This window comes from Nocardiopsis lambiniae, assembly GCF_031845465.1.
Classification (GTDB): Bacteria; Actinomycetota; Actinomycetes; order Streptosporangiales; family Streptosporangiaceae; genus Nocardiopsis; species Nocardiopsis lambiniae.
Window position 1 is genome coordinate 1 of the sequence record NZ_JAVREP010000030.1, and the last position, 51,330, is coordinate 51,330.

At 70.4% G+C, this 51,330-nt stretch carries 51 protein-coding genes; 29 read left to right on the plus strand and 22 right to left on the minus strand.

The annotated features are described in order from the left end of the window. Positions 1-324 precede the first annotated feature (324 nt). The 3 genes from serB to RM479_RS26035 form a co-directional block, all read right to left on the minus strand. The gene (serB, locus tag RM479_RS26025; RefSeq protein ID WP_311514328.1) at positions 325-1,593 is read right to left on the minus strand and encodes a phosphoserine phosphatase SerB; all 1,269 of its coding nucleotides are present in this window, start codon (positions 1,591-1,593) and stop codon (positions 325-327) included. Between the two features lie 99 nt (positions 1,594-1,692). Then, positions 1,693-2,340 carry a DUF1707 SHOCT-like domain-containing protein gene (locus RM479_RS26030; RefSeq protein WP_311514329.1) on the minus strand — a complete coding sequence of 216 codons (648 nt, stop codon included), beginning with the start codon at positions 2,338-2,340 and terminating at the stop codon, positions 1,693-1,695. Between the two features lie 208 nt (positions 2,341-2,548). Next, positions 2,549-3,313 carry a hypothetical protein gene (locus RM479_RS26035; RefSeq protein ID WP_311514330.1) on the minus strand — a complete coding sequence of 255 codons (765 nt, stop codon included), beginning with the start codon at positions 3,311-3,313 and terminating at the stop codon, positions 2,549-2,551. Between the two features lie 59 nt (positions 3,314-3,372). Here RM479_RS26035 and RM479_RS26040 point away from each other — a divergent pair, with 59 nt between their 5' ends. The 3 genes from RM479_RS26040 to RM479_RS26050 all read left to right on the plus strand — a co-directional run bounded on the left by RM479_RS26040 (position 3,373) and on the right by RM479_RS26050 (position 6,398). Then, positions 3,373-4,158: an ABC transporter ATP-binding protein gene (locus RM479_RS26040; RefSeq protein ID WP_311514331.1), complete on the plus strand. Its 786-nt coding sequence runs from the start codon at positions 3,373-3,375 to the stop codon at positions 4,156-4,158. Between the two features lie 396 nt (positions 4,159-4,554). After that, a complete protein-coding gene (locus RM479_RS26045; RefSeq protein WP_311514332.1) occupies positions 4,555-5,478 on the plus strand; it encodes an SPFH domain-containing protein in 924 nt (307 codons plus the stop codon). A gap of 161 nt (positions 5,479-5,639) precedes the next feature. Beyond that, on the plus strand, positions 5,640-6,398 hold the full coding sequence (locus tag RM479_RS26050) for a sulfite exporter TauE/SafE family protein (RefSeq protein ID WP_311514333.1): 759 nt from the start codon (positions 5,640-5,642) through the stop codon (positions 6,396-6,398). A 91-nt stretch (positions 6,399-6,489) separates the two neighbouring features. Here RM479_RS26050 and RM479_RS26055 read toward each other — a convergent pair whose 3' ends face one another. From RM479_RS26055 to RM479_RS26065, 3 genes are all read right to left on the minus strand, one after another. After that, positions 6,490-7,113 (minus strand): HD domain-containing protein, encoded by a 624-nt coding sequence (locus tag RM479_RS26055; RefSeq protein ID WP_311514334.1) that lies wholly within the window; start codon positions 7,111-7,113, stop codon positions 6,490-6,492. A gap of 158 nt (positions 7,114-7,271) precedes the next feature. Continuing rightward, positions 7,272-8,261 carry an alpha/beta hydrolase family protein gene (locus tag RM479_RS26060; RefSeq protein WP_311514371.1) on the minus strand — a complete coding sequence of 330 codons (990 nt, stop codon included), beginning with the start codon at positions 8,259-8,261 and terminating at the stop codon, positions 7,272-7,274. 80 nt (positions 8,262-8,341) lie between these two features. After that, positions 8,342-8,932, minus strand: coding sequence for a TetR/AcrR family transcriptional regulator (locus RM479_RS26065; protein ID WP_274812966.1), 591 nt, complete (start codon positions 8,930-8,932; stop codon positions 8,342-8,344). Positions 8,933-9,257: 325 nt separating this feature from the next. Between RM479_RS26065 and RM479_RS26070 the strand changes: the two genes are divergently transcribed. Further along, positions 9,258-10,745, plus strand: coding sequence for an aldehyde dehydrogenase (NADP(+)) (locus RM479_RS26070; protein ID WP_311514335.1), 1,488 nt, complete (start codon positions 9,258-9,260; stop codon positions 10,743-10,745). Between the two features lie 264 nt (positions 10,746-11,009). Beyond that, complete coding sequence (add, locus tag RM479_RS26075) at positions 11,010-12,065, plus strand: adenosine deaminase (protein WP_311514336.1); 1,056 nt, start codon at positions 11,010-11,012, stop codon at positions 12,063-12,065. 76 nt (positions 12,066-12,141) lie between these two features. Here add and RM479_RS26080 read toward each other — a convergent pair whose 3' ends face one another. After that, positions 12,142-13,272: a CapA family protein gene (locus RM479_RS26080; RefSeq protein WP_311514337.1), complete on the minus strand. Its 1,131-nt coding sequence runs from the start codon at positions 13,270-13,272 to the stop codon at positions 12,142-12,144. An 876-nt stretch (positions 13,273-14,148) separates the two neighbouring features. On the opposite strand from RM479_RS26080, the gene RM479_RS26085 reads away from it, so the two are divergent. The 3 genes from RM479_RS26085 to RM479_RS26095 all read left to right on the plus strand — a co-directional run bounded on the left by RM479_RS26085 (position 14,149) and on the right by RM479_RS26095 (position 17,083). Beyond that, entirely contained in the window at positions 14,149-15,204 is a 1,056-nt protein-coding gene (locus tag RM479_RS26085) for a chaplin (protein WP_311514338.1), read from the plus strand. Between the two features lie 184 nt (positions 15,205-15,388). Then, positions 15,389-16,225 carry an SURF1 family cytochrome oxidase biogenesis protein gene (locus tag RM479_RS26090; protein ID WP_311514339.1) on the plus strand — a complete coding sequence of 279 codons (837 nt, stop codon included), beginning with the start codon at positions 15,389-15,391 and terminating at the stop codon, positions 16,223-16,225. 63 nt (positions 16,226-16,288) lie between these two features. Next, positions 16,289-17,083 (plus strand): class I SAM-dependent methyltransferase, encoded by a 795-nt coding sequence (locus tag RM479_RS26095; RefSeq protein ID WP_397223220.1) that lies wholly within the window; start codon positions 16,289-16,291, stop codon positions 17,081-17,083. On the opposite strand, the gene RM479_RS26100 is transcribed toward RM479_RS26095, so the two are convergent. Further along, positions 17,073-17,633 carry an RNA 2'-phosphotransferase gene (locus RM479_RS26100; RefSeq protein WP_311514341.1) on the minus strand — a complete coding sequence of 187 codons (561 nt, stop codon included), beginning with the start codon at positions 17,631-17,633 and terminating at the stop codon, positions 17,073-17,075. The two genes, RM479_RS26095 and RM479_RS26100, sit on opposite strands and share 11 nt — an antisense overlap. 109 nt (positions 17,634-17,742) lie before the next feature. On the opposite strand from RM479_RS26100, the gene RM479_RS26105 reads away from it, so the two are divergent. Then, positions 17,743-18,543: a TIGR02452 family protein gene (locus RM479_RS26105; RefSeq protein ID WP_311514342.1), complete on the plus strand. Its 801-nt coding sequence runs from the start codon at positions 17,743-17,745 to the stop codon at positions 18,541-18,543. A 134-nt stretch (positions 18,544-18,677) separates the two neighbouring features. Here RM479_RS26105 and RM479_RS26110 read toward each other — a convergent pair whose 3' ends face one another. Then, the gene (locus tag RM479_RS26110) at positions 18,678-19,328 is read right to left on the minus strand and encodes a MerR family transcriptional regulator (protein WP_311514343.1); all 651 of its coding nucleotides are present in this window, start codon (positions 19,326-19,328) and stop codon (positions 18,678-18,680) included. 101 nt (positions 19,329-19,429) lie between these two features. Here RM479_RS26110 and RM479_RS26115 point away from each other — a divergent pair, with 101 nt between their 5' ends. The 6 genes from RM479_RS26115 (at position 19,430) to RM479_RS26140 (ending at position 22,136) form a co-directional block, all read left to right on the plus strand. After that, positions 19,430-20,389 carry a hypothetical protein gene (locus RM479_RS26115; protein ID WP_311514344.1) on the plus strand — a complete coding sequence of 320 codons (960 nt, stop codon included), beginning with the start codon at positions 19,430-19,432 and terminating at the stop codon, positions 20,387-20,389. 26 nt (positions 20,390-20,415) lie between these two features. Then, positions 20,416-20,667, plus strand: a complete 252-nt coding sequence (locus tag RM479_RS26120; RefSeq protein ID WP_311514345.1) for a Smr/MutS family protein — start codon at positions 20,416-20,418, stop codon at positions 20,665-20,667. Between the two features lie 50 nt (positions 20,668-20,717). Beyond that, on the plus strand, positions 20,718-20,996 hold the full coding sequence (locus RM479_RS26125; protein ID WP_311514372.1) for an antitoxin of toxin-antitoxin stability system: 279 nt from the start codon (positions 20,718-20,720) through the stop codon (positions 20,994-20,996). A 108-nt stretch (positions 20,997-21,104) separates the two neighbouring features. After that, complete coding sequence (locus RM479_RS26130) at positions 21,105-21,260, plus strand: type II toxin-antitoxin system RelE family toxin (RefSeq protein ID WP_311514346.1); 156 nt, start codon at positions 21,105-21,107, stop codon at positions 21,258-21,260. Between the two features lie 64 nt (positions 21,261-21,324). Next, positions 21,325-21,654, plus strand: coding sequence for a plasmid mobilization protein (locus RM479_RS26135; RefSeq protein WP_311514347.1), 330 nt, complete (start codon positions 21,325-21,327; stop codon positions 21,652-21,654). Then, positions 21,651-22,136 (plus strand): hypothetical protein, encoded by a 486-nt coding sequence (locus tag RM479_RS26140; RefSeq protein ID WP_311514348.1) that lies wholly within the window; start codon positions 21,651-21,653, stop codon positions 22,134-22,136. Before RM479_RS26135 ends, RM479_RS26140 begins: the two co-directional genes overlap by 4 nt. A 109-nt stretch (positions 22,137-22,245) precedes the next feature. Here RM479_RS26140 and RM479_RS26145 read toward each other — a convergent pair whose 3' ends face one another. Further along, positions 22,246-22,833, minus strand: coding sequence for a DUF5946 family protein (locus RM479_RS26145; RefSeq protein WP_311514349.1), 588 nt, complete (start codon positions 22,831-22,833; stop codon positions 22,246-22,248). Between the two features lie 127 nt (positions 22,834-22,960). Between RM479_RS26145 and RM479_RS26150 the strand changes: the two genes are divergently transcribed. Further along, a complete protein-coding gene (locus RM479_RS26150) occupies positions 22,961-23,758 on the plus strand; it encodes a VOC family protein (protein WP_311514350.1) in 798 nt (265 codons plus the stop codon). Positions 23,759-23,809: 51 nt separating this feature from the next. Here the strand turns inward: RM479_RS26150 and RM479_RS26155 are convergent, their stop codons facing one another. The 3 genes from RM479_RS26155 to RM479_RS26165 all read right to left on the minus strand — a co-directional run bounded on the left by RM479_RS26155 (position 23,810) and on the right by RM479_RS26165 (position 26,993). After that, entirely contained in the window at positions 23,810-25,381 is a 1,572-nt protein-coding gene (locus RM479_RS26155) for a long-chain-fatty-acid--CoA ligase (RefSeq protein ID WP_311514351.1), read from the minus strand. A 38-nt stretch (positions 25,382-25,419) separates the two neighbouring features. Beyond that, positions 25,420-26,292 (minus strand): amidohydrolase family protein, encoded by an 873-nt coding sequence (locus tag RM479_RS26160; RefSeq protein ID WP_311514352.1) that lies wholly within the window; start codon positions 26,290-26,292, stop codon positions 25,420-25,422. A gap of 218 nt (positions 26,293-26,510) precedes the next feature. Then, positions 26,511-26,993: an Lrp/AsnC family transcriptional regulator gene (locus RM479_RS26165; protein WP_311514353.1), complete on the minus strand. Its 483-nt coding sequence runs from the start codon at positions 26,991-26,993 to the stop codon at positions 26,511-26,513. 191 nt (positions 26,994-27,184) lie between these two features. On the opposite strand from RM479_RS26165, the gene RM479_RS26170 reads away from it, so the two are divergent. Together RM479_RS26170 and RM479_RS26175 are read left to right on the plus strand one after the other, a co-directional pair. Beyond that, entirely contained in the window at positions 27,185-28,465 is a 1,281-nt protein-coding gene (locus RM479_RS26170) for an MFS transporter (protein ID WP_311514354.1), read from the plus strand. A gap of 526 nt (positions 28,466-28,991) precedes the next feature. Next, positions 28,992-30,332, plus strand: a complete 1,341-nt coding sequence (locus tag RM479_RS26175; protein WP_311514355.1) for an MFS transporter — start codon at positions 28,992-28,994, stop codon at positions 30,330-30,332. 21 nt (positions 30,333-30,353) lie between these two features. Here RM479_RS26175 and RM479_RS26180 read toward each other — a convergent pair whose 3' ends face one another. From RM479_RS26180 to RM479_RS26195, 4 genes are all read right to left on the minus strand, one after another. Then, positions 30,354-31,094 carry an anti-sigma factor gene (locus RM479_RS26180; protein WP_311514356.1) on the minus strand — a complete coding sequence of 247 codons (741 nt, stop codon included), beginning with the start codon at positions 31,092-31,094 and terminating at the stop codon, positions 30,354-30,356. Beyond that, a complete protein-coding gene (locus RM479_RS26185) occupies positions 31,091-31,702 on the minus strand; it encodes a sigma-70 family RNA polymerase sigma factor (protein WP_274812939.1) in 612 nt (203 codons plus the stop codon). The genes RM479_RS26180 and RM479_RS26185 overlap by 4 nt, the downstream gene beginning before the upstream one ends. 111 nt (positions 31,703-31,813) lie before the next feature. Beyond that, positions 31,814-32,452 (minus strand): fasciclin domain-containing protein, encoded by a 639-nt coding sequence (locus RM479_RS26190; protein WP_311514357.1) that lies wholly within the window; start codon positions 32,450-32,452, stop codon positions 31,814-31,816. A 60-nt stretch (positions 32,453-32,512) separates the two neighbouring features. Beyond that, a complete protein-coding gene (locus tag RM479_RS26195; protein ID WP_397223211.1) occupies positions 32,513-34,078 on the minus strand; it encodes a molybdopterin-dependent oxidoreductase in 1,566 nt (521 codons plus the stop codon). A 427-nt stretch (positions 34,079-34,505) separates the two neighbouring features. Here RM479_RS26195 and RM479_RS26200 point away from each other — a divergent pair, with 427 nt between their 5' ends. The 4 genes from RM479_RS26200 (at position 34,506) to RM479_RS26215 (ending at position 39,752) form a co-directional block, all read left to right on the plus strand. Continuing rightward, entirely contained in the window at positions 34,506-36,107 is a 1,602-nt protein-coding gene (locus RM479_RS26200; protein WP_311514358.1) for an OmpA family protein, read from the plus strand. A 179-nt stretch (positions 36,108-36,286) separates the two neighbouring features. Beyond that, positions 36,287-36,628 carry a hypothetical protein gene (locus RM479_RS26205; protein ID WP_311514359.1) on the plus strand — a complete coding sequence of 114 codons (342 nt, stop codon included), beginning with the start codon at positions 36,287-36,289 and terminating at the stop codon, positions 36,626-36,628. Between the two features lie 32 nt (positions 36,629-36,660). Beyond that, positions 36,661-39,204, plus strand: coding sequence for a TPR repeat region-containing protein (locus tag RM479_RS26210; protein ID WP_311514360.1), 2,544 nt, complete (start codon positions 36,661-36,663; stop codon positions 39,202-39,204). Between the two features lie 38 nt (positions 39,205-39,242). Further along, a complete protein-coding gene (locus RM479_RS26215; protein ID WP_311514361.1) occupies positions 39,243-39,752 on the plus strand; it encodes a hypothetical protein in 510 nt (169 codons plus the stop codon). Positions 39,753-39,911: 159 nt separating this feature from the next. Here RM479_RS26215 and RM479_RS26220 read toward each other — a convergent pair whose 3' ends face one another. The 3 genes from RM479_RS26220 to RM479_RS26230 form a co-directional block, all read right to left on the minus strand. Continuing rightward, positions 39,912-40,532 (minus strand): hypothetical protein, encoded by a 621-nt coding sequence (locus RM479_RS26220; RefSeq protein WP_311514362.1) that lies wholly within the window; start codon positions 40,530-40,532, stop codon positions 39,912-39,914. A gap of 591 nt (positions 40,533-41,123) precedes the next feature. After that, positions 41,124-41,246: a DUF397 domain-containing protein gene (locus tag RM479_RS26225; protein WP_397223214.1), complete on the minus strand. Its 123-nt coding sequence runs from the start codon at positions 41,244-41,246 to the stop codon at positions 41,124-41,126. Then, positions 41,209-42,123 (minus strand): helix-turn-helix domain-containing protein, encoded by a 915-nt coding sequence (locus tag RM479_RS26230; RefSeq protein WP_311514363.1) that lies wholly within the window; start codon positions 42,121-42,123, stop codon positions 41,209-41,211. The genes RM479_RS26225 and RM479_RS26230 overlap by 38 nt, the downstream gene beginning before the upstream one ends. Positions 42,124-42,374: 251 nt before the next feature. On the opposite strand from RM479_RS26230, the gene RM479_RS26235 reads away from it, so the two are divergent. Together RM479_RS26235 and RM479_RS26240 are read left to right on the plus strand one after the other, a co-directional pair. Next, on the plus strand, positions 42,375-42,944 hold the full coding sequence (locus RM479_RS26235) for an ATP-binding protein (protein ID WP_311514364.1): 570 nt from the start codon (positions 42,375-42,377) through the stop codon (positions 42,942-42,944). A gap of 532 nt (positions 42,945-43,476) precedes the next feature. Next, the gene (locus RM479_RS26240) at positions 43,477-43,734 is read left to right on the plus strand and encodes a hypothetical protein (protein WP_311514365.1); all 258 of its coding nucleotides are present in this window, start codon (positions 43,477-43,479) and stop codon (positions 43,732-43,734) included. Between the two features lie 114 nt (positions 43,735-43,848). Here RM479_RS26240 and RM479_RS26245 read toward each other — a convergent pair whose 3' ends face one another. Beyond that, positions 43,849-44,676, minus strand: coding sequence for an alpha/beta fold hydrolase (locus RM479_RS26245; RefSeq protein ID WP_311514366.1), 828 nt, complete (start codon positions 44,674-44,676; stop codon positions 43,849-43,851). Between the two features lie 327 nt (positions 44,677-45,003). On the opposite strand from RM479_RS26245, the gene RM479_RS26250 reads away from it, so the two are divergent. From RM479_RS26250 to RM479_RS26270, 5 genes are all read left to right on the plus strand, one after another. Beyond that, positions 45,004-46,107 (plus strand): winged helix DNA-binding domain-containing protein, encoded by a 1,104-nt coding sequence (locus RM479_RS26250; RefSeq protein WP_311514367.1) that lies wholly within the window; start codon positions 45,004-45,006, stop codon positions 46,105-46,107. Positions 46,108-46,203: 96 nt separating this feature from the next. Continuing rightward, the gene (locus tag RM479_RS26255; protein ID WP_311514368.1) at positions 46,204-47,793 is read left to right on the plus strand and encodes a hypothetical protein; all 1,590 of its coding nucleotides are present in this window, start codon (positions 46,204-46,206) and stop codon (positions 47,791-47,793) included. A 179-nt stretch (positions 47,794-47,972) separates the two neighbouring features. Continuing rightward, a complete protein-coding gene (locus RM479_RS26260) occupies positions 47,973-48,521 on the plus strand; it encodes a hypothetical protein (RefSeq protein ID WP_311514369.1) in 549 nt (182 codons plus the stop codon). Positions 48,522-48,861: 340 nt separating this feature from the next. Then, positions 48,862-50,268, plus strand: a complete 1,407-nt coding sequence (gene lpdA / locus RM479_RS26265) for a dihydrolipoyl dehydrogenase (protein WP_311514370.1) — start codon at positions 48,862-48,864, stop codon at positions 50,266-50,268. A gap of 167 nt (positions 50,269-50,435) precedes the next feature. Further along, positions 50,436-51,134, plus strand: coding sequence for a hypothetical protein (locus RM479_RS26270; RefSeq protein ID WP_274812915.1), 699 nt, complete (start codon positions 50,436-50,438; stop codon positions 51,132-51,134). A 69-nt stretch (positions 51,135-51,203) separates the two neighbouring features. On the opposite strand, the gene RM479_RS27660 is transcribed toward RM479_RS26270, so the two are convergent. Then, positions 51,204-51,314 carry a hypothetical protein gene (locus RM479_RS27660; RefSeq protein ID WP_449590059.1) on the minus strand — a complete coding sequence of 37 codons (111 nt, stop codon included), beginning with the start codon at positions 51,312-51,314 and terminating at the stop codon, positions 51,204-51,206. Positions 51,315-51,330: the final 16 nt, after the last annotated feature.

Here is a 51,330-nt window from a genome sequence, read left to right on the forward strand (position 1 = left end):
CTGATGGTACTGCCCTGTGGTGGGGTGGGAGAGTAGGTTGCCGCCACGGTTTTTCTTGGGGGTCGAGGCCCGTCTCTGTTGGGGCGGGTCTCCCTTCGTGGGTGGGGTTGGTGTGTGGGGGTCGCCGTGGGCGGCCCCCCTTTTTTTTGTGTTGTGGTGGGGGTGGCCGGGAGCCACCCCCCCTTTTTTCGTATGCGGGGGGCGGATTCAAGGGTTTCTTCGACGCCCCTGGCCGGGGCCGAAGGGAAAGGAAGTCCCCTCGCCCCCGCGGGAGCGGACGCTCACCCACCCGGGCTGGTACCTCGGAAGGCCGTGTCCCCCGGATCAGTGGAGGGAGGTGTGTCCTATCGATGCCGGTTCCGCGTGGGCGTGGAGGTCCGCCGCCTCGATCTCCTCGCGGGTGATTCCCAGGATGAACGCGATCGTGTCCAGGTACGGCACGTTCACCGACGTGTCCGCCTGCTGGCGCACCACCGGTTTGGCGTTGAACGCGACCCCGAGTCCCGCCGTCTGGAGCATGTCGAGGTCGTTGGCCCCGTCCCCCACCGCGACGGTCTGTTCGAGCGGCACACCGGCCTCCGCCGCGAAGCGTTCGAGGGTGACGGCCTTGCCCTTGCGGTCGATGATGGGGCCCACCAGTCCGCCGGTGAGCTTCCCGTCGACGACCTCCAGCGTGTTCGCGGCGGAGTAGTCGAGTCCCAGCCGTTCCACCAGTACATCGGTGATCTGGGTGAAGCCGCCGCTGACGATCCCGCACTCGTAACCGAGTCGCTTGAGGGTGCGGATGAGGGTCCGTGCCCCGGGGGTCAGCTGGATCTCCTGGCAGACCTTTCCGATGGCGTCGGCGTCCAGGCCCTTGAGGAGGGCGACGCGGCGGCGCAGGGACTCCTCGAAGTCGAGTTCGCCGCGCATGGCCTGTTCGGTGACCCGGGTGACCTCCTCCTCGCAGCCGGCGTGGGCGGCGAGGAGTTCGATGACCTCACCCTGGATGAGGGTGGAGTCGACGTCCATGACGATGAGGTGCTTGGCCCGGCGGTGCAGGCCGCTGGGCTGGACGGCGACGTCCACGCCCTGGGTGGCGGCCTCCATGGCCAGTTCGGCGCGGAGCTGGGCGAGGCGTGCGGGATCGCCCGCCGCTCCGGAGATCTCCATTTCCACGGAGGTGACCGGGAAGCTGGAGAGGCGCTCTATCCGGTCGATGTTGGCGCCGGCGCGGGCCACACAGGAGGTGATGGCGCCCAAGGCCCCGGGGCGCAGCGGGTCGGCGAGCACGGTGACGTGCAGCCGATCGTTGGTGGAGGAGTCGTTGACCCGGTGCTCACCGGAGGCGTAGTCCACCTCCATGTCGAGGTCGATCGCGGTCTTGTCGAGAGCGTGGCGGACCTCTTCGAAGACACGACGACGGCTCACCCCGGGGGCGACGCGCTCGTCCACCTCCAGGACGGTGCCCAGGACGAGGCGCCCGGCCAGGACGACCTGTTCGAGGTCGACGATGGTCACGGGGAAGACGGAGAGGGTGCTCAAGAGGCGCGCGCTGATGCCCGGGCGGTCGCGACCGGTCACCGTCACCGACAACGTGGTTTCATCATTCATGGCGCCACCCACGGTACTCGGCCGCCCGATGGTCCCGACGCGCAGGCCGTTCCTTTTCGCAGCTAGTTCACCATGTGGACACTCTGCGGGCCCGGCGGCTCACTTCCTCTTCTTGGACTTGCGCGGTTTCTTCGCTTTCACGGAGACACCGCCCAGCATGCAGGTACCGGTGAGCCGGATGACGGGGGCGTTCGGGTCGGTGACCTGGTCGGTCCCGTGCAGTTCGGTGCCGCCCAGAATTCCCGACGTGTCGTTGATCACCCTGACCCCGTAGGGCACGGTGATGTCGACCCCGCCGAGGATGACGGCGACCTGGATCGTCACTTCGCGGCGGCTGAGAACGGCCTCGCGGAGGTCGAGGTCGACGCCGCCGCACAGGACGGAGATGTTGGTACGGGGCTCGACGAGCCAACGGCCCTTGCGTTCGCAGCCGCCGAACACGGCGACCATGTTCTCCGAGCCCTTGCTCTGGCCGGCGAGGTCGCGTGCCTCCTGGCCGAGGATCTCCATGCCGTCGGGGGCGCCGGGGACGCCGGGGGCGTGTTCCGGGTGGAAGGCGTCGTGTCCGGGCCCGGGCAGGTCGGACACGATGGGTCCGAGTTCGCCGATGGTCTTGGCCCTGTAGAGGGTGTCGAGGCGTTCCTCGTGTTCGACAGGGCTGAGCCGACCTTCCGCCACCGCCTCGCGCAGACGTTCGGCAACCATGTCACGGTCCGCGTCAGAGGCTCGGATGTGCTCGGGCTGCATGGTGGCGGGTCTCCTCATCGATCCGTGGGCCGGGTTTCGACCGCACCTCAAGTATCGGTTCGCCCCCGGTGTCGGCGGATCAGGTATCTTCCCTGGTCCTACCCTGAGACTTCCTCGCCGTCGTCCGGGTCGGCTTCCGATCCGAGGCCGGGGCCCGGATCCCTCACCCTTCCAGGATGCCCTGTGAGGGGCCGCCGCGTCACCCCTGTCACAGGGGTAGGGCCGCGTGCGCGGCCACGAGGGCCCGGCGCACCGCCGCGTCCAGGCGGCGAAGCGCACGCCCGCGCGCATCCACCTGGTGGGAGTTCATCCCGCGCCCGCCGTGGGGGTCGGCGAGGTCGACGATGGTGGCCAAGCGGGCGGCCTGTTCGGCGATCCCCCGGGCACGGCGCGGGTAGCCGGGTGCGAGGACGGCGGGCGCCGAGTCGAGCGCGTCCACCCGCTCTCGCACACCGGGGGCGAACGCGGCGATGTCGTCGACGCCCTCCATGTCGCGGGCGACGTCGATGAGGGTGAGCTTGAGCGCCTGTTCGGCCTCGGCCAGATCGGGCACCTGGGGGATCGTGTCGTTGGCCGGATACGGGGTCCAGGAGACCCCCACATAGGATGAGCCACGCCGGTCGGTCGTGGGGACCAGCCCCACCTGACGGTCGGCGAGTCGGAGCAGGACCCCTTCCCGCGCTTCCAACGCGGCCTGGTTGAACTCCCCGGGGCCGACCAGGCCGAGCGGATCCCCTTGCGCGGGCAGCGCCAACCGGAACATCGACGGTCCCCCGCCGGGAAGGCCACGAAGTCGTACCAGTGCGGTCCGCAGCGGTACGCCCTCCTCGAAGGGCAGGTCGCCCGGCGGTACCGTCCCGACGAGGCCGGGGCCGTCGCGCCGTTCGACGGCGTCCACGGCGTCGTCCAGGCCGACGTGCCCGGACAGCCAGGCGTTGCCCCAGGCGACGAGTGAGGCGGACGTGGAGTGCATGGATCCAGGGTAGGTCGGGCCTGCGCCGGCTCGGGACGTGAGCGACGTGAGGGAGAACGATGGACGGTCGGGTTCTGGGCCTGGGCGGGGTCACCGTACGACGGGGCGACTCGCTCCTGTTGAACGGTGTCGACTGGTCGGTGCTGGAGGGTGAGCGCTGGGTGGTCCTGGGCCCCAACGGCGCGGGTAAGACCACGTTGTTGAGCGTGGCCTTCAGCCAGCTCCATCCGACCTCGGGAGAGGTGGAGATCCTGGGCGAGGGCCTGGGCAAGGTGGACGTGTTCGAGTTGCGGCCGCTCATCGGCTACGCGGGCGCCGCGGTGGCCGGCCGCATCGAGGAGGGCACCCCCGTTCTGGACCTGGTGCTGAGCGCCGCCTACGGGTATCTGGGCCGGTTCCGTGAGGAGTACGGCGTCCCGGACCTGGGGCGGGCCCGGGCGCTGCTGGGGCACTGGGGCGTGGGGGACCTGGCCGACCGGGAGTTCCAGACCCTGTCGGAGGGCGAGCGCAAACGGGTGCTGATCGCCCGGGCGCTGATGTCCGACCCCGAACTCCTGCTGTTGGACGAGCCGGCGGCCGGGCTGGACCTGGGCGGCCGTGAGGACCTGTTGCGCCGGTTGGGGGCGTTGGCCCGCAACGAGGCGGCGCCCGCTCTGGTGGTGGTGTCGCACCACGTCGAGGAGATCCCGGTGGGGTTCACGCACGCGTTGCTGCTGCGCGAAGGCGGTGTGGTCGTCGCGGGTCCGCTGGACGAGGTGATGACGGCCGAGAACCTGTCGGAGACGTTCGGGCTCCCCTTGAAGGTGGAGCGGGACGGCGAGCGTTGGAGTGCTCGGGCGGTCTGATCCCCTTCCCACCAGGACCTCCCCTTTCTCCCTCCCCGGCCGGCGGTGTCTCCGCCGGCCGTCGTCTTGTTCTCACATCCGTCGCCCACGCCCCTCGCGTCCCGTGCCCGATTGTTCGGCCCCGGGCAAGGCGGGATAAGGGGCACGAAAACCGAGCCATCATATTGTCCTTAAATACTGTTTCTGTCCGGATATGGCTCGTCGGATGCACATCGGGTAGCGTCTTCGGCGGTGAGCGGATCGCTCCATTTCGGCGCGCTTTATGATCATCGGGTGGGCGGGATCGTGCGGTGCGCGGTCCGTGCCCGCGTTGCCTGCCACCCCAGCCAGGAGATCCGGAGCTGCTCTGATGTCGATGTCGAATACCACCTCGGTGCGGAACAAAGGGGTGGTCGCATGACCATGATCCTCATCGTCGCGCTTTTCGTCGCCGTTCTCCTGCTCATCTTCTGGCGGAGTGTGCGCATCGTTCCGCACTCCATGCAGGACGTGGTCGAACGCTTCGGTAAGTTCCACCGCACCCTGGACTCGGGTTTCAACGTCGTCATTCCCGGCGTCGACCAGATCCGCGAGCGCATCGACCGCCGTGTCCAGGTGGTGAGCTTCCCACCGCAGTCCGCCATCACCGAGGACAACCTCGCGGTGGAGGTCGACTCTGCGGTCTACATCCGGGTCAGGGACGCCTACAAGGCCACCTACGAGGTCGCCAACTTCATCCAGGCGGTCGAGCAGCTCACCCTGGCGACGCTGCGCAACGTCATCGGCGGCATGAACCTGGAGGGCACGCTCACCTCCCGCGACCAGATCAACCGCGAGCTCAAGACGGTGCTGGACGAGGCCACCAGTGACTGGGGCATCGAGATCAGCCGCATCGAGCTCAAGGGCATCGAGCCACCGTCCTCCGTGCAGGAGGCGATGGAGATGCAGATGCGCGCGGACCGGGAGAAGCGCGCGCAACTGCTCAGCGCCGAGGGTGAGAAGCAGTCCGCGGTGCTGCGCGCCGAGGGTGAGCGCGCCGCGGCGGTGCTGCGCGCCCAGGGTCAGGCCGAGGCGCAGATGCTCACGGCCAAGGCCGACGCGGACGCCCAGACCCTGCGCGCCCGGGGTGAGGCCGACGCCATCCACATGGTGTTCAAGGCTTTGCACACCAGCCGGGTCGACCCGGAGGTACTGGCCTACCAGTACCTCCAGAAGCTGCCGGAGATCGCCAAGGGCGACGCCAACAAGGTGTGGATCGTCCCCTCGGAGATGGGTCAGGCCCTCCAAGGGGTCGGCGCCGCCTTCCAGCGGTTGCGCGACGATGTCGTCCGGATGCCCTGAGGCCCCGTTCCGCTCGTTCCCGGCCCCGGTGCGCTCCCGCGTCCCGGGGCCTTCGCGTTCCCCGTTCCCCCCGACCCCCAGGCGATGATCCGACCATCCGATCTCGTAGTCTGTTGTCGCCCTCGACGGTGGGGGGAGTGGCGGAGCGCGAAGGACGGACCATGGAACTCTGGCAGGCCGCGGTCGTTCTCCTCGCCGGAATCGCCGCCGGTGGGATCAACTCGATCGCCGGCTCGGGGACCCTCTTCACCTTCCCCGTACTCCTGGCCCTGGGATACCCGCCGATCACCGCCACCATCTCCAACAGCATCGGTCTGGCGCCGGGCAGTGTCAGCAGCGCGATCGCCTACCGTCGGGAACTGGTCGGCCAGCGCTCCCGGATACTCCGGTTGGGCACGATGTCCCTCCTCGGCGCGATCACCGGTGCCCTGCTGCTGATCTACCTGCCCGCCGGGGTGTTCGAATCGGTCGTGCCGTTCATGATCGGCGCGGCCTGCCTGCTCATCGTCCTCCAGCCCCGCATCACCCGCTGGGCCAGGTCGCGCAAGCCCGCCCGCGAGGACGGCGGCCCCCTGCTCCCGGTGGGCGCCTACCTGACGGGCACCTACGGCGGCTATTTCGCCGCCGCGCAGGGGATCATCCTCATGAGCGTCCTCGGAACGGCCCTGGACGAGGACCTTCAGCGGCTCAACGCCCTGAAGAACCTGCTCGCCGGCATCGTCAACGCCACGGCCGCCGTGTTCTACGTCGTGCTGGCCTCGCCGTCCTGGCCGGTGGTCGGCCTCATCGCGGTGGGCTCGATCGTCGGCGGATACCTGGGCGCCCGGTTCGGGCGTCGGCTGAGCGCGGCCGCGCTGCGCGTCGTCCTGGTCGTGGTGGGGCTGTCCGCCGCGATCCAGCTGCTCATGGGTCGGGTCTGACCGACCCGCGTCCTCGCGCGCGTCCGCCCCGGTGCGCTCTCCGTACCCACCGGACCGGGCGCGGTCCCACCGGACCGGGCGGCTCCCCGGCTCAGGTGCGGAAGTAGCCCCGCCGGTCGGCGTCGTCGATGAGCGCGGTCGCGTACGCCCCCAACGCCTCGGATCCCTCGGCGATCGCCTTCACCTTCTCCATGACCTGGGCCCGGGTGATCCCGAACCGCACCCAGGTGCCGCCCTCGTTGTGCCAGTTGGTCAGCATCGGCGACAACCGGTTCACGGCCCGGGCGAAACGGGCCTCCGGGGTGGACCGGGTCTCGAACTCCTCCCACAGGTCCCGGGCCCGTTCGGCCTGGTCCTCGGGGAGCAGGGGGAAGATGCGGTCGGCGGCGGCGCGGTCGCGCTCGGCCCGGGTCGCGGAGTCGGTCTGGTCGAACAGGAAGGTGTCGCCCGCGTCGATCTCGACGATGTCGTGGAGCACCAGCATCTCGACGACCTTGTCGATGTCGGTGCCCTCGGGCGCGTATTCGGCGAAGGTCCGCGCGCTCAGCGCCAGATGCCAGGAGTGCTCGGCCGCGTTCTCCCTGCGGGATCCGTCCACCAGTAGGTTCTGCCGCAGGATGCGCTTGAGTTTGTCCACCTCCAGAAGGAAGCGGAGCTGCGCGCTCAACCGCTCGTTGTCGACCCCGCTGGCAAAGACCGGTGCCGGTTCCGTCACGTGGTTCGCCCTCCTGAAGGATGAGTCGAAACGGTCAGGCGGACCGCTGGGGTGCGGTCGCCCCTGGATGATCCCATGGAACGCGCACCGACTGTCGCGGTGGCGTCCGTTAAGGGGACGGCCGGAGATGCGGTGGGGTGCACACGGTGAACGCCGTGTCACGGCGACGGGACGAACGCCCGCGGGTTCCCCCCGGTGCTCCATCCGTCGCCGGCCCCGTCCCGGACCTGGGCGGAAGCGGTGACGTGCCGGTGGAACCATTCGGTCAGGGCGCGATCGACGAGCACACCGGCGGGAGTGAGGGGGCCGGGCTCCAGTCCCGGCTCGGTGCCGATGGCGTGGGCCAGATCCGGGATCACGATGTGACGGAGCACATGGTTCGTCCCCTCGGGGGAGACGGGTACACCCTCGCGCCCGTTCCGCCCCCCTCCTCCTCCGGAGCCCTCGAATCCGCCGACGCCCCCGTGTCCGCCGCGTGCCTCGGAGTCCACCTGGCCCGTGCCCAGGAACGCGGCGCGCAGCGCCTCGTGCAGACCCCGCCCGTGCTCCGGCGGCACCACCTCGTCCCGGCCGCCGCTGACGACGAGCATCGGCGTGCGCCCACGGGCGACCTCCCCCGCACGGGCGACGAAGTCGAACCGTTCACGGGCCGCGAGGGAGCGGTCGTTCCAGGCGTAGGGGGAGCCGTGGTGGCGTTCCCGGGCGGCGATGACCGGCGCCGGATCGGCGACCGGGTTCACGACGGCGGCTGCGCCGACCGCGAGGTCGCCCTCGGCGAGGGCCAGTAGGGTGGCCGCGGCTCCCGCGCCCACCCCCACCAGGCCGACCGGGCCGTCGGTGATGGGGAACCGGGTGCGCAGTTCGGCGACCAGGCGGGGCAGTTCGGCGGCGGCCTCCTCGACCACCGGGCCGAACAGCTCGACCAGGTAGTCCTGTTCGCCGCGTCGGCCGATCTCGCGTACACCGCCCTCGGGCAGACGGGCCCCGAACAGCGGCAACCCGGGGTAGACCCGCCATGCGGGCAGGGACGCCATGGGCGCGGTCCCGGCCAGGGCCGACTCGCCGCGCGGCGGCTCGAACGCGTGCAGGCCCAGGACGAGTGGCGCGGGGTGGGGTCCGGTGGCGGGGGGCAGGGCCAGGAAGGGGATCCCCGCCGCGGTCCCGGTGACGGGGCCGGCGGTCCGCGAGGCCGTGGGGGCCGCCCCGGGGGCGGTGTCGTCTCTGTCGTCTACCACCGGGCCTCGCCTTCGGTGCGTCGGGAGAAGTCGGTGAGGTAACTGCTCACCACCCGCTTCGCCTCGTTGATGAGATCGGGATCGCCCTCGGGGTCGTCGCGGAACGCCAGTTTGAGCACCGCGTCGGCCGACTCGACGGCCACGTGGATCGCCCGGTCGAGTTCGTCGCTGTCGGGGACGCCCGACACGGACACGACGATCTTGCGCAGTCGGATCGAGATGACCCGGTTGTTGTCGGTGCCGCCGTTGAGCAGTCGCGGGTCGACGATGTCACCGAAGTGCAGGCTGCGAAAGCCCGGCACGTTGCGGTGCATGTCGATGTACTCGTCGACGATGGTGTCGACCGCCGCGGTCCAGTGCGTGAACGAGGTGCCGGCCAGCCGCTCGGTGATGCGGGCCCCGAACTGGTCGAGGAAACGCAGGCCGAGTGCCTGGGTGATGGCCTTCTTGTCCGGGAAGAACTGGTACACCGAACCGATGGCCACGCCCGCGCGCTCGGCGATCCGGGTGGTGGAGAGGTTGTCGTAGCCGACCTCGTCGAGGATCTCGGCACAGCAGTCCAGCATGCGCTGGACACGGAGCATGCTGCGTTGTTGGGCGGGGAGCCGGCGGAGCGGTGCCTGGGCGAAGGCGAGCTCGTCCGCGGAGGCGCGGGTCGTCCCGCGGCTCTCGTGCGATGCGTGACCGGACCCGTTCTTGCCTGCGGGGGTCCTCCGCGACCGCGGGGGCGTTGAGCTTCGGGAATTAGTCGTCACCTCACCTATGATGCCGTTCCGGAATCACCTGGTTCCGGGGAAATTCCAGTTTCGTTCTGCGGATTCTTCCTTCCGCGTCACCGGTGAAGGTTCCGTCATGGGATGGTGGGAGCGTGCCCGAGGCCTCGAACCCATCCCTCTTGGAGGTTGAGCCATGACCACCGACACCCCCGAACCGACGATCGAGGACCGGCGGGACACCACGCCCGAGGAACTCGACGTCCTCATGGAGCGCGCGGCCGCTGCCGCGCCGCTGCTGGCGGCGCTCGCCCCGGCGGAACGCGCCCGACTGCTGCGGGCCGTCGCCGAGGCGCTGGACGCCGCCGCCGACGAACTCGTCCCCATCGCGCAGGCCGAGGCGCACTATCCGGAGGCCCGCTGCCGGGGTGAGCTGGGGCGCACCACCTTCCAGTTGCGGCTGTTCGCCGACGTGCTGGAAGAGGGCTCCCACCTGGAGGCCATGATCGACCCCGCCGACCCGGACTGGGGCACCCCGCGCCCGGACGTGCGGCGTCTGCTGGTGCCGTTGGGTCCGGTGGTGGTGTTCGGGGCGAGCAACTTCCCGTTCGCCTTCGCCACCGCCGGCGGCGACACCGCGTCGGCCCTGGCCGCCGGCTGCCCGGTGATCGTCAAGGCCCATCCGGGGCATCTGCGCCTGGCCCGGCGCACCACCGAGATCGTCATCGACGCACTCGACGCGGCCGGCGCCCCGGAAGGGGTGTTCGGCCTGGTGGAGGGTGTCGAGGTGGGGCGCCTCGCGGTACTCCACCCGCTGACCCGGGCGGTCGGCTTCACCGGGTCGATCCCGGGTGGCCGCGCCCTGTTCGACCTGGCGGTGTCGCGTCCGGACCCGATCCCGTTCTACGGCGAACTCGGCAGCGTGAACCCGGTCTTCGTGACCCGGGCGGCGATGGAGGCGCGCGGGGGGGACATCCTCTCGGGGTACGCCGACTCCGCGACCCTCGGAGCGGGACAGTTCTGCACCAAGCCGGGTGTGGTGTTCGTCCCGGAGGACGCCGCGTTGGACGCGCTCGTCACCGACTTCGCGGGGCGGACGGCCGCGCCGCTGCTCAACGAGCGGGTGGCCGACGGGTTCGCCCGAGGGCTGGACACCCTGGCCGGCCACCCGGCCACGAAGGTCCTGGTCCAAGGGGCCGAGGGCGAGGACGGCGCCTGGTCGCCCTCGTTGTTGCGCACCGACCTGGACTCGCTGCTGGAGCACTCCGAGACCCTGTTGGAGGAGTGCTTCGGGCCGTGCACGCTCGTGGTGACCTACGCCGACGAGCGTCGGTTGCTGGAGGCGGCGGGCGTGCTCCACGGTCAGCTCACCGTCACCGTGCACGGTGAGGAGGACGACGCGATCGCGCCGGCGCTGCTGGCCCTGGGCGCGTCGTTGGCGGGCCGGGTCGTCTGGAACGGATGGCCGACGGGGGTGGCGGTCACCCACGCCATGACCCACGGTGGTCCGTACCCGGCGACGACCGCGCCGCTGCACACGTCGGTGGGGACCACGGCGATCCAGCGGTTCCTGCGTCCGGTGACCTACCAGTCGGTGCCGCAGTCGCTGCTGCCCGAGGCGCTGCGCGATGACAACCCGCTGGGTGTTCCGCGTCGTGTCGACGGCGCGGCTCCGACGGTCTGACCCACGTCGCCCCGGGCGCACCGTGCGCCCGGGGCGTCCTTCGGCCCCGCTCCACCGCACGCCGGGGAACCCGGAGGAGGGCGGGACCCCCGCCGTGCCCATCGGCCCGTTCCCGGCCGACCGGGGCGGATACGGGGACGCGAGCGGCCGAACGAGGCGGAGCCGGCGGGGAACGTCCGGTACCGGCACCTCCATCTGACGGGTAGGCGTGAGATCGTCCCGAAGCCCTTGGAGACCGGAGCCGGCCACCCGTAGTCTCGCGCCATGAACAGCCACCCGAACCCCGCCCCCGACGCCGTCGAGGCGCTGATCCGCGACCTTCCCAAGGTGGAGCTGCACGTCCACCTCGAAGGCTCCATGCCGGCCGAGACCCTGTTCGACCTGGCTCGTCGGCACGGGGTCGCGGAGATCCCCGGCACCCTCGACGGGCTTCGCGACTGGTACGCCTTCACCGACTTCCCGCACTTCATCGAGGTGTACCTGGCGTCGGTCGGGACCCTGCGCGAGGAGGAGGACTTCGCCCTCCTCACCTCCACGGTCGCTCGGAGCCTGGCGGCCCAGAACGTCCGCTACGCCGAGCTGCACATCAGCCTCTACACCCACCTCATGCGCGGGGTGCCCGCCCGGGTGGTGTTCGACGGTGTGGAGGCGGCCCGCCGTGAGGCCGAACGCGAACACGGCATCCGGTTGCGCTGGATCCCCGACTTCCCCACCGACTTCGGGCCGGAGAGCGCCGAACGCACGATCGAGGCGGTGCTGCGCGACGCCCCGGTGAGCACTGTCGGGTTCGGTGTGGGCGGGACCGGGAGCACCCTCACCCCCTACGCCGACGTGTTCGGCCGGGCCCGCGCCGCCGGGCTGGCGAGCCTGCCGCACGCCGGTGAGCACGGGGGTCCCGAGCGGGTCCGTGAGGCCCTGGACCTGCTGGGGGCGGAGCGGATCGGCCACGGGATCGACTCCATGCGCGATGACGACCTGGTGGCGCGCCTGGTGGACGAGCAGATCCCCATCGACGTCAGCCCCACCTCCAACGTGTGCACGCGGGCGGTGGAGCGGATCGGGGAGCACCCGTTGCCGGCCATGCTCGACGCCGGGCTGCTGGTGACCCTCAACAGCGACGACCCCACCATGTTCGGCACGGACCTCACCAACGAGTACCGCACCGCCCATCACCTGGGCCTGTCCCCGGCGGATCTGGTGCGCCTGGCCTCCAACGGCGTTCGCGCCTCCTACCTGGCGGCGGCGCACCGGCACGCACTGCTCTCGGAGATCGCCGAGGTGGCCGCCCGGCACGGGGTCCCGGCCTCCGCCCTCGTCTGATCCGGAGCGCGTTCCGCGCCCGGACACGGGTCCGGTCGTCCACATCGGCTGAGGTGGACGACCGGAAGGGGTCCTGTCATGCGGGGGAGTCGGTCAGCGGCAGACCGCACTCGTTGCGCATGTTCGTCCAGGTCTGGGTGGCGCTCTCGGCGGACGCGCCCTCGTAGGGGACGGGGACGCCGCCCTGGATCTGGGCGGGCAGCCAGTCGGCCTGGGTGACCGAGCCCTGGTCGAAGGTCAGGGTGAGCACGCCGGTCTCGGCGGTGGGGCCGTTGAAGTTGTAGAACACGAAGTTGCTCAGCCCGTAGTGCACGTAGGAGTCACCGAGGAAGCCGCCGGGGGAGAGCACGTGCGCGTGCCCGCCGACCACGGCCGCCGCACCGGCGTCCACCAGTTCCTGGGCGAGGGTGGGCGCGTGCGGCAGCGGGCAGTGCGCACCCTCCAGGCCCCAGTGCAGGAACACCACGACGTTGTCGTACTCGGCGGCGGCCTCGGCGACGGCGTCGATCATGTGCTGCTTCATCTCGCCCTTGGTGGAGGCCATCCCGGGCTTGCCCTCACCGGGGGTCCACTCGGCGATGAGGTGGTCGTCGAGCACGTCGGTGGCGCCGAACATGGCGACGGTCTGCCCGTTGACCTCGGCGATGTGGGGCGCGTACGCCTCCTCGATGTCGAGTCCGCCGCCGACCAGGGCCACCTCGGAGGCGGCACCGTTGTCGAGGGTGTCCATGAGTCCGTCGACGCCGTAGTCCATGCCGTGGTTGTTGGCGATGGTGGCCACGTCCACGCCGGCCGCCTCCAGGGCGTCGAGGGCGCTGGAGGGCGCACGGAAGAGGTACTGCTTTCCGGGGGCCGGGGTGCCGCCCTCGGTGATCGCGGTCTCCAGGTTGATCATGGCCAGGTCCGCGGCGGACAGGTGCTCGGAGATCGGGTCGAGCGCGGTCTCCGGGTTCTCCAGGCGCGGGCGCAGCATGCCCTCGAACATCACGTCACCGCCGAAGGCGATGGTGAAGGGGTCGGAGGCGACCTCGGGCTCGCCGCTCGGAGAGGGGGGAGTGGAGGACTCGCCGCCGGCCCCGGACGCCCCCTGGAGCTGTTCCGGGTCGTCGTCGGCCGAGGAACAGGCGGCGACGAGCACGAGGGCGAGCGTCGCGGCTCCGATCGGCAGGGCCGTGCGCGTGCGGGTGCGGGCGGGTACGGATTGCATGCATGCTCCAGGAGGGGCGGGGGAAACGGGGGCATGTCCTGGGAGTCAGGACGCGCGTCGCACGTCTCCGGTTGGCCGGTGCGTGCGAATGCCCGGTATCCCGTTCCATCCGCCACCGACGATCACTGATCGTATTCGAATTATCTCAATGAGTGTTCACTTGCCGAGTATCAAGGTGATCGGATCCGCGTGCGGGGTGATCCGTCGGCTCAGGGTACGCGCTCTTGACTAAGGCTTTTGTCATGCTTTGCGGAGTTTGTCACGCGGGCGCCCTCGGGGGTGCGGGGGTTTCGGCGTCTCGGGCCTTCGGGTCGGTCCGCGTGCGGCCGTGTCCTTCGGGGGGTGGCGGAGGCGCCGGCCTTCCCTTGTCCGGCTTTTCTGGCAAAAGGTATACCGGGCGCATTCATTGAAATTCACCACGCAGAGGTTGTGGCTCCCCCCGGTGTCCTGAAAACGAATCAACGAAGTTGCTTAGTTGTTTGGTCGATGGGGTTTACCGTTAACTTTTTCTGGCGCGAAAAACACGGAGAGTGCTCAATTAATATCTTTGTGTTGTCGTGCTTGATTCTTTGAACAGCGACTATTCCCCAAAGTCGCAAGTTGATCACGCAGAGTGTCCATGGTGGAAATAAACATTTCCGGAAAGCGCTCGTGCTCGCTCTCCGTCTTGCTAACGTTTCGGTCCGTCGCCGGTCAGCGAAGAACGGAACCGCGATACCCGTGGGTCCCCCCGCCGTTCCATCGCGCTCACGCGGTGTCGGACCCGCACCGCCGTCCCGGCGGGACCGCGCACACCAGCGGACCGGTCCCGGGGCACGGCTCAACGCCACGACCGGCGTGATTCCCCAGGCTTCCTGCGTCGAAAGGCCGCACCAGATGCGCAACACACTCCGTTACTCCTTCGCCACGGCGATCGCCGCCGGCCTCGCCTTCGTCCCGGCGACCGCGGCCTTCGCCGACGCCACCACCAGCGGTTCGGGAGGTGTCGGCTCGGGCAACCAGATCATCGTCCCCGTCGACATCGAGGCAGGCCTGTGCGGCAACTCGCTCGCCGTCCTGGGCATATCCAAGGCCACGTGCACCCAGGTCTCCAAGGTCCTCTACGAGACCAGCGGCAAGGGCGGCGCCTCCACCGACGGTTCGGGCGGTGTGGCCTCCGGCAACCAGATCATCGTCCCCGTCGACGCCGCGATCGACGCCTGCGGCAACGCCGTGGCCGTCGGGGGCGTCTCCAAGGCCGAATGCCTGGAGGTCGTCGAGGTCCTCGAAGAGGAGTCCGCCGACGGCACCTACTCCACCGACGGTTCGGGCGGTGTGGCCTCCGGCAACCAGATCATCGTCCCCGTCGACGCCGCCATCAACATCTGCGGCAACTCGGTGGCGATCCTCGGCGCTGCCAGCTCCAAGTGCACCACCATCATCAACATCATCCAGGCCGCCCCGGAGAACGAGGGTTCCCCCGAGGCGACCACCGACGGTTCGGGCGGTGTGGCCTCCGGCAACCAGGTCGTGGTCCCCGTCGACGTCGCCACCGACATCTGCGGTAACGCCGTCGGCGTGCTCGGCCTGGCCGAGGCCTCCTGCCTGGAGGCCATCTCCGAGAAGCCCGGTGAGCCGGGGAAGCCGGAGGAGCCCGGGGAGGAGACCCCCGAGACCCCCGAGAAGCCGGAGGAGCCGGGCGGCGAGAAGCCCGAGAAGCCCGAGGAGCCCCGTGAAGAGGACGAGCACGAGGGCGATGACGGTGAGGACGACGGCGGCAAGGGCGACGACAAGCCGGCCCCGCCCCAGCAGGCCGGCTCCGAGCTGCCCCTCACCGGTGGCGCCCTGACCGGTCTGGTCGCCGCGGGCATCGCCGCCGTCGGCGCCGGCGGCGCGGGTCTGTACTTCGCCCGCAAGCGCAAGGCCGCCCTCGCCACCGCCGGCGAGGAGTAGGACCGCCGCCCGCGCCGCGCGCGGGAACGGACGTCCACCGCGGGGCCGCCGACATCGTGTCGGCGGCCCCGCCGTCGGTCCTGGCGCGGTGACGATCGCGGTGACGGGCGCGGTGATCGAGAGCGGACCGGTCTGTGGGCGGGGCGGTGCGAGGTGCTCGAAGACGTCTCATACCCTCGAAGACGTGCGCAGAGTCCTGTTCTCCCAACGCATGCTGGCGTTCCACGCGCTGGTCCTCGTCATCGTGCCCACCTTCATCTGGCTGGGCTTCTGGCAGGTGGACCGCTGGGGGACGCGCAGCGACGCCGTCGCCCTCCAGCAGGGCAACCTGGCCGCCGAACCCGTGCCGGTCGCCGAACTCACCGAGGTCGGCTCCGACGTGGCGCCCGCCGACCGGTGGCGCACCGTCGAGGCCGTGGGGACCTGGGACACCGGGCACCAGATCCTGCTGCGCAACCGCGACGGCTCCGGTGGGGTCGGCTTCCACGTGCTGACCCCGCTGGTCACCGAGGAAGGGCCCGCGGTCCTGGTCAACCGGGGCTGGATCCCCCGAGGTGAGACCGCCCTGGACGTGCCCGAGGTGCCGCCCGCGCCCACCGGCACGGTCGAGGTGGGCGGCCGTCTCCACTTCTCCGAGACCGAGGAGAACTCCGGGCGGCGCAATCGCGACGATCTGCCCGAGGGACAGCTGCTCATGGTCGACGTGCCCGCCATCGCCGAGTCACTGCCCTATCCCGTCTACGGCGGCTACGTCGAGCTCACCGCCCAGGACCCGCTGCCCGACGTCGCCCCCGAGCGCATCGAGGTGCGCGAACTGGACTCCGGGATGAGCCTGTCCTACGCCGTCCAGTGGTGGGTGTTCACCCTCGTCGCCATCGGCGGCTGGATCTTCCTCATGCGGCGGGAACTGCGCGACGCCCGTGAGGCCGAGAGCGCCGGGGACACCGCTGACGGGGGTCCGGCCGAGCACACGGAGGGCACCGGGGACACCGGTGACCGCCCGCGCGAAGACGTCCACTGACGTCCGCGCCGACCCACGAGGGGACACGTGCACGAACACGACGACTATCCGGTGCCGGGACGGATGGAGCGGCGCGCCGTCGACCCACGTGAGAGCGTTCGCGCGGGACGCCTGTGGTGGGACGGCGCCGCCGACGCCTACCAGGCCGACCACGGTGACTTCCTCGGCGATGTCGACTTCGTGTGGTGTCCCGAGGGGCTGACCGAGGCCGACATCGGTCTCCTGGGCGATCTCGACGCCCTGCGCGAGCGCCGCGTCCTGGAGGTCGGCGGGGGAGCGGGCCAGTGCGGGCGTTGGCTGCGTGCCCGGGGAGTGCGCGAGGTCGTGTCCTTCGACCTGTCGTTCCGCCAGCTCCAGCACGCCCGGCGCATCGACGAGGACTCGGGGACGCGTCTGCCCACCGTCCAGGCCGACGTCCAGCGGCTGCCGTTCTCCGACGCCGCCTTCGACGTGGTGTTCTCCTCGTTCGGGGCGTTCCCGTTCGTGCCCTCGGCCGACGACGCCCTGGCCGAGTCGGCCCGGGTGCTGCGCCCGGGCGGGCTGTTGGTCTTCTCGGTGACCCACCCCGTCCGGTGGAGCTTCCCCGACGACCCCACCGAGCACGGGTTCACCGTCCACCAGTCCTACTTCGACCGGCGCGCCTACGTGGAGGAGGACGACCACGGCAACGCGATCTACGTGGAGCATCACCGGACGGTCGGGGACTGGGTGCGGGGGATCGCCGGGGCCGGACTGGTCCTGCGCGACCTGACGGAGCCCGAATGGCCGGAGGGGCACGACCGGGTGTGGGGCGGCTGGGGTCCGGTGCGCGGCCGGATGATCCCCGGGACCGCGATCTTCAGCGCCGTCAAGCCGTGACGGGGGCGGTCCCGCTCAGGTACCCGGGCGGGACGGCGGCCACCAGCCACACCCCGTTCCCCGTCACCCGGAACCCGTGGCCGTCCCGGTGCATGCGGCCCGCGGCGACGGCGAGCACCACGGGCCTGCCCCGGCGGGCGCCCACCCTGGCGGCGGTCCCGGTGTCGGGTGCCAGATGGACGTCGTGCCGGTTCATGGGCCGCAGCCCTTCGGCGGTGATGGCGGGCATGAAACGGCCGACGGTCCCGTGGTAGAGGGTCTCGGGCGGTTCGGTCGGGACGAGGCCCAGGTCGACGCTGACGGAGTGGCCCTGCCGGGCGCGGATGCGGGTGCCGTCCGCGCTGAACTCGAACCGTTTCTTGTCGTTGCCGGCGACGACCTCCTCCAACTCCCCCCGGCCGAGTCGGACGTCCGCCCGGCGCAGGCCCCGGAGCAGGTCGTCCACCGGCGTCCACCCCCGGGGGTCCAGGCGCACCCCGATCCGGTCGGGGTCGTGGCGCAGCACACGCGCGATGTACCTGGAGGCGCGCACGAGTCTCTTCTGATCCATGTACCACATCCTCGTCGGCGGGACCGCGTCGGTCCAGGGTTTTTCCAGTGGACCGGGGGAACGCGCGCGCATTAGCCTGCCGTGTCCGTCGTACGGAGTGGGAGGGCCTGTGTCACAGCGTTTGCGCGGCATCTGGTCGGAGACGAAGAGCATGTTCGAGGCGGAGCGGTACCGGGTCGGCGCGCTGCCGGTCGACCTGTCCGCCGACCTGGCGGCGATGCGTGAGGGCACCCGGCACCACCTTCCGGAGGACATCGCCGCGCTGCCCGCGTCCGTCCCACGGCACGACACCCGATTCGAGGTGACGGGCGAGAGCACCCTGGCCGCGCTGTTGCGCCTGGCGGGGGAGGGCGAGGTGGCGGCGCTCAACTTCGCGTCGGCCCGCAACCCGGGCGGCGGCGTCGCCAACGGGGCGCGCGCCCAGGAGGAGAGTCTGGCCCGGTCGAGCGCCCTGTACGCGTCGTTGACCCGATGCCCCGAGTTCTACGCGCACCACCGGGAGGAGCGGTCCCTGCTCTACAGCGACCGGGTGATCTGGTCTCCCCGGGTACCGGTGCTGTGCGACGACCGGGGCGAGCGGCTGTCGGAGCCGCCGGCGGTCGGGTTCCTCACCTGCGCGGCGCCCAACCGGAGGATGATCGAGCGCAACGGTGCCGAGGACGCCCGGGCGATCCCCGGGGTGTTGACCGCGCGGGCCCGGGGCGTGCTGGCGGTGGCCGCCCACCACGGGGTGGACGTGCTGGTGCTGGGCGCGTGGGGGTGCGGTGTGTTCGGCAACCGGCCGGAGGAGGTCGCGGCGGCTTTCGTGGAGCACCTGCGCGGTGGGTTCGCGGGGGTGTTCGAGCGCGTGGTCTTCGCGGTCCTGGACCGGGACGAGCGGGTGCGCGCGGCCTTCACCGACCGCTTCTGACCGGGGGCGGGGCGCGTTCCGCGGACACCCGTCCTGCCGCGCGACGCCCCGGCACGCTCGCCACCGCCCTCCGCGCAGGGCCCGTGTCCGACGACGTTCCTCTCTCGCGACGGGCGGCATCCGGGCGACACGCCTCAGTCCTCCCGCGCGGAGCGGTGTTCGTCCTCGTCGAGGTACCGCTTCGCGGACTCGTCGATCTGGGCGAGGCGACGCAGGACCGTGAACAGGGTGTCGCCGAGCACGGTCTTGGCGGCGGCGGCCTCCAGCACCTCCTCCGACGTGGGCAGGTCGCCGACGCGGTCCAGGTCGACCCGGACGACCTGCTCGATGGCGGCGGCGTAGCGGTCCAGGGAGGCGTCGTCGACGGGGTGCCCGGCTTCGCGGTGACCGGCGAGGACGACGGCCAGGGCGTCCATGGCGGGGTGGTCCTCGTAGAAGAACCAGCCCTGGCGGGTGACGAACGCCCGTGCGCGTTCACGGTCCTCCTCCTCGGGTTCGATGTCGGTTCCGACCAGGGGGATCCGGCGCATGACGAGGCCGAGCTTGGTGTGCAGGCCCAGACCGGGCTCGGCGACCTCGGCGAGGACCTCGCGAACGGTGGTGATCGGCAGTCCGCCGACGGTGACGAGGGCCCTGATCAGGCGTAGCCGGTGCACGTGCTCCGCGCCGTATCTGGCCTGGTTGCGCCCGGTGGGTTCACCTCGGGGGAGGATGCCCTCCCGCAGGTAGTACTTGATCGTCGGGATGGGGACCCCGGCCCGTTCGCTGAGTTCGGCGATGCGCATGACGGACATCCTCTCCTGTTCTGCCTTGCGAAATCCACATAGATACTAGATAGTTCTAGTATCCAGTATGGATAGTGTTGCTACCCATGAGAGAGGGTGTCATGAACCCGCCGACCACCGTGCGCGCCATCATCGATCTGCACCGGCCGCTGACCCTGACCGCGCTCCTGAGCCTGGGCCTCCTGCTGGTCTCCGTCACCGGTCTCGTCCTCGACGACCGGATCATCAACGGCGACCCCGCCTGGCTCAAGCCCACCAAGTTCGCGATCTCGGCCATCGTCTACAACCTGACCCTCGCCTGGTTGCTGTCCCTCGTCACCCGGAGGCGCCGAACCGCCTGGTGGCTGGGTACCGTCATCGCCGTCATGCTCGCCGGCGAACTCGTCGCCATCACCCTCCAGGTCGTGCGCGGTCAGGTCAGCCACTTCAACAACGCCACCTTCTTCGACACCGCCGTCTACGGCCTGATGGCGGTCATGATCACGACCGTGTGGCTCGTCACCCTCGCCATCGGCGTGCTCCTGCTCGTCCAGCGACTCGGCGAACGCTCCATCACCGTTGCCATCCGGGCGGGCATCGCGATCGCCCTCGCCGGGATGGCGGTCGCCTTCCTCATGACCATGCCGACGGCCGAACAGATGGTCACCCTGCGTGAGGGCAATGCCTCGGACGTCATCGGAGCCCACACCGTCGGCCTTCCCGACGGTGGCCCCGGGCTGCCCCTGGTCGGTTGGAGCACGGTCGCCGGAGACCTGCGCGTCGCCCACTTCGTCGGCCTGCACGGACTCCAGGTCATCATCCTGTTCGCTCTGCTGCTGACGGTCCTGGCCCACCGGTACCCGCGTCTGACCTCCGACGCCCTGCGCACCCGGCTGGTCCTGGTCGCCTCCGGCTCCTACGCCGGCCTTGTCGTCCTGCTCACCTGGCAGGCTTTGCGCGGTCAGTCGGTCGTCCGGCCCGACGGCCTCACCCTGGCCGCGGCCGGGGCCCTGGCGGTCGCCACGGTCGTGGGGGTCCTGTGGGCCCTGCGCCTGCGCGAACGCGAGCGCGAACACGTATGATCCCGGGTGATCGGACGGAGGCGGCCATGCGGCTCAAGCTCGACCTGCACGACATCTTCAACAAGGGCCGGGACATCGACCGGGCCTTGGAGGACATCATCGCCGAGGCCGAGCGCACCGGCGCCAAGACCGTGGAGATCATCCCGGGCAAGGGGTCGGGCCAGCTCAAGAAGCGCGTGCTGCGGTTCCTCGACCGCAAGGACGTCAAGGCCCGATACCACCGCGTCGAGAAGGACTCCAAGAACTTCGGCCGCCTGTTCGTCCACTTCAGGCGCTGATCCCAGAGATTTCAATGGCCAACTTGGCCAACTTGGCGCATGCTGAAGATATGGACATTGAGCCTGTTGAACTGTCCGTTGCGGAGGCTCGCGACCGCTTCTCCCAGAGAGTGAACAGAGCGGCCTTCGGTGATGAGATCACCTACGTGACTCGTGGGCGCAATCATGAGCGGGTCGCTGCGATCGTCCCGATCTACCTGGTCGAGGCCTACGAAGAACTCCTCGACCAGCGGGACGGTGGCATCGCCCACCAGCGGCTGGAAGAGATTCGCTCCGGTGACGCCGAGGTCGTGTCCGCAGAGGACGTCGCCAGGGGGCTCGGCCTGTGACCGAAGAACGATCACATCCCTACGAGGTCGTGTTCGACGGTCGGGCGAGCAAGGAGCTCGACAAGCCCGTGGCCCGCCGTGTGCACTCGGCCGTGCTCGAATTGGAGCATGAGCCTCGTCCTGACGGCTGTCGTCAGCTCAGCGGGTACCCGGGGCTGTGGCGCATCCGCGTGGGTGACCATCGGGTACGCGATCGATGATGGTCGGCTCGTGGTGGTGGCGCTGCGCATCGCCCATCGCCGCGAGGTCCACCGCGAACTTTGAGCCTGCACCTGGCTGGTCGGTCGGAATCATCGACGCATCGTAATACGGGTATTACCATGGTGTCATGGCTAGAGTACGCATCAGTATCAGCCTCGAAGCCGAGGACGCCGAGCGGATCCGGGAGCACGCGGATCGTGCGGGCATGGACGTCTCGTCCTATCTGGTCAACGCCGCGATCCGGCAGATGGCCGAGGTCGAGACGGCAGAAGCCCAGTTCGCGGGTCTCGACGCGCTGATCGCGGACGCCGAAGGGCGTGCCGAGCACTACGGACCCGTGGACGAGGCGGGCGAAGAATCCTTGAGCGAGGACGAGCGCCGTGAGGTGGACGAGGCGATGCGCCTGGTCCACGGCGTCGGGGAGACCCATGACTCCTATCGGGGAGAGGTGGCGTGAGCGCCCGTACCCCCGTCTACGACACAGGGATGCTCATCGCCTTGGCGGCGCGCAAGGCCAAGGCGGTGCAGATGCACCGGGGGCTCACCCGGTCGCCGCACCGCCCCGTGGTCCCCGGCCCCGTCCTCGCCCAGGTGTGGCGTCCGGACCCGGCGACCGTTCACGCCATGGGCGCGATTCTGAAGGAGTGCACGGTCCCCCAGGCCCGCTCGTCCGTACCCGCGTTGCGGCCGACGAGCGCGGGGCAGGCGGAATGCATCGTGTGTGCGACGGCTCCCGACACCACCGACTGGCGGCGCATCGGTGCGGTGCTGGGCGTGGCGGTGCTCCCCGCGAAGAAACGCCCGGACGCGGTGGACGCCCTCGTCGCCTGGACGGCCGTGAAGCACCGGAGCGCGGTGGTGTTCACCAGTGACCCCGGGGACATCACCGCGTACGTGGAGGCGATCGGCGCCGACGACGTGCACGTGGTGGCGGTATGAGCCCCGTGGTCCGGTCACGCTGTTGACAGAGTGCGGTCGTCGGAAGAGCCTTGGCCGCTTGTTCGTCCACTTCAAGCACTGAGTCGGGAGACGCGGCCTCGTCCCGTCGTCAGTCCTGCCAGGCGGCCAGGGTGGCCGCCGCCCAGGTTCTGACGCGTTCGGGGTGGCCTTCGGCCGGGAAACCACCGTCCACGGCGACCTCGGCGACGGTGAACGTGAACCCGCTGGGCACGTCTGCCCGGGCGGCGGGTGTGGTGTTCTCTCGTCGGCGGACCCGGTGGGAGTTGGCGCGGCGGGCGCGCTGGGTGAGCTTGTGGGAGGCCTCGGCCCCGTCCGCGACGTGGGTCCGCAGCAGTTCCAGCGGAAAGGTGTGCGTGCCCTCAGCCAGGGAGGCCGGGTGCTGGAGGAGGTAACAGGCGACGGCGACGCCGTGCAGTGGGCCCCACGGTTCCTGACGGGAGTGGTCCAGCGCCAGCAGCCGCTGGAACAACTCCTCACAAGGGGTGTCGCTCACCGCTCCGCACTGTGCACACGTGTCCATGCCGCGATACTCGCGTACGCGGCCCGGGAGGGCGAGCCGTTTTCTGGGGACGCGGGAGGCTCGGAAGTGAACTCGGGCAAGTACTTCGGCCCCCTCCTCGTCCGTTTCCGTCGCCGACGCCTCCGGGCCGACGCCCCGTGGAGGGGTCTGCGGCATCGACGGTCCGAATCCGTGTTCGATGGGTTGCGGTGTGTTGTGAGAGACTTTGCCGCTTCCAGCCCCGGGAGACGAGAACGGCGGCCCGGACTCGGGAATGATGTGGGTTCATGAGGAGGCGCCTTCGATGATCACCACCGACTTCCTGCCCGGATCCCCCTGCTGGGTCGAGGTGTCCTCTCCCGATGTCGATGCCTCCGCGGCCTTCTATCGGCGGGTCTTCGGCTGGGAGGCGATCCCCGCGGGAGGCCCCGAGGCGGCCGGCTACCTGTCCCTCAAGCTCGCCGGCGACATCGTCGCCGGACTGTGCCCCACCGTCGGCGAGAGCGAACGTCCCGGCTGGACGGTGTTCTTCCACGACCCCGACGTGGACGGCACGGCGGTGGCCGTGGAACGCCTCGGCGGAACCGTGCTGATCGAACCGTTCGACGTCCTGCACCTGGGCCGCACCGCCCAGTTCTTCGACCCGCAGGGCGCCCGGTTCGCGGTGTGGCACCCGGCCGCCTTCCCCGGCGTACAGCGCGCCGACGCCCCCGGATCCCTGTGCTGGGTCGAACTCTGGACACCCGACGGTCCCGGCTCGGTGGACTTCTACGGGGAACTGTTCCGGTGGTCCTACAGCGACTTCGACCTCCCGGGCGAGTCCGGCCACTACCGTGTCGTCACCCCCGCCGGCGCGGGCAGGGACCGGGACCAGGGCGGCGTCATGGCCCTGCTCCCCGAACAGGTCGACGACGCCGAGGGCTCCGCCGCCTGGAACCCCGTCTTCATGGTCGCCGACGCCGACACCGCCGTGGGAGGCGTTCGCGCCGGCGGCGGTCAGGTGTACATGGGACCCGAGGACACCCCCGGCGTGGGTCGCGTCGCGGCCTGCGCCGACCCCTTCGGAGCCGGGTTCATCCTGCTGGCACCGCCGCGGGAGTGAACCCGGGGGTGTCCTCCGCCCCCTGAAGAGCGGGGGCGGAGGGCCCGCCCCCTACTGTCGGGAGACCGCCGAGGCGCCGCCGCGCAGGACGAACTTCTGGATCTTGCCGGTGGCCGTCTTGGGCAGGCTCTCCACGAACTCCACCCCGGTGGGCGCCTTGAAGTGCGCCAGGTTGTCCCGGGCGAAGTCGATGATCTCCCGCTCGGTGGCCCGCTCCCCCTCGCGGAGCACCACCGCGGCCCGGGGCGACTCGCCCCACTTCTCGTGCGGGACCCCGAACACGGCGACCTCCAGCACCGCCGGATGGCGCAGGAGAGCGCCCTCCACCTCGACGGAGGAGATGTTCTCCCCGCCGGAGATGATGACGTCCTTGATCCGGTCCTGGATCTCCACGTACCCGTCGGGGTGCACGACGGCCGCGTCGCCGCTGTGGAACCACCCGTCTCCCATGGCCCGCTCGGTGGCCTCGGGATCGTCGTAGTACCCCTTCATCACGACGTTGCCGCGCACCGTGATCTCACCGGTGGTCCTGCCGTCCCAGGGCACCTCCTCGCCGTCGTCGCCCACCACCCTCAGCTCGCCGGAGGTGATGAGCTCGACGCCCTGCCGGGCCTTGATCGCCGCCCGCTCCCGTGCGGGCAGGCCCGCGTGTTCGGCGCGCGGTTCGCAGACGGTGATGAAGGGGGCGGTCTCCGTCAGGCCGTAGACGTGGGTGACCGTCCACCCGAAGTCGTCCTCCAGGCGTTCGATGGTGGCCGCGGCGGGGGAGGCGCCCGCGGTGAACACACGGACGCCCGGCGGCACCTCGCCCCGGACCTCGGCCGGGGCGTTGGCCAGCATGATGAGCACGGTCGGCGCGGCGCACAACCACCGCACGTCCTCGACCCTGATGAGCTCGTACACCGCCGCCGGGTCCATGACCGGCAGGCACACGTGGACTCCGGCGGCAGCCGTCACCGTCCAGGTGAACGTCCACCCGTTGGCGTGGAACATCGGCAGGGTCCACAGGTAGGACTCACCGACGTCGATGCGCCCGTACAGCAGGGTGCCCACCGAGTTCACGTAGGCGTTGCGGTGGGTGATCATCACACCTTTGGGCCGGGCGGTCGTCCCGGAGGTGTAGTTGATGGTCAGTAGGGAGCCTTCTGCGATCTCGGGGCGCTCGAACGCCGGGGACGCCTCCGCGAGCAGCTCCTCGTAGTCCTCCCAGCCCGGTCGGGCCCCCTCCAGGGCGATGAACCGCTCCACGCCGGGCAGCCGGTCGCGCACGCCGTCGACGGCCTCCAGCCGGTCGGCGTGCACGCATAGGACCCTGGCGCCGGAGTGGTTCACGATGTGGACGAAGTCCTCGGCGGTCAGCCGGAAGTTCACCGGGACGAGTACCGCCCCGAGCTGCGGTACCGCGTAGAACGACTCCAGTTGGGCGTGCGTGTTGGGAGCGATGTAGGCGACCCGGTCGCCCTGTGCGACCCCCATTCCCTGGAGCACCGACGACCAGCGGTCGCAGCGGTCGAAGAACTCCTCGTAGGTCAGGCGAAGGTCGCGGTCGACCACCGCGAGCCGGTCGGGGTGCAGCCGGCGGGTCCGGCGGGCGAACTCCAGTGGGGTGAGCGCGAGTTCCATCGGGGCCTTTCTCTCTGCGTCGGGCGTCCTCGGGTGTCTCACAGATCGAACAGGCGGGCGGCGTTGCCGTACAGGACACCGCGCAGCCAGTCGTCGCCCAGGTCGAGGCGTACCAGGGCGTCGAGCTGTTCGAGGTAGGGGTAGGGGATGTTCGGGTAGTCCGTGCCGAGCAGGATCCGGTCGGCCAGGCCCTTGAGCCGGGGCAGGTCGTCCACGGGGAAGGGCGCCCGACGTTCCGTGAACCGGGTGAAGACCATGGTCGTGTCCAGGTGGACGTTGGGACGGCGTTCGGCGAGGTCGAGGAAGGCCGTGTACTCGGGCGACCCGGCATGGGCGATGATCGCGGTCAGCCGGGTGTGGCGGCGCAGCACCTCGGAGAAGGGCCCGGGGCCGGTGTGCGCTCCCGGCAGGGGGCCGGAACCGCAGTGCACCACCACGGGGACCCCCGCGTCGGCGAGAGCGCCCCAGGCCTCGTCGAGCAGCGGGTCGCGGGGGTCGTACCCGCCGACCTGGACGTGGGCCTTGAAGACGCGCGCGCCCGCCGCGATGGCGGCGGGCACGTAGTCCCGGGCCTCGGGCTCGGGGTAGAGCGTGGCGCCGTGCAGGCAGTCGGGGTGGGCGGCGGCGAACCCGGTGGCCCAGTCGTTGAGCCAGACGGCCATTCCGGGACGGTGCGGGTAGAACAGCGAGGTGTAGCGCACCACGCCGAACTCCCGCAGCCGGGCGACCCGGGCCGCCTCGTCGTCCCGGTAGGTGATGGGCCAGTACCCGCCGAGGGCGTCGAAGTAGGCCCACACCTTGCGGAGCACGTTGTCGGGCATGAAGTGGGTGTGCACGTCCACCAGCCCGGGCAGGTCCAGACCCTGCCACAGACGGCGGACGGCGATGGACTCCGTTGAGACGTCGGTCACACGGACACGATACGAGGGGGACCGGGGGTCGACCAGCCGGGGCGGGCCGTGATCGCGGGGTCACGGTGTCGGGAGCACGAGCCCGGTGACGACGAGCGCGGAGGCGGCGATCCGCACCGCCCCGCACGGTTCCCCGAACGGCAGGGTTCCCCACGGCGTGGCGATACCGGCGAGCGCGCCGCCCGGGGCCACCGCCGCCCCGGGCGTCCACGACGGGGTCAGGGGCGGCGTCGTTGGGCGTTGGTCGGGGCGATGCGGTCGTTGCGCAGGTGCTCGTAGACGATCGACGCCCGTACGTCGGCGACCTCGGGGCGTTCGGTCAGCTTGTCGATGACGAACGCGTAGAGGCTGTTGTTGTCCGGCAGCGCCACGTGGATGAGGAAGTCCTCACTGCCGGAGGTCACGAACACCGACAGGGTGTCCGGCAGTGAGCGCACCCAGTCCCGGAACGCCTCGATGTTGTGCCGGGAGGGCTTGACGACGCTCACCGTGATGAGCGCCTGTACCGGTCGGCCGATGAGTTCCAGGTCCACGTCCAGCAATGCGCCACGGATCACACCTCTTTCTCGCAGCGCGCGGGTCCGATCCAGCGTCGTCGTGGGCGATGCGCCCACCGCCGCGGCCACATCGCGGTTGGTCTTCCGTGCGTCCGACTGGAGTTCGGCCAGGATCGCCGTATCAAGTTCGTCGAGATCAGCCATGTGTGCATGATACCCGTATTAAATACGGAAAGTTGTGTATACACCCGGGTTATGATTAACATTTGAGCGAAAAGGTCGTATTTGGCTCGCCCGGGAAGTGATCCTTCGAGGGCAGGCGATGTCGCTCGCCGGTCGACCGGGCATCGGTGCAACGCCGCACCACCGCTGAACAAGGGACGTCCGTCGCCGCTATGACACCTTCGACGATGACGGCCATCGCCGACCGACCGTCGGCACGGCCCGCCCCGGCACCCACCATCGAACGCCGGGGCCGCATCCTCGCCCTCGTGGCCATCGCCTGCGCCGCGCTCAACCTGCGCCTGGTGGTCACCTCACTGTCGCCTCTGCTCACCACGATCTCCGCCGAGTTCGGGTTCAGTGCCACCGTCGTCGGTGTCTTCGGGACACTGCCGTTGGTCGCCTTCGCCGTGTTCGGACTGGTCACCCCCTTGATCATGCGTCGGATCGGCCCCGAGGCCACCGTCGTGCTGAGCATGGCCCTCACCGCCGCGGGGCAGGCGCTGCGCGCCTTCGCGCCCGGGACCGGCACCCTGCTGGTGCTCACCGCCGTGGCGCTCACCGGCGCCGCCCTCGGCAATGTCGTCCTACCGCCGCTCATCAAGCGGTACTTCCCGGACCGCCTGGCCGCGCTGAGCACCGTCCAGATGGTCGCGATCCACGTCGGCGCGCTGTTCCCGCCGCTGGTGGCCGTGCCCCTCGCACAGCTCCTGGGCTGGCGGGTCGCCCTCGGCTCGTGGGCGCTCGTCGCCCTCGTCGCCGGGATGCTCTGGGTCGCGCAGTGGTCGTCTCCGGGTGCCCGCCGTGCCGACCGCGCCGCGGGCGCCGATCAGGGACCGCCCCTGGCCCGGCCGCTGTACCGGGTGGGCATGGCCTGGCGCATGGCCGCGCTGTTCGGCCTGGTCACCTGGAACGTCTTCACCCTGTTCACCTGGCTGCCGGCCCTTCTCACCGACGCGGGGCACACCTCGGCCTACGCCGGGACCATGGTGTCCCTCATGGTCGGTGTGAGTCTGCTGTTCGGTCTGGTCGCGCCGACCGTCACCGCCCGGGCCGCGAACACGTTCCCGATCGTCGCCCTCGGGGTGGCCGGATACGCCGTCGGCTATCTGGGCCTGGCCCTGGGGCCGGCGCACCTGGCCCCCTTGTGGACCTGCTTCCTGGGCGCGGGCACCAGCCTGTTCGTGGTCGTCATGACCATGATCAACACCCGCGCCACCACGGCCCGCGGCTCGGCCGCGCTCTCCGGTTTCGTCCAGGGGGTGGGCAGCGGTATCGCCCTGGGCGGACCCCTGCTGTTCGGTCTCTTCGCCGAGCTGACCGGCGGATGGGCGCCGTCCTATCTGCTCGTCGCGGGCGGCTCGCTCGTCGGGGCGACCCTGATGGCCTACCTGGAGCGCACCCCGTGGACGATCGAGGCGGCGGCGGCCGGTCACCGTCCCGCCCGAGGGTGACACGCGCGGCGGCGACCACCGCGCGGGGTTCTCACCGAGGAACCCCGCGCGGCTCTCCTTTCTCCCCGCCTCTCACGGGTCGCGCGGATTTCACGTGCATCTGCATTCTCATGAGCCTTTTCCGCGCCAGGTGAACGGCGTTCCCGTGCGCCGGTCAAGAGTCCATGGATGGTTTTTCGGGGTTCCCGTGGCCGGACGTGGCCAGGCGCTCGAATCGCCCACTCGGAAGGGCTCGGGAGACCGGGAATCCGGCCCGGGAGGGCTTTCCCCACCTGCGATGCGAAGGTTTCCTACCTGAATCTCTGATGTATGTGATACATCCCAACAAAGACGTTTAAAGTGAATAACGCGCGCATAATGGCGGCATGAGAACCTCACCCCCCGGCCAGACCCCCGGGAGACTCCGCTGACCCCGAGAGCGTGCGTCCGTCGACCGACGGGCGGCCCCGCACACGCACCTCTAGTCGACCAGGCCGACATCGTGACGCCCCCGGTACCCGTGGGACCCTCAGGGGAGTCGATCATCATGGCGGCGGACCAACCCCGTCCCCACCCGACCGCCGACGGTCGGCGGCCCTCCACGGCCGACGTGCTCCGCGCTCCCGACACGCTCGGCCCGCTTCCGCTCACCGACGGGGGCGACCCGCCTCCGCTCCTCCGCAATCGCGACTTCCAGGCCCTGTGGAGCAGCCGTTTCTTCGCCGGACTCGGCAAGGAGAGCGGGGAGGTCGCCTATCCGCTGCTCTGCCTGATGCTCGCCGGCTCCGCCTCCCAGGCGGGCGTCATCGGCGCCGCCCAGGTGGTCACCACCATGCTCGCCGCCGTGGTCGGCGGTTCGCTCGCCGACCGTTCCAACCGGCGGGTCGTCCTCCTGTTCTGCGACGTCGGCCGACTGGTCCTGCTCGGTGTGTTCGGGGCCGTGCTGCTCAGCGGCGACATCACCTTCCCCATCATCATCACCGTCGCGGTGTGCTCCTCGGCGCTCATGGGCGTCTCCAACCCCGTGGCCATGGCCGCCATCAAACAGCTGGTGCCCGCGCCCCAGGTGTCCACCGCCTCCGCCCAGAACCAGATCCGGTTCTTCAGCACCAGCGCCCTGGGCGCGCCGGTCGCCGGGTTCCTGTTCGGCTTGGGCCGGGCCTTCCCGTTCCTGGCCGAGGCCGTGACCTACCTGGTGTCGGCGGTCCTCGTGCTGTGCATCCGGCGCCCCATGCAGGCGGCGGGATATCGCACCCGGGAGCCCTGGACGCTGCGCGGCACGGTCGGCGGGTTCGTGTTCCTGGCCCGGCACCCCCTCCTGCGGCCGATGCTGATGTGGATCGTCGGGTTCAACGTGGCCTTCACCCACACGGGCGCGTTCCTGGCGCTCATCGCCACCGCCGAGAGCCAGGGCGCCGGCCACTTCCAGATCGGCCTCACCGTGTCCCTCGCGGGAACCGGCGGGCTCGTCGGCGCACTGGTGGCGGGTCCGATCATCAAGTGGGTGCGTCCCTCGTCGACGTTCCTGGCCGCCGCCTGGTCGGCCCCGATCTGCGCGCTGGCGCTGGTGATCGCGCCCAACCTGCTGTCCCTGGGGCTTCTCGTGGGCTGTGTGTTCGCGATCGTGCCGTGCGTCAACGCCGTGTTCTACGGCTACATCGCGGCGTCGGTGACCGACGAGTACCAGGGTCGGGTCCTGGGCGCGGTCATGTTCATGTGCCTGGTCTCCCAGCCCATCGGCATCCTCGGGGTGGGCCTGGTGTTCGACGCCGCCGGACCCACCTGGGTGTTCCTGTCGATGGCCGTGGTGTCGGCGCTGGCCGCGCTGTTCAGCCTCTCCCCGGTGATGCGGGACCTGCCCCGGCCCGAGGACGTCATCGTCTCCTGACCGGGTCGGGCCCCGCGGGGCTCACCCCTGGATGGGCATCGCCATGATCGGCTCGGAGGTGGGCTGCTCGGAGCCGCCCAACGGCTCCACGGTCACCGCGACCCCCTGGGTGTCGACGCCCTCCGGGGCGGCCGGGATCGGCGCGACCACACCCTGCTCGTCCACCGGCAGCACACCGGCCGAGTACACGGTTCCGTCGACGCGGGTGAACCACAGCTGGTAGTCCTCGTCCCTCAACGGTTCCAGTCCGTGACCGCTGAACACCAGGTTGCCGTGGGCCTCGGAGTACACCGCCGCCACGAACACGCCCTCCATGGGCTCGGCGGTGGTGTACTCCGCCGCCGGGTCCGACAGCACCGCCGCGACCATGCGTTCGTTCTCCTGGAGGGTCTCGATGCGCCGGGCCTGATCCCACGCGACCGCGCCCAGCGCCACCGCCACGGCCAGGCAGGCCGCGATCGCCCAGGTCGAGCCGCGTGTCCACCAGCGGCGGCCCGGTTCGGCCAGGCGGACCGGAGGCGGCGCCAACTGGCGGGTGCGGGACACCTCGGACAGCACCCGGGCGCGCAGACCCGGTGGTGGGACGGCCGCCGCGGTCGTCCCCAGCCTCGCCGCGGTCTCGGTGAAACCGCGCACCTCCTGCACGCACGAGTCGCACCGGGCCAGGTGGTCCTCGAAGCGGACGGTCTCCTCCGGTGGCAGCGCGTTGAGGGCGTAGGCCCCCGACAACGTGTGCGGGTCCTGTCGCAGTCGCCGGCTCACCACTCCACCCCCAGGCAGTCGCGCAGCCGGATCAACCCGTCGCGCATCCGCGTCTTGACCGTGCCCAGCGGAGTGGACAACAGCCTGGCCACCTCACGGTAGGTGTAACCGCCGTAGTAGGCCAGACGTACCGACTGTTCCTGTAGATCGGTGAGGGTGTCCAGACAACGACGCACCCGTTCCCGTTCCAAGCGGTCGGTGACCTCTTCGGCCACCTCGTCGTAGGGGCGGCTCACCTCGGCCGCCGCGGCCCGGACCTCCCGGTCCGAACCGACCTGCTCGGAGCGGACCCGGTCCACGGCGCGACGGTGGGCGAGCGTCATCAGCCATGCCCGCGGCGTTCCCCGCCGCGCGTCGTACCGACAGGCCGTACGCCACACCTCCACCATCACCTCCTGGGTCACCTCCTCCGACTGGGCCGGGTCGCGCAGGACCCGGCGCACCAGCCCGTACACCGATGGAGCGACCAGGTCGTAGACCTCTCCGAACGCGGCCTCGTCACCGCGCGCCACCCGGCTCAGCAGATCCGCGAGCGCCCGTTCGGGCGCCGGACCCGGCACCGGTTCCGACGCCCGGGGACCCTGCGGTCGTGCCGCGTCCCGATCCATTCGGTTCCTCCCTGATGCGGTCGCGGGCCGCGCCGTTCGGCGCGGCCCCTTTCCCGTGTGGAACCCGGGCGGTCCGGCCCCGAGTCGCGGGCCGCCCGGGGGTTCGGTCGACTACTGGGGCATCAGCACGGTGTCGACGATGTACACGGTGGCGTTGGCGGTCTGCACGTTGCCGCACACGACCTCCGAGTCGCCGTTGACGGTGAACTCCTCGCCGGCCCCCTCGGTGGTGACGTCACCGCCCTGGAGCGAGGCGAACGTGCCGTCCTCCAGAGCGTCGGGGGCCTGCCGGCCCTCCACCACGTGGTAGGTGAGCACCTCGGTGAGCTGCTCCTTGTCGGCCAGCAGCGCTTCGAGGTCCTCCTCCGGGATCTTCGCGAAGGCGTCGTTGGTGGGCGCGAACACGGTGATGTCCTCGGCCGAGTTGAGCGTGTCGCCCAGGTCGGCCTCGGTCACCGCGGTCACCAGCGTGGACAGCAGCGGGTTGTTGGAGGCCGCGGTGGCCACCGGGTCCTGGGCCATGCCCTCGAAGCTGCCCGAGCCGTCCTCGGGGACGGACGCGCAACCCGGGCCGAAGTTCTCGCCCGCGGTCTCCGTCATTTCCGCACCGCCGTCGTCCATGCCCTGATCGGTCGCCTCTTCGCTGGCCGCGCCCTCGGTGGGCTCGGTCTCCTCCGCCATGCTGCCGCAAGCGCTCAGACCCAGGGCCAGGAACGCGGCGGTGCCGGCGAGAATGCTCTTGCGAATCATCTTTCTCTCCTTTGACTCTTCTTCTCGTGGTAATCGTGGAAATCGGAGTGAAGTCGTGTGTCAGGTGGCCGTGAACGCGATGCGGTGTCGCCCCGTGGCCCCGCTCGGGATCGGTTCGGCGCGTTCGGCCGTCTGTACGCGGCCGGTGGCGTCCGTCGCGCGCACCTCGACGTCGTGGCGTCCCGGTCCGACGGTGACCTCGGTCACCCACTGGACCCAGGTGTCGATGCCGGGCACCCGGGCCAACTCGGCCGGGACCCAGGACCCGTCGTCCACCCGGACCTCGACGGCGTCGACGCCCCGGTGCTGGGCCCAGGCCACTCCTGCCAGCACCACCTCGCCGGCGGGGACCCGGGACAGCGGCGCGGGAACGTCGACGCGCGACATGGTGTGGATCGGGGCTTCGACCGCCCAGCCGCGTTCGGCCCAGTAGGCCCGATCGTCGGCGAAGCGGGTGAGGCGGATGTCGGTGATCCACTTGGTGGCGCTGACGAAGCCGTACAGGCCGGGGACGACGGTGCGGGCGGGGAACCCGTGCTCGTGGGGCAGGGGTTCGCCGTTCATGCCGACGGCGAGGAGGGCGTCGCGGCCGTCCATCACGACCTCGGTGGGGGTGCCGCAGGTCCAGCCGTCGTGGGAGGTGGCCAGGATCTGGTCGGCGTCGGCATGGACGCCGGCGCGGCGCAGCAGATCGGCCAGGGGGTGTCCGAGCCAGCGGGCGTTGCCGATGAGGTCGCCGCCGACCTGGTTGGAGACGCAGGCGAGGGTGATGTCGGCTTCTTGCAGGGGCAGGTCGAGAAGCTCGGCCATGTCGATCTCGAAGGGTCGGTCGACCAGCCCGTGCACCCGCAACCGCCATCGGGCGGCGTCCGGGCGGGGGACGGTCAGGGCGGTGTCGATGCGGTAGAAGTCTCGGTTCGGGGTGGTGAACGGGGTCAGTCCGGGCACCTTCAGGTCGGTGCCCTTCGGAAGCGGCGGCAACGGGGAGGCCGGCTCCGGCAGCACGAACGCCGCCCGCGAGCTCGCGCCCGCGCCGAAACCGGAGATCACCCGGGACAGCACTCCGGCCGTCCCGGCCGCCGCCGCCACACCCAGCGCGGTGAACACGAACCGGCGCCGTCCCGGTCCCGAGACCGTCCCGACCCCCGCGGGGGCGGTCTCGTCCGGGACGGCGCGCAGCAGCAGCGCCAGGCACAGGGCTCCGACGGCCGCGGCGGCGAGAACGGGGATCACGGTCCTCGTGTCCCCGCCGCGGCCGATGAACACCGCGGCGACACCGGCCGCGGCGAACACCCCCAGGCCCGCGTACGCCCAGAGGGGTCGCCGCAGCGCGACCACTCCGAGTACGCCTCCCACAACCAACAGGACGATGACGATCCCCGAGAGCAGCACGATCTTGTCGGCCGTCCCGAAGAGCGCGATCGCCAGCTCGGCCAAGGCCTGGGGGGTTCTGTCGACGACGGCGTCGCCGACCGCGACCACGGGGGACGCCGTTCCCACGAGGGCGGCGACCAGTTCGCCGGCGGCCGCGCAGGCCACCACGGTCACCGTTCCCGCGCACGCGCCGAGGAGGAGCCGCCCTCTCTTGCGGCTCCGATCCCCGGTGCGCTGCGTTTTCGTGGTCACACCGGGTATTCGGAGCCGGTCCAGAGGCGGATGGGTCCCGGATCGGATTTTTTTCGGGGAGCCCCACCCGGCGGTGAACCGCAGGTGGTGCCACCCTTCGGCGCCATCGGGAACGGTGTCGACGGGATCCGGGATCCGGGTGGGACCGGTGGCGTTCGTGGCGCGCACCTCCACCGCGTGCACGCCGGGTTCGACGGCGACCTCGGTCACCCACCGGGCCCGGGTGTCGAGGCCGGACACCCGGGCCGGCCCGGCGGGAGGAGAGAGAAGGGGGCCGGCGGACGGGGAGGAAAGGATCGCCCTTCGTCGAGTCGAGCGCCGGACCCCATGGACTTTCCGCCCGTTGTGGGGCACCACGGTCGGTTCGACTCCCAGAGTGCTGGAGGATGTTCCCCGTACGTCTCCCCAACGATCGGAGTTCCCCCACATGGTGCGGAAGACGCCCCTCGCCGCGGCCGCGCTGATGGTCTCGGGCAGCCTCCTGCTGAGTGGCTGCACGATCACCGCGGACATATCGGACTGGTGGTCCGAGACGTTCGGGAACGCGTCCGGCCCTCCGGAGGTCGAAGAGGAGTTCCCGTACGTACGTGAGGGCCGCATCTTCCAGGACACCGGGCAGGACGCCGAGATGCGCTTCGCCATCACCGGCCTGGAGCGCACCGACGAGTACACCGTCATGTACTACGAGATCACCTATCTCGACGATTTCGCCGGCCCCAACCGGAATCTGAGCATGGCCCACACCCTCGTCGACCCCCTCACCGGCCGTGTCTACCGGCAGTACCTCGACGGGGACGGCCTCAAGTACGGGTCCGAGAGCCCCAACCAGGACGGCCTCTATCCCGTCCACGACGGCGTCACCAACGAGTACGTCCGCTACTTCCCCCGGATCCCGGACGAGGTCGCCCAGGTGACCTTCGTCGGCAGCGGCCTCGGCGCCATGACGGGCATCCCCGTCCAGGACGTCGAGGAGGAGCGTTCCGACCCGGACACCCCCAACGGGGCCGACCACCTCTCCCTCGACAACCCCCCGCCGCGCGGTGAGAACCTCACCTTCGTCAATCGGCGCCCCGACGAGAACGCCGTCGCCGACGAGGGATGGGTGCAGAGCTTCGTCGACTCCGAGATCGCCTCCACCACCCGTGACGGCGACCGCGAGATCATCTCCCTGCACTCCGACGTCATGTTCGAGTTCGACCGCTCCGACCTGACCCCGGAGGCGGAGGAGGTCGTCCGACGGGCCGCCACCACCCTCGCGAACAACGTCGATCCGGACGAGCCGACCATCACGATCATCGGTCACACCGACGGCATCGGCGACGACGCCTACAACGACCGACTGTCGGTCCAGCGCGCCGAGAGCGTGCGCGACCTGCTCGCCGAGGAGATCGGCACGGGCTTCGCCCTGGAGGTCGAGGGCCGCGGCAAGAAGGAGCCCGTCGCCCGTGAGGGCGGCCCGGACGACGAACAGGCCCGGGCCCGGAACCGGCGCGTGGAGTTCTCCTACGTCTTCAACGACACCGTCGAGGCGACGGAGGAAGAGGAGTACGACGAGGACGGCCTGGACACCGCCCAGCGCAACGTCACCTGGCCGGCCCCCTACGACGACGACCCGGGTTCGGTCGTGGCCGAGAGCGAACAGGACGGCATCCGCCTGGAGGTCTACCCGCTGCGTCGCGACGGCGCCTACGTGATCGGCACGGTCGCGTTCACGAACATCACCGACGAGCCGCTGATCCCCGAAATGGGCGGCTCCGACGTGGTCGCCGGTGGCCCGGAGCAGTTCGGCAAGGGCACGCTGGGCGGCTTCCAGCTGTTCGAGCCGGAGAGCGGCCTGGTGCGGTACGTGGCGCAGATGGACTTCGGCGACGGGCGTTACAGCAGCTTCGCCGAAGAGGTCCACGTCCTCCAGCCGGACAACACGTACAACCTGGTCGCGGTGTTCCCGGCCCCGGCCGCGAGCGTGGAGGAGCTGACCCTGCGCGCCGGCCCGTTCGGGGAGTTCGAGGAGATCCCGGTCGAGTACTAGGGGTACCGGACCGGACCACGGGGGCCGTCGGCGTCACGCCGACGGCCCCCGTTCGCGTTCACGGCGTCCCGGACGAGGGATCACGAAGGGGTAACCATGCGTGAAACCCTCAACTGTTACCTTCTCCCCGCGATCTACGTATGACGGTGGTCCCGTTCCGACGAAGGTGGTGATCCGCGATGAGCGGTGGAACCGGTGTGAATCCGAACGAGGCGCGTCAGGGCGGTGAGGACGCGGAGGCACTGGCCGCGGCCATGGCGGGCCTGGCCGACGCCTTCGACCTGACCGTCGACGACGCGATCCGGGTCGCGGGCGAGGAGGACGTCGAGGCCGGATGGCGGTCCTTCCGGGAACGCCACCTCCAAGGGTTCGTGGACGTGCAGGGGCACGGTCTCCAGTTGGCCGACAACATCCAGGCGGGGGCGAGCGAGATCGCTCTCAACGACCTGGAGAGTGCCGACGAACTCTCCGGCGCGACCCAGGACGTGCCCCCCGGCCTGGGCAACGTGAACTTCTACTGACCCCCCACCCCGCTCCCCGATGAGGAACCCCCGTGGCTTCTTTCGACCTCTCTCTCAGCCTGCGCACCATCGACGCCGTACCCGCCCTGGTCCGGGCGCGTGCCACCGACTTCGAGGAACTCAACGGGCGGGTGCTCGGTGACTCCGAGAACCTCCAGGCGAGCCTGGACGGGGCCGCCGGGCAGTTCACGAGCATCCTGGCCTGGGACATCAGCGCTCTGTCCGCCGAGGACCGGCAGCTGTGGGTGGACACCGCCGTCGCCCTCACCTACGCGGCCATGGTCAGCGACATGTGGGCCGACCACGTCGAGGAATTCCGGGACGGCCGCGACGAGCTGATGGAGGAGTGGCGCACGGCCGTCACCGAGCGGGAGGGGCGGGTGCCGGGCAAGTACGCCTCCAGTCTCATCACGTCGACCTTCCCCGAACGCGAGTGGTACTTCTGGGCCGAGGAGAACACCTGCCGCGACCTCTACGACGAACTCGTCGACAAGCGGGAGAACATCCAGGGCCGCTTCGACACCCTGTGGAACACCTACCAGGAGCACGTCGAGGAGATCGGCGACATGCTGGAGGAGGGCCCGACCAAGGCCAACGTGCAGAAGCTCATCGACGGCGGCCAGGCCAACTGGGCGTTCTACAACCTCGACCCGAACAAGTACACGATGCTGGTCGACCGGAACGAGTTGACCGAGGAGAACGCCCAGGAGTGGTCCACGGAGCTGGCCGCCTACTGGTCGGGTGACAAGCCGCTGGACGACCGGTACCACGAGCTGATGCTCGTGATGGCCATGATCGGCACCAACGCCAAGCAGGCCCAGAACACCGGGAGCGGTTTCCGCTCCGAGGAGATCGACTTCCTGGAGGCCTTCTACACGAACCTGGAGATGGAGGGCGGGGGCCACTCCACGGGCGTCCTGTCCGTTCCGGCGTGGATGGAGGGCGACCACATGAGCGGCGAGGAACGCGCCCACGCCCTCGGCGTGCTCGGCGACGGACTGCTCACCCTCTCCGACGAGGACCTGGGCGGCGGCTACGACCTGTTGCCCCAGAGCGTGCGCCGGGCGGCGGAGGGACCCTTCCTCCACCTGCCGGGTGAGAACGAGATGCCGTACCACCTGGTCTCCTACCAGGAGGACGCGCGGGCCCTGTCGCACCTGCTCCGCCACACCGACGACGAGCTCCGGGGCGGCGACGCCTTCTCCACCAACCTCACCCTGGGCGCCGGCGCGTACATGCACTACTGGGGCGCGGAGGGCGAGAACGGCTGGGTGGTGTCGGAGGAGCTGGCCCCGCTGGTGGAGGTCGGCACCCGCAACGAGGACGCCAACCACTACGTCCTCACCGGCGAGTACCCGAACGGGAAGACGGAGATCCCGGGTCTGCCGGAGCTCGCCCCGCACGAGCGCACCAACGCCGTCGAGGGCATCCTCACCTACGAGTGGCACGACGACGGCGCCACCGCGCGCGGACTCGTCGACTGGATGGCCGAGGACGCCCTCAGCGAGGACGACGAGGTGCGGGAGCGCGCGGGCACGGCGGCGGCGGGTTTCGTGGAGACGGTGACCACGGCCGAGATGCAGAAGGCGCTCACCGACACCGGTGTCGATGTGGGCGACAGCAAGGACGCGTCGTTCACCGAGTTCAACCCCGAACTCGCGGACGCGTTCGCCGGGGTCTTCGATTCCTACATCTTCAGCTTCGCCGAGAGCGTCATCGAGGACGCCGACAACGAGTTGATCACCGGTGTGGGCGACTACAACCCCGAGACCGGCGGGTTCAACATCGGTATCCAGGAGCGGGCCGCCTACATGCAGTACCTCATGGGAGACGAGGCCGCCGCGACACGCGTCATCAACTCGGCGTCGGCCTACGAGTACGCGGCCACCGAGCTCTACATCGCGACCGGGGACAACGAGGTCGCCTCGCTCGGACCCGCGACCCTTCATTCCCTCATCGAAACGGGCATCTCCATGGAACTCGCCGACCGGGTCGGCGACGACAAGGCGGCCCAGGAGCGCAGGGAGGAGCTGTACGGCTTCGCTCTGGGCGAGGCGGGAAAACTGGCGGAGAAGATCCCGGTCATGGGCGCGGTCATCAACAAGGGGCTGGGCCTGGGATCGGATTCGATCGTCGAGTACCTTGCCGCGTCCGACGTGGAGATCGTCCCGCACGTCCCGGGCAACGGGAACGACAACGAGGAGACGCGCCGGATCAACCAACAGACGGAGTTCCTCGCCCACATCCTGGACTCCGGCAACGAGGCCGTCCTGAAGGGGCCGGGCGAGGCGCACATGGAGGACCTGGAGAGGTACGGGATCGTCTCCTACAGGGAGGACGGTTCGATTCGGGTCGAGACCGACCGCGGCAGATGGAACGTGACCGATGAGCCGGGAGGAGGGACGACCGATGCCGCCAACGCGCTCCACGCGGCTTTGAACAGTACGCTGATCGACCCCTCGAACCGGGAGCCCGCGAACGGCAACACCCTGTACAACGAGTTCGCGACCCCTTACAACACCCGGTACGACCTGGTGCAGGAGCTGGGACGCCGGGAGCCGGAGGGCGACGAATGATGAGGCGTTCCCGTGGGGGAGTGCGGCGGTACGGGCACGTGCCTCCTCCGCTGGCGGCGATGCTCGTGCTCCTCTTCGCCGGTGCGTGCGCTCCGACGGGCGGGGAGGGCGATCCGCCGGTGGAGGAGGTCACGTCGGTCGGTCCGCACGCCGAATGGGTGAGGCAGGTCGTGCGGACGTTCACCCTGGAGCGCATGTTCATCGAGCAGGACCCCGACACGTTGACCGCCGACACCGGAGACGGGCCCAGGGACGTGCTGGTGGAAGCCGGTGTCCTGGTGGAGGACGGTGAGGGCCTGCGGGTGGAGTCCGATCCGGCGGACTGGGCCCTCTCCGACGAGGGCCTGAGCGGGGACGGCCCGCTGATCTCGCACGTGAACCAGGCTCTGGCCGACTTCATGCGGGTGAACACGGTGACCTGGTGCGGTCCCGAGGTTCCCGGGGACGTCTTCGTCTCCGCCTATCCCGGTAGCGACGGCGATGCGTTCGAGACCCGCGATGAGTACGAGGCGGACATCGCCGACTACGTCGACTGCGGGACCGGGTGACCGTGGGTTCCGGTTCGGCGTGTGTCCTCGCACCGCTCGGTGCGGTGGACCCGTCGGTGGCGTGCGGTACCGCCGAGGGTTCGGGGAGCACGGGACCGAGCCACGGAGAGGGGCCGGGTCGCCTTCTCCCGGACGGAACGTGAGGTGACCGTGTGCGGGTCAGGCGGTCGGGGCGCGCCCCTGGGCGGTGACGGCGGCGACCACGGCGTCGGCGGTCCGCTCGGTGCCGCGGGAGCCGTCGACGTAGGGCTCGGCGAGGTGGAGCCGGTCGATCTCGGCGCGCATGAGTTCCTGGAAGCGGAGCGTGCGGGCGAGGAACGCGTCGATGAGCCGTTGCTCCTCAGGGGCGGCCCCCGCGTGGTCCGAGCCCGTGTACACGCGGTGGCGCAGGAGGTCTTCCGGGGCGGTGAGCCATACGGCCCCGGTGCTCGGGGTGGCGAGCCCGGCCACCCGGGGCGGCCACAGGGCCGACCCCTCCAGCACCAGGCCGGGGCCGTCGCCGACGGCGTGCGCGGCGACGGTCTCCTCGACGCGCGGCCAGAGACGTTCGTAGTGGGCGAGGACGGAGCCGATGAGGTCGTCGAGGGGGAGCGTGCCGTAGTGCTCGGCGACGTGCGCGGGCACCTCCCGTTCGGGCGTCCGCCAGGGCCGCCCGGGGTGCCGGGCGAGGAGATCGGTGCGGGCGTGCGAGAAGCCGAGCCGCTCGGCGAGCACCCGGGCGATCGTGGACTTTCCGGTGTGCGAGGTACCGCCGATGAGGATCACCCGTGTGTCGCGCATACACCCGACCGTAGCGACCGCACTCCGGGCACGGGGCGTCGTCGGCGAGGTCGGTGACGGCCTCGCGCGGACTCGGCATGGTCTCCGGACCCCGGGGCGGGGTGGCCACGACCCCGGGCGCTCGACAGGCGTCGCGAGGTCTCTGCTTCACCGGTGTCCATGAACGTGGTTTCGGCAGAAGCTATAGCCGTCCGGGGGGTGGATGTCGACCGATCTCCGAGAATTGCCGAGGGGATGTTCGGAACGGCGTTGTCGCAGGTCAGAAGAGTATCCCTTATTGTCCGAACTTCATGTGCATTGGTTGGTGTATGACCGGAATGCGCTTCGGGGATACAGGTGAACGAGAACGGCCGACCGGGGGTGTGCCGGTCGGCCGTTGATCGGGATCGAAACCTTGGAGGCCCGAACCTTCAGGCTGCGGAGGAGCGCGGTCCAGACGTCAGGGTCATGGTCGAGGTGTCCCAGGGGGTGGTTCCGGGTGTCACGGACAAGGACGGGAGAGGCCCCTCGGTCACCTCTACGCGACTGCCTTCGCCGACGCTGTGGCCGCTCATATGTCGGTTTCCTCCATGGCGATCCTCTCGCGCGGGCTCAGGCGTGGTGCTTCACGCCCTGGACGAAGGACGCCCACGCCCTGGCGGAGTAATCGATGTGTCCGAGGGGTCGGTTCTGGGTGTCACGGACCAGAACGCTCCGCCCTTCGGCCACCTCCACGCAGCTGCCTTGCGCCGCGCTGTAGCTGCTCTTGTGCCACAGGAGCTCGCCGCGCTCGTGCTTGCTCTTCAATGCTCTCCCTGACCTTCCTGACAAATTCAACGCTCGCCCCCATGGGTAGTGCCTCGGCTTGCAGCAGACCGAAGATGGTCATGCACTTCTGCACGGTCTCTTGGTCATCGATGAGCACTTCGCCGCTTGCATACTCGGCGGAGGCCAGCGGCGGATTGTCGGGAAAGGTGTAGATCCGGAACGGGCCAGCGGCGCCGGGGTGATACAGGGTCCTCGGGGGTGTGACCTGGAAGCGGATCTTGCCTTCCCCGACAAGTTGCAACACCCAATCGAGTTGGGCGATTTGGGTGGTTTCGTCACCCATAATGAGGTCTAGGACGAACGCCTCTACCACGACAGACACTAGCGGAGGATGGTCCCTCTCAAGTATCTCTTGCCTCTTTTTTCTCGCCAGCACCATCTCTTCCACCTCGTCGGTGGTGGCCCACGGGGCGGTGTGCTGGATCGTGGTTCGGGCGTACTCGGGGGTCTGAATCAGTCCGGGGAAGATCTGGGACTGGTACTCCCGAAGCTCGGTTGATTGTTGTTCCAGCTTCGGGACCTTTTTGTACCAGGGTGGGATGGTTCCAGAGGCCTGGTTTCTCTCCCATGCCCGGAGCAGCTGACCGTTGGCGTTCAACGCCCGGTCGAGCTTGGACGCCTGGTCCTCGCTCATGCCCCGCTTGCCGTTCTCCCAAGCGGAGACGTGCGCGGCAACCACGCTGGCGTAAGGCGCGAGCTCTGCCTGGGTCAGCTTGGCCTTGCTGCGGAGGGCCTTGAGTTCCTTGCCCACCCTGGCCCATTCGGGCTTGCGGCGATCCGTCATTCGTCACCTGCTCAACCAAGGGGGGAAACCGGAGAGAACCACGATGCAACGGCTTCTCAACCGCTCGCAACCGATTCACCGAAATGTTGTCCCTGTGGTTGATTCACTGGTGTTTCCGTGAAGTCCTGCCCCAAGGTGTTGTCACGAAGCCGCACGGTAACCGAAACCGAAAGGGTCTTTGGACCCCTCACGTTCGGGCCGAGTGGTTCGCGGCGTCGTCGGACAGCGAGGCGGAAGGCGGAAGAACACGGATGGGATCGGTGACCCGCATGGACCCCCGTCGAGAACGACCGGAGACGGCCGACGACATCGGGGGGGTGGCGCCCCGACCACCCTGTCCCGAGATGTCCGGGCCGGTGCCGCTGCCCCGGCGCACCATCGAGGCGCGGGACCGGGCCGCGATCATCGTGGACGTCGGGACCGGGGAACTCGGGCACTCGCTCACACTGCCGGGCACCCCGGAACAGACCGCGGTCCTGCGTCGGTACATGGCGGCGCTCGCGCTCCTGCCCGCCCCGAAGAGCGATGTACTCCAAGGGCTGGTCAGTGAGCTGTTCACCAACGCCGTCCGGCACTCGCGCAGTGGACTGCCGGGCGGCGAGGTCGTCGCGACACTGCACCGGCTGCGGGGACGGGTACAGGTCCGGGTGACCGACCAGGGGCCCTACGGCGACGTTCCCGGGACCCCGCACGTGCGCGAGCAGGACCTGGAACGCGAAGGCGGGTTCGGGATGAGGTTGGTCGCCATGCAGGCGGACAGGTGGGGGACCCTGTCCGAGGGCGGGCGGACCACGGTCTGGTTCGAGCTGGATCGAGGGTGACGCGGGCGATGGGCTGGAACAGCGCCGACGACGGTGAACAGTACGGGGCGGCGCGGCGGCTCGACGCCGAGGCGGGGCCGTGGTGGACGGTGATGTGGGCCCCGGCGCTCCGGGCGTACGTGGCGTTCTACCGGGGGAGTGAAGCGGTCCGTTGGCAGGGCGCGCCCACCCCGGAGGGGCTCGTGGAACGGTTGAGGGAGGCGGAACGCGGAATCGGTCGTGACGGGACGAGTCCGCGGCTTCCGGTGTCTCGAAGGGGGAGCGGCGGCGCGCATCGGCGGGCGCCGAAGGAGGAGAGCGGTCACCTCGTCCAGGGGGCCGTCCCGGCGCGCCGGGCGTTGACCGTCCGCCTGCGCGGACCGCGGGCGGGCACCCGAACGGTGGCGGTCCCGGGCGAGGAGACGGCGGACGGCTACTGGACCTGTCCGGCGCAGGCGTGTTCGTGGACGTCGGTCAATCCGATGTCGCATCCGTGTCCGGTGGGGTCCTCCGTGCGTGAGGGGGCGAGAGACGTCCCGGTGGGAGGTCCGACGTGGTGAGAACCGATCCGGCCTCGGTGTACGAGGCACTGCTCATGTTGCAGGAGGGACGGCGGGACACGGGCGAGCGGACGACCGGCTGGGAGTGGCCGATCGCGCAGCCGACCCTGTGCGAGGTGATCGCGTCCCTGGAGATGGTCTACGACCTCGCCGAAGGCACGGCCGAGGACGCCGAGGCGATCCTCTACCTGGTGCGCACGTTGCGCACCCTCCGCGCTCTCGCCCCCGACCCCCGCTCCGCCCACCACTGACCCCCGAGCGTCCGCCCCGTTCTCACGGCGGTGGCATCCGAGAAGAGCCGGAAGTGTGCGGGTGTGCCGGTTCGTGGGCGTGTGCTCCTTCGGTGATGCGCGGTCGGGACGCGGTCACCCGGCGGGTGGTCGGGGAGAGAGCCAGCGGCGGAGTTCGTCGGCGAGGGCGACCGGTGCGTCGAGCTGGATGAGGTGTCCGGCCCCGGGGACGAGCGACAGTGTGCTGTGCGGGATCGCCGCGTGCAGGCGGTGGGCGCGGTCGACGGGTATCCAGGTGTCCTCGGTGCCCCAGACGATGTGCACCGGGAACGACAGGTCGGCCAACCGTGGCTCCACCTGCTCGGTGAAGCGTTCGTCGGCCTGGGCGATCTGCCGGTAGAACGCCGCCTTCCCCTCCCCGCCGAGCCACGGGGCGGCGAGCGTGTCGAGGTCGTCGTCGCGCAGACCGCGATGGCCCGCACCGGAGATGTAGGCGCGCAGGGCGCCCTCGTGCACGGCGTCGGGGAGGAGCGCGAAGACCTCCGCGTTCTCCTTGACCAGGGTGAAGAACGGCGATCCCCAGGGCCGCAGCGCCACCACGTCCACCAGGCACAGGGCGGAGTACCCGGCGCCGTGCAGGAGCGCGGCGCGCAACGCCACGGCGCCCCCGTAGTCGTGGGCGATGACACGTGGGCGGTCCAGCCCCCAGTGGTCCAGGAGCGCCGCGAACGCCTCACCCTGCACGCCCAGGTCGACGGGGTGTTCCGGGTCCTTCGAGGAGGCGCCGTAACCGGGCATGTCCCACAGGTGGACGGTGAAGTCCCGGGCCAGCGCGTCGGCGAAGGGCGACCACAGCCGGGAGGACCACGGCGTGCCGTGGCACAGGACCACGGGCGGTCCCTCGCCCCGCCTGCCCCACGCGATCCTTCGTCCCCGCCACTCGAACACCTCGTCCACGTTCATGCCCTCAGCTTGCCGGAGAACGGAGACGCGAGGCCGTTGTCCACAGGGTCTCTTTCCGGGCCGGGGCGGTCGGCGGTGGTCTCGTCCGCCCTCACCGGTGTGGAACCGATCGCGCGGTGCGCGCTCTCCTCACCGCGTGACGTCCGGCCGGCCCGTTCCTTCGGCCGGTCCGTGGCGTGGGGTCCACCGGTGCGCCACGCGGGGAACGGGCCCGGGGGCACGGGTAGGGGACGTGGGGACCCATGCGTCCGTGAGACGAGGAATGTCGGATTCGACCGATACAGTGCCGGGGAACCCCCGTTGCCGAGTCCGTCGAGGGAGCCAGCCATGGCCGGGACCGTCCTCAGCACCCGCGCGCTGAATCGGGCCACGCTCGACCGCCAGCTCCTCCTCGCCCGCACCGACCGTTCCGTCGAGGACGTGGTCACCCACCTGGTCGGCCTCCAGGCCCAGACCACCCACACCTGGTACCTCGGCCTGGAGAACCGCATCGACGGCCTGGACCCCCACGCCGTCGGTCGGATGCTCACCGACGGCGACCTGGTGCGGATCACCCTCATGCGCGGCACCATCCACCTCGTCACCCCTCGGGACTGCCGGATCCTGCGTCCCACCGTGCAACCCGCCATCGATCGCGGTTTCTCGGGCAGCGAACACGGCCAGGCCACCCGCGGCATGGACCTCGACGCCATCGCCCGCGCCGGGTACGAACTCCTCCTCGCCCGCCCGATGACCCCCCGGGAACTCGGTGAACGTCTGGAGGAGCGCTGGCCCGAGGTGAACGGCGACCATCTGGCCCAGGCGGTCAAGGACCGGCTCCCGTTGGTGCAGATCCCCCCGCGCGGAGTGTGGGGCGCCAACGGTTCGCCCGCGTTCGCGCCCGCCGAGACCTGGACCGGGTCGACCATGGACGCCGACGCCGATCCCGAGTCGCTGGTGCTGCGTTACCTGGCGGCGTTCGGCCCCGCGAGTGTCAAGGACGTCCAGGCCTGGTCCTCGCTCACCAGGCTCAAGCGGGTCTTCGACGGCCTGCGCGATCGGCTGGTGGAACTGCGGGCGGAGGACGGCACCGTGCTGTTCGACCTGCCCGAGGCCCCCCGGCCCGGCGAGGACGTCACCGCCCCGGTGCGGTTCCTCTACGACTTCGACAACGTGCTGCGCGGCCACTTCGACCGCAGCCGGGTCCTGCCCGACGAGTACCGATCCCGTCTCGCCTCGCGCAACGGCATGCCACCGGCGACGGTGCTCGTGGACGGATTCGTGCGCGCCGCCTGGAAGGTCGTGCGCGGCAAGGGCGCCGTCCCCCACATGGAGGTGACCCCGTTCGCGCCGATCAACGGCGTCGACCGGGACGCCGTTGTCGCCGAAGGCGAGCGCACTTTGGCCTTCCTGGAACCCGGGGGACACGGGGTCCGATTCGCCGAGGTCTGAGTCCTCCCCATCCGCGCCTATCGTTCATCAGTGCCCTGATGTGGACGTATGCATCCGGACCACGGACAATACGGGTGTATATGGAAGGATTCTCGGGTGACTGAAGAGTTCCGTGCCGCGTTCCAACGCGTGCTCGACACCGCGGCCGAACAGGCGCCCGGGTTCTCCGGGGCCGTGCACGACGTCTTCCGGCTCTCCTCGCAGGTGCCGGAGGAGGAGCTGAGCTCCGCCATGGAGGCGCTGGCCCCGGTGCTGGCCGACTGCGAATCCGTGGCGGGCATCGCCGCCGACCTCGCGGTCCTGGCCGGTGCCCTGGTGGAGGCCGGCGCCCCCGCCGGACAGGTGGGTCTGGAGGTGCTGCGCCAACTCGGCAGTTACGGTCAGGCCGCGGTCGCGTTCATGCACGCCTGGGAGAAGACCGGCGGCGGCACGCCGCCGTCCCCCCTCGAAGTCGGAGAGGCCGAGGAGGAACGGGTCGAGGAGGTCCTGGGCGAGAACGCGCCCCTGGCCACCGTGGGCTGGTGGACCTCCCTGCGGTACGGCCTCGCCGCGAAGGCCATGCTCGGTGACTCCCGGGTCCGGGCGGCCGTGCGCTCCGACGCCGGCGCCCTGGAGGGGCTCGGCCAGATCGTGCACGCGCTGTCCACCCGTCTGCCCGAGTTCACCGAGGTCGGCGAACTCCTGCGGATGGCCGAGGCGGAGATGGTCCTGGTGCTGGACCGGTCCTCCTGGCGGGGGTTCCGGGTCCGCTTCGACGGCATCGGCGACAACTTCCAGCTGCACACCCTGTTGGCCGACGCCCTCATCGGCAAGGAAGGGCGCAGGCTCGCCGGCGACCGTCCCGACCCCAGGTGGACGGCGGCCTGTCTGGACGCCCAGCCGGACCCGTTGGCCGACGTCGTGCGCGGCGAATGGGATCTGGTCGGCGGTGACGGGACGTGGGTCGGCAACGAGGCGTGCCCCGCCGACATCCCCTTCGTGGACGGGGAGCGGGTGCTGGTCCTGGAACCGCAGACGCTCACCCACTCGTGGCGGGCGGGACGCCGTCACCCCCAGATCCCCGGTGGTCTGACGATCCTTGAGGAACTGCACCCGGACGAGGCCACCGCATGGTGGTCGCGCATGCATCCGGCCGGTTCGGTGCGCCACCCGTTGGCGCCCGAGATCGACCACGGCGACACCGGGTCGCACCGGCCGCCCCGCCACTTCGGTGTGGCGGCGCACTTCGAGGAGGTCGACTCGGGGCCGATGTCGTCGACGTTCTCGGCCCTGGACGCGGAGACGGTCGCCTCCGAGGAGACGGACCCCGAGGGCGGTGCCGAGCCGTGGGCGGAGGCCTACCCGCGCGAGGCCGTGGGGTGGGTCGACGAACCCGCGTCCGAGCCCGAACCGTGGCCTCTCCAGGCGTCGTCCGAGCCGTGGTCGTCCCCGTCGACCCCCGAGTCCGGACTCGAACCCGAGCCGTGGACCGCGCAGCCGTCCTCCGGATCGTGGCCGGTCCGCTCGTCCTCCGACCCGTGGGCCGCCGAGCCGGCACCGGAACCCCGGGGCTCCCTGCCGCCCGACGACGGTCGCCCGCCCGGCGCCCATCTGATGCCACCGCTCCCGCCGGGGGTGTCGGAGAGCTGGGCGTGGGCGCCCGAGTGGAAGTGGCCGCCGCCGCCCGCACCGGATCCGTCCGCCTGACCGACCCGCCCGGCCCTCCGTGCCGGACGGCGCGGAACCGGCCGCGGTCGGCTCCGTGGCTCCGCGGCTCCGTCCCTCCGGGCGCCCCGGCCCGTGCGGGCGGGACCGGCCCTCGACCCCCGGGGGCGCGTTCCGACACGTCCCACATCCCCCTGTTCTCCCCCTCCCAGGAGTTCCCAGTGCCCGACCCCGTCATCGCCTCCGACCCGGAGAGCCCCGACACCCCCGCCCCCCGGGCACGGCCGAACCCGTGGCCGGCGCGCGTCGCCCTCATCGCCGCGGCCGGTCTGGTCGTGGGCGGTGTCGCCTACGCCGGGGTGGAGATCGCCGACGCGTTCACCCCCGCGACCACCTCCCCGGACGTCTCCGCCGCCGAGACCGCGCGGGACCCAGGTGAGCGGCGCACCACCTCCCTGATCGCCGACCCCGCCGAGGAGACCGCACAGGAGACGGCCACCGACCCCGCGCCCGGCGGCGAGGCGGAGCCGCCGGCCGGTGGCGGCGGGACGAACGGCGCGTCCGCCGACGGCACCGTCCCGACGGGCACCACGAACGGGGGCACGGGGGAGGACCCGCGCAAGGAGATCCTCCACGGCATCCTCACCACCCCGCAGGAACGCCCGCCCCTGCACAACCCGTGCGACCAGGCCTGCGTCGACGCGGAACGGGAACGCCTGGAGGCGGATGTCGAACCGGTGGTCGTCGAGTTCGACATCGAGGACCACTGAGCCGAACTCGACGGCCCCTCCAGGGCGCCCCACCCGGGACATCCCGCTCCGGGAGCGGGCCGCGCCCGGACGTCGTCGTGGTCGGCCCGGTCCGTGCCCCCACCCGGCGTCCCGCACCCCGCCCGACTCCTCGCGCCGGACCCGCACCCGCGACCGGGAGCGGCCCGGCGTCCCCCGGGGACCGGTCGGAACACGTTCGTGAACAGCCCGTTCGCGACGGAGGGAGCGGAGGGTCGCCCACAGGGGGCACCGACCCGACTAGGCTGGCGTTCGGCAATCCGACATCCCGGCAGGCCGAACGCGCTGGGTGAGTCACGAGCACACTCAAGGAGATCCCGTCATGGGACAGCGACACTTCGATCTGGTGGTCCTCGGCGCCGGTCCGGGCGGCTACGTCGCCGCGATCCGGGCCGCTCAGCTCGGTCTCAAGACCGCCGTGATCGAGAAGAAGTACTGGGGCGGCGTGTGCCTCAACGTGGGCTGTATCCCCTCCAAGGCCCTGTTGCGCAACGCCGAGCTGGCGCACCTCTTCACCAACGAGGCCGACGTCTTCGGTATCAAGACCGAGGGCAAGGTCGAGTTCGACTACGGCAAGGCGTTCAGCCGCAGCCGTGAGGTCGCGGACGGCCGGGTCAAGGGCGTTCACTTCCTGATGAAGAAGAACAAGATCACCGAGATCGACGGACACGGCACCTTCATCGACGACCACACCATCGAGGTCGCGGGTGAGGACGGCGCCGCTGAGACCGTCACCTTCGACAACGCGGTCATCGCCGCCGGTTCCTCCACCAGGCTGCTGCCCGGCACGGAGCTGTCGGAGCGGGTCGTCACCTACGAGGAGCAGATCCTCGAATCCGAACTCCCCGGCAGCGTCATCATCGCCGGCGCGGGTGCCATCGGTGTCGAGTTCGCCTACGTCATGGCCAACTACGGCGTGGACGTCACCATCGTCGAGTTCCTCGACCGCCTCGTCCCGCTGGAGGACCCGGAGATCTCCAAGGAGCTCGGCCGGGCCTACAAGAAGCTCGGCGTGAAGGTCCTGACCTCCACCCGCGTCGAGAGCGTCGAGGACACCGGGAACAACGTCAAGGTCACCGTCACCACCCCCGAGGGCGACGAGAAGGTCCTGGAGGCCGACAAGCTGCTCCAGGCCATCGGGTTCGCGCCCAACGTCGAGGGCTACGGCCTGGAGAAGACCGGCGTGGAGCTCACCGACCGGCGCGCCATCGCCATCGACGGCCGGGGTCGCACCAACGTGCCGCACATCTTCGCGATCGGCGACGTGACCGCCAAGCTCATGCTGGCGCACACCGCCGAGGCGATGGGCATCGTCGCGGTGGAGACGATCGCCGGGGCCGAGACCCAGGAGATCGACTACAAGTTCATCCCGCGCGCCACCTACTGCCAGCCGCAGGTCGCCAGCTTCGGCTACACCGAGGACGAGGCCCGCGAGGCCGGCTTCGACGTGCGGGTGGCCAAGTTCCCGTTCATGGCCAACGGCAAGGCGCACGGCCTCGGCGACAGCCGCGGGTTCGTCAAGGTCCTCTCCGACGCCGAGTACGGGGAGATCCTGGGCGCCCACATGGTCGGCCCCGACGTCACCGAGCTGCTGCCGGAGCTGACCCTGGCCCAGCAGTGGGACCTGACCGTTCACGAGGTGTCGCGCAACATCCACGCCCACCCGACGCTGAGCGAGGCCGTCAAGGAGGCCGTGCACGGCCTGTCCGGGCACATGATCAACTTCTAGCCGGACCACGGGCGGCACCCCGGCCGGGGTGCCGCCCGTCCCGTTCCCGGGGCCGGGCCGACGCGGGTCCGGTGCCGGGCGGGCCCGGGAGTTGCTAAGTTTCCCTGTGTCCCCCGCCGGAAGCGTCCCCTTTCGTCCGGCGCCCTCCCGAAAACCGAAAGCCACCCATGCGACTGATCCCGTCTTCCCCCCTGTCGTGCCTGGGCACGGCCGTCGTCGCCGTCGTGATCGGCGGATTCGCGCTGGTCGGCTGCGACGTCGTCGATCTCGACGAGTTCGACACGGACTTCAGCCTCTTCTCCGGGGACGAGGAGGCCTCCCCGAGTCCGGGGGCGAGTGCGAGTCCGAGCCCGGGAGAGGAAGAGGGGGAACCGGAGGACACCGCGGAGTACGCGCTGCCGGAATCGTGTGCGGAGGCGGGCGCCGCGGAGGTCGTCGGCGACCTGGCCCCGGGGACCGTGCTCGCGGAGGACCGCCGCGAGGTCGACGGGTTCGCCGATGCCGAGCAGCTGACCTGCTCGTTCAGCGAGGGCACCGGGGCTCCGGGCGCGCCCACGTTCACCCTGGTGTTCACCCTCAACGTGGACCCGAGCCTGAGCCCCGACGTGGTGGCGGTGCCGGGTGCCGAGGAGGAGATGAACTGGGAGGTGGACATCGACGTGGACGTCGACACCTACCACACGGACGAGGCCGACTCCCTGGGCGGAGACCTCGAATACGTGGGCACGGTGGACGGGAGCACGCGCCACCTGTACCTGTCCCTGCCCGGCGAGCTGTACGTGACGGCGATCGCCTACGGCGAGGACGTGCCGCGCGAGGAACTGGAGCGCGTGGTGCTCCTGGCCGCGGAGCGGGTGCGCGGCTGACCCGGACAACGGACAGGGGCCGTCTCACCGGTGTCCGGTGAGACGGCCCCTACCCCGCGTCCCTGCCTCTCAGCCCTGGTCCAGCAGGCGGGCGCAGCGGATCAACCCCAAATGCGAGTACGCCTGCGGATGATTGCCCAACGCCCGCTCGCTCACCGGATCGAACTCCTCGGGCAACAACCCCGTCGGACCCGCG

What these genes read in the sequence shown, in the direction of transcription:
- serB (WP_311514328.1), bottom strand. Translation starts at nt 1,593, where the DNA reads ATGAATGATGAAACCACGTTGTCGGTGACGGTGACCGGTCGCGACCGC.
- RM479_RS26030 (WP_311514329.1), bottom strand. Translation starts at nt 2,340, where the DNA reads ATGCAGCCCGAGCACATCCGAGCCTCTGACGCGGACCGTGACATGGTT.
- RM479_RS26035 (WP_311514330.1), bottom strand. Translation starts at nt 3,313, where the DNA reads ATGCACTCCACGTCCGCCTCACTCGTCGCCTGGGGCAACGCCTGGCTG.
- RM479_RS26040 (WP_311514331.1), top strand. Translation starts at nt 3,373, where the DNA reads ATGGACGGTCGGGTTCTGGGCCTGGGCGGGGTCACCGTACGACGGGGC.
- RM479_RS26045 (WP_311514332.1), top strand. Translation starts at nt 4,555, where the DNA reads ATGACCATGATCCTCATCGTCGCGCTTTTCGTCGCCGTTCTCCTGCTC.
- RM479_RS26050 (WP_311514333.1), top strand. Translation starts at nt 5,640, where the DNA reads ATGGAACTCTGGCAGGCCGCGGTCGTTCTCCTCGCCGGAATCGCCGCC.
- RM479_RS26065 (WP_274812966.1), bottom strand. Translation starts at nt 8,932, where the DNA reads ATGCTCCGTGTCCAGCGCATGCTGGACTGCTGTGCCGAGATCCTCGAC.
- RM479_RS26070 (WP_311514335.1), top strand. Translation starts at nt 9,258, where the DNA reads ATGACCACCGACACCCCCGAACCGACGATCGAGGACCGGCGGGACACC.
- add (WP_311514336.1), top strand. Translation starts at nt 11,010, where the DNA reads ATGAACAGCCACCCGAACCCCGCCCCCGACGCCGTCGAGGCGCTGATC.
- RM479_RS26080 (WP_311514337.1), bottom strand. Translation starts at nt 13,272, where the DNA reads ATGCAATCCGTACCCGCCCGCACCCGCACGCGCACGGCCCTGCCGATC.
- RM479_RS26085 (WP_311514338.1), top strand. Translation starts at nt 14,149, where the DNA reads ATGCGCAACACACTCCGTTACTCCTTCGCCACGGCGATCGCCGCCGGC.
- RM479_RS26095 (WP_397223220.1), top strand. Translation starts at nt 16,289, where the DNA reads ATGGAGCGGCGCGCCGTCGACCCACGTGAGAGCGTTCGCGCGGGACGC.
- RM479_RS26100 (WP_311514341.1), bottom strand. Translation starts at nt 17,633, where the DNA reads ATGGATCAGAAGAGACTCGTGCGCGCCTCCAGGTACATCGCGCGTGTG.
- RM479_RS26110 (WP_311514343.1), bottom strand. Translation starts at nt 19,328, where the DNA reads ATGCGCATCGCCGAACTCAGCGAACGGGCCGGGGTCCCCATCCCGACG.
- RM479_RS26115 (WP_311514344.1), top strand. Translation starts at nt 19,430, where the DNA reads ATGAACCCGCCGACCACCGTGCGCGCCATCATCGATCTGCACCGGCCG.
- RM479_RS26120 (WP_311514345.1), top strand. Translation starts at nt 20,416, where the DNA reads ATGCGGCTCAAGCTCGACCTGCACGACATCTTCAACAAGGGCCGGGAC.
- RM479_RS26125 (WP_311514372.1), top strand. Translation starts at nt 20,718, where the DNA reads ATGGACATTGAGCCTGTTGAACTGTCCGTTGCGGAGGCTCGCGACCGC.
- RM479_RS26130 (WP_311514346.1), top strand. Translation starts at nt 21,105, where the DNA reads ATGAGCCTCGTCCTGACGGCTGTCGTCAGCTCAGCGGGTACCCGGGGC.
- RM479_RS26135 (WP_311514347.1), top strand. Translation starts at nt 21,325, where the DNA reads ATGGCTAGAGTACGCATCAGTATCAGCCTCGAAGCCGAGGACGCCGAG.
- RM479_RS26145 (WP_311514349.1), bottom strand. Translation starts at nt 22,833, where the DNA reads ATGCCGCAGACCCCTCCACGGGGCGTCGGCCCGGAGGCGTCGGCGACG.
- RM479_RS26150 (WP_311514350.1), top strand. Translation starts at nt 22,961, where the DNA reads ATGATCACCACCGACTTCCTGCCCGGATCCCCCTGCTGGGTCGAGGTG.
- RM479_RS26155 (WP_311514351.1), bottom strand. Translation starts at nt 25,381, where the DNA reads ATGGAACTCGCGCTCACCCCACTGGAGTTCGCCCGCCGGACCCGCCGG.
- RM479_RS26165 (WP_311514353.1), bottom strand. Translation starts at nt 26,993, where the DNA reads ATGGCTGATCTCGACGAACTTGATACGGCGATCCTGGCCGAACTCCAG.
- RM479_RS26170 (WP_311514354.1), top strand. Translation starts at nt 27,185, where the DNA reads ATGACACCTTCGACGATGACGGCCATCGCCGACCGACCGTCGGCACGG.
- RM479_RS26175 (WP_311514355.1), top strand. Translation starts at nt 28,992, where the DNA reads ATGGCGGCGGACCAACCCCGTCCCCACCCGACCGCCGACGGTCGGCGG.
- RM479_RS26185 (WP_274812939.1), bottom strand. Translation starts at nt 31,702, where the DNA reads ATGGATCGGGACGCGGCACGACCGCAGGGTCCCCGGGCGTCGGAACCG.
- RM479_RS26190 (WP_311514357.1), bottom strand. Translation starts at nt 32,452, where the DNA reads ATGATTCGCAAGAGCATTCTCGCCGGCACCGCCGCGTTCCTGGCCCTG.
- RM479_RS26200 (WP_311514358.1), top strand. Translation starts at nt 34,506, where the DNA reads ATGGTGCGGAAGACGCCCCTCGCCGCGGCCGCGCTGATGGTCTCGGGC.
- RM479_RS26205 (WP_311514359.1), top strand. Translation starts at nt 36,287, where the DNA reads ATGAGCGGTGGAACCGGTGTGAATCCGAACGAGGCGCGTCAGGGCGGT.
- RM479_RS26220 (WP_311514362.1), bottom strand. Translation starts at nt 40,532, where the DNA reads ATGCGCGACACACGGGTGATCCTCATCGGCGGTACCTCGCACACCGGA.
- RM479_RS26230 (WP_311514363.1), bottom strand. Translation starts at nt 42,123, where the DNA reads ATGACGGATCGCCGCAAGCCCGAATGGGCCAGGGTGGGCAAGGAACTC.
- RM479_RS26235 (WP_311514364.1), top strand. Translation starts at nt 42,375, where the DNA reads ATGGGATCGGTGACCCGCATGGACCCCCGTCGAGAACGACCGGAGACG.
- RM479_RS26245 (WP_311514366.1), bottom strand. Translation starts at nt 44,676, where the DNA reads ATGAACGTGGACGAGGTGTTCGAGTGGCGGGGACGAAGGATCGCGTGG.
- RM479_RS26250 (WP_311514367.1), top strand. Translation starts at nt 45,004, where the DNA reads ATGGCCGGGACCGTCCTCAGCACCCGCGCGCTGAATCGGGCCACGCTC.
- lpdA (WP_311514370.1), top strand. Translation starts at nt 48,862, where the DNA reads ATGGGACAGCGACACTTCGATCTGGTGGTCCTCGGCGCCGGTCCGGGC.
- RM479_RS26270 (WP_274812915.1), top strand. Translation starts at nt 50,436, where the DNA reads ATGCGACTGATCCCGTCTTCCCCCCTGTCGTGCCTGGGCACGGCCGTC.